This is a genomic window from Acinetobacter sp. NIPH 298 (assembly GCF_000369505.1).
Classification (GTDB): Bacteria; Pseudomonadota; Gammaproteobacteria; order Pseudomonadales; family Moraxellaceae; genus Acinetobacter.
This window is the reverse complement of the sequence record NZ_KB850055.1, coordinates 173,015-230,685: the sequence shown is the minus strand read 5'-3', so window position 1 is coordinate 230,685 and position 57,671 is coordinate 173,015. Positions and strand designations below refer to the sequence as shown.

Here is a 57,671-nt window from a genome sequence, read left to right as displayed (position 1 = left end):
AAATGTTGAGCACTTCAAGTTGAGGGATTGCCACGGCGAACAATGCAGGCAAGATAACGAAGTATTTAGATACATCGTTTGCCAAAGAGAATGTGGTTAACGCACCACGCGTGATCAATTGTTGCTTACCAATTTCAACCACATCTAACAGCTTGGTCGGATCAGAATCCAAGTCCACCATATTGCCAGCTTCTTTAGCGGCTTGCGTACCTGAATTCATTGCTAAACCAATATCGGCTTGCGCCAAAGCAGGTGCATCATTGGTACCATCCCCCACCATGGCCACTAACTTACCAGCAGCTTGCTCTTTACGAATACAGTTCAGCTTATCTTCTGGTTTCGCTTCGGCAATATAGTCGTCAACCCCAGCTTCAGCAGCAATTGCGGCGGCAGTTAAAGGATTATCCCCGGTCACCATAATGGTTTTAATGCCCATCTCACGTAGCAAAGCAAAACGCTCTTTAATCCCAGGCTTGATCACATCAGACAACTCAATCACACCGAGGATCATTTCACGATCAATCACCACCAAAGGTGTTGCACCTTTACGAGCAACTGTTTCGACGACTTGCTTTAACTCAGCTTGAATCGTTTGATTTTGATAAGGTAATTGAATAATTGCATCATAAGATCCCTTACGAATCTGGCGATTTTCTGCCAAGTCCACACCTGAAATACGCGTCTGAGCACTAAAGGGAATAAACTGCATTTCAATCTCAGAAGAATGAACCTGCTCACCTTGTTCTTGTGCCAATTTAACAATCGACTTACCTTCAGGCGTTGGATCAGCTAAAGATGATAATACTGCGGCTTGACGTAAGTTTTGAATCGCAACACCCTTGAGTGGATAAAATGCGGTTGCTTGACGGTCGCCATAGGTAATCGTGCCAGTTTTATCTAACAGCAACACATCAATATCGCCTGCCACCTCAACCGCTTTTCCTGACTTTGCCAATACATTGGCTTTTAATGCGCGATTCATCCCTGCAATCCCAATTGCAGGCAATAATCCACCAATCGTCGTCGGAATCAAACACACCAACAAAGCAATCAACAACACAAGACTAATCTTGATTCCCACCATTGAACCAATGAACGGTAGTGTTGCAACCACCACCACAAAAGTTATTGTCATAATGTTGAGCAAGATACTCAGTGCTATTTCATTCGGTGTTTTCTGACGGTTGGCACCTTCGACCAAAGCAATCATTCGATCTAGAAAGCTATGACCAGCTTCATTACTAACTCGAATAATAATTTGATCAGACAATACCTTCGTTCCTCCGATCACCCCTGAACGATCAGTATCTGCTTCACGGAGTACAGGCGCAGATTCACCAGTTACGGCTGATTCATTAATGGTGGCGAAACCTCGGATAATTTCTCCATCAGCAGGCACAATTTCACCGGCCTTGACCACGACTAAATCATCTTTTTTAAGTAAATTTGCAGATATGACATGTGGGGTCGCATTGAGGTCTGCGATTCGATTTGCAGTTAAATTCTCACGAGCTTGACGCAATGAAGCGGCTTGCCCCCGTCCTTTGGCCTCTGCAACAGCTTCTGCATAATTAGCAAATAACACCGTCACCAATAAAATCAAAGTCAGCAATAGACCAAAGCCTAAACTAGTACTTCCCATTAAAGTTGCAATAATGGTTAAAACAGTCCCCACCCATACACACGCCATCACAGGGTTTTTAAATGCATGTTGCGGCAGTAGTTTATAAAAGGTTTGCTGAATAATTGCTTTATTCAAAATATCCATTTGTGTCGCATTTGAATTATTCATTGAGCTTGCTCCACTAGATGTTTACAGATAAATAATCAGCAATTGGTCCAATCACCAACACTGGCATAAATTGCAATAACGTGAGGATCAATACAATTGCGATCAACGTCAGCGCAAATGTAGGCGACTCAATCTGTAAAGAACCTTTGCTTTCTCCAGCTTGCGGTTTGGTTGCCAAGCTCACGGCGATTAAAACAGGGATGATCAATACGCTATAGCGCCCTGCTAACAATGCGACACTCGCACTGAGATTCCACCACAAGCTGTCATCGCCCAATCCCTCAAAACCAGAACCATTGTTGGCATAAGCAGAAACATACTCGTAAAACACTTGGCTGATCCCGTGGAATGCAGGGTTTGAATTGCCTGTCAACGAAGGAAATGCGATTGCAATTGCAGTTAACCCAAGAATCACAACAGGCTGTAATAAGATCACGAATGCTAAAAGTTTAATTTCAGTGACTTCAATTTTTCGCCCAAACAACTCTGGGGAGCGCCCTGTCATTAAGCCTGCAATAAAAACGGCTAAAAACAGATAAATAAAGAACTGTAATAGACCACAACCGATCCCACCCCAAATCGCATTAATCAACATATTGCATAGCTCTAGCAAACCCGTCAGAGGGGAAGCAGAATCATGCATCATATTGACAGATCCATTATTTACTTGTGTGGTCAAGCTGCCCCACAACGCGGATGCATCAGCGCCAAAACGGACTTCTTTCCCTTCCATCAATGCTGAGTTTGCAAGCAAAGATGATTTTTCAGTCCACAATGTCAACGAGGCAGAAGCAACAGACATCAACAACATCGTTCCGAAAATCATCCACATCAATTTCCGACGCTGGACAAAACGCCCGACCATAAACACCACAGATAATGGAATCAATAGGATTGCAATCATTGCAAGAACATTTGAAAGTGGGGTTGGGTTTTCTAAAGGCACACTGCTGTTTGGACCATACCACCCCCCACCATTACTCCCTAATTGCTTAATCGCAACCATCGGTGCCACTGGGCCAAGAGGGACACGTTGAGTTTGTACTTCTGCTGATTGATCCAAAACTTGTACAGTCGGGCCAGCAGAAAGCGTTGCTGGAACGCCTTGAAAGGTGAGCAATAAAGAGAAAATAAATGCTAAAGGAATAAAAAACCGAAATAATGGACGAATAATATCCATCCAAAAATTACCCAGATTAATATTATTCCATGTCTTTTTCTCTGAGTTTTCTGTTTGACTCGGCTGTAAGAATAATGCTCTTAACATTGCCACTAATAGTGCCAATCCCATTAAAGGTGACAAGTATTGCAGCCCCACGATCACTGTCATTTGTGATAAATAAGAAAGCTGTGCTTGTCCAGAATAATGCTGCTGATTGGTATTGGTCAGGAACGAAATCGCAGTATGTAACGCCAAATCCCAATTCATATTTGGAATATGATCAGGATTCAGTGGTAACCAAGCTTGTGTCATTAAAATAGTGACACTGGTCACCAACAATAAAATATTACTCAGAACAAAGGCTGCTAAATATTGGCGCCAATTCATTCCAACTTGTTTTACATTGAGAACAGTATAAATGGGCTGCTCTATCCATTTAAAAAATCGGTCGCTTCGCATCGGTTTTGCTTGCATCACATCGGCGAGATAGCGTCCTAAGGGATACGCTAGAAGCAATGCAAACATAAATACGGAAATAAATTCCCACATAGGTAATGCCATAAAAAAATAGTTCGGCATAAGTATGGAAATTGAGTGCGTAAATTCTCTATATTGAAAAAAGACAGATGCGTAAATTTTGCGTAAACTTATTTACTGCACAGCTAAAGCGCCCGATAGCGCAATTAAAATAACTGTATTGAAAAAATTTCCTATTTATTACAAAAAATCTTTGACCTTAAAAAAAATAATTTCCTTAAAAATGCAAAAAAAAATCCACTCCTCAAAAAAAAATAATTTATATTTTTCATGATTTTATCAATAAAAACACAGGTGTATAAAATATATATAGATTATTTTCCGTTCATTTTCATGTAAAAAATCGTACTGAATAGTTCATTTAGAACATTTACTCTTATTTTAATTATGGTATTTTTGTTACATGAAGTTATAGCCAATCACAATAGACAACTGTTTAGTCGTCAGTTCATAGCTTCTCTACACTTAAGAATCTTAAAAGTTCAAGGAAAGATTTAAAATGAAATTAAAACACCTTAGCACTGCAATGATCTTAGCCACGTTACCTGCAACTGGAGTTTTTGCAGCGGCGTTAGACCGTTCAGGTCAATCGATTTCTGCTTTCTTGCAACCAGGCAATTACTTTGAAGCTGGTCTTTCGATTCTTGATCCTAACGTTTCAGGAAAAGATACTGCTGGTAACAATACTGGGGATATGGCTGGCGATTATTATTTTCCGCATGCAGCTTTAAAGCTACAACCTACTGAAAACTTTTCTTTTGGTTTGATTTACGATCAACCATTTGGTGCAGATGCTGAATACAAAGGAAATAACAATTTTGTTGCCAATCCAAATAATCCATTATTGCCTTCACCTATAAGTCCAACACTTGGTCAAGCTGGGTTAGGTGATATCGTAACTGGAGGTACTTCAGTTGACGTTGATACTCAAAATCTTAACTTTATTTTTGGTTACCAACCAACGGTAAATTGGAATATTTACGGTGGTGCGGTCTATCAAACAGTCAAAGGCAAAGTTAAATTACGTGGAACAGCTTATAGTCTATATAATGGGTATGATGCTGATATTAAAGAAACAGGTGATATTGGTTGGTTAGCGGGCCTTGCTTATCAAATTCCTGAAATTGCGTTAAAGGCATCTGTAACTTACCGTTCAGAAATCGATCACAACATTAATGTCAATGAAAATATACCTATTGTTGGCTTAGTTGCTGCAAACCCAGCATTATTGTTCAATGCTTTAAATATTACAGATCCAGCTCAACAACAAGCGATTGGACAAAAACTTGCGGCTCTTGGTAGCAGTGGTAAAACCAAAATCACAACACCTCAATCTGTTAATTTAGATTTTCAAACAGGGATCATGGCAAATACTGTTGCTTTTGCTAACATCCGCTGGGTAAATTGGAAAGACTTCTCTATTCAACCTTATAAGTTTGGTATCGTTTCTCAAGCAGCCGGACAGTTATTACCTCAATTAGGTAAACCAAATGGTTTCAACCTCGTTGACTACAGTAAAGATCAATGGTCTGTAACTACGGGTGTTGGTCGTAAACTGAGCGAGCAATGGGCAGGTAATGTTTCTGTAGGTTGGGATTCTGGTGCTGGTAATCCTGTAACAACACTAGGTCCAACTGAAGGTTATTGGAATGTTGGTGTTGGTGTGCAATATAGCCCTACTCCAGCGACATTTATTGCTGGTGGCGTAAAATACTTCTGGTTAGGTGATTCAGATGCTGTAACTGGTGCTCATTCAGATGCCGGTACATTTGAAGACAACGATGCTCTCGCTTATGGCTTAAAAATCGGTTACCGTTTCTAATCTATATCAACGAAAAAAGACCGTCACAAGACGGTCTTTTTTTGCTCATAATTTACCGTTTAATAAAAAAATTAGAGTGAATAATCTATAAGCCCGTATAACTCAACACCTTTCCATGACTTTAGCAGTTCATTTATTGACATTTGTAAAATATTTCGGCTTCCCAAAATTATGTTACTTTCCGCGGCATTCTTGTTATACCGTGATATGAGAGAAAATATCAATGAAGCTGCATGCCATTCAAAAAGCTGTGTTACTCAGTTTACTACCAACGACCTCAGCCTTTGCTGCTGCATTAGATCGTTCAGGTCAGTCAATCGCTGCATTTTTACAGCCTGACAACTATTTTGAAGCGGGTATTACCTTTCTGAGCGCAGATGTTTCAGGAAAAGATACTTCACAAAATAATACAGGGGACATGGCAAACCAGTATTACTCACCAAGTGCCGCATTAAAAATTCAAGCAACTGAGCATTTTTCTATTGGTCTACTCTATGATCATCCTTATGGTGCTGATGCTGAATATCACGGTCAAAACAATTTTGTCGAAAATCGACCAGTACCTTTTAACGGCAGAACATCAGTTACGGTAAGCACCGAAAATTTAAATTTAATCTTTGGTTATCAGCCAAATCAAAACTGGAACGTTTATGCAGGTGCGGTTTATCAAACCTTAGACAGTACTGTGTTATTACGTGGCACTAGCTATAGCGCATACAATGGCTATGACTTTAAAACAGGTAAAGATGAAGCAGTGGGCTGGTTAGCGGGTGTCGCTTATCAAATTCCTGAAATCGCCCTTAAAGCATCCCTAACCTATCGTGCCAAGATTAAGCATGAAATGAATGCTTATGAAAAGCATAATGCTGCAGGTATGATCCCCTCATCTACTGACCTGAATGCAGGTTTAATCCAAATTAATCATTCAGAAGGTACAACTGAGATTACCACCCCACAATCGATTAACCTCGATTTACAAACTGGGATTATGGAAAATACCGTTGCATTTGCGAATATTCGTTGGGTGAACTGGAAAGACTTTGCCATTCGTCCTTATAAGTTTGGTAAAGCTTCACTACTTTCTGACATCGTAACAGGAACAGGTAAAAAAGAAGGTTTCGATCTCGTCGCTTATACCGATGATCAATATTCGATTACTGCGGGTGTAGGACGTAAACTGAATGATCAATGGGCAGGTAATCTATCTGTCGGTTGGGACTCTGGTGCAGGTAATCCAGTCACCACACTTGGACCAACAGAAGGATACTGGAATGTTGGTGTCGGGGTTCAATACAGCCCTGCTCCAAATTACTTCATTGCTGGTGGTGTGAAATATTTCTGGTTAGGTGATGCCAAAGCACAATCTGGTTCTCAGTTTGATACGCCTAATTATATCGCCGAATTTAACAATAACGATGCGATCGCTTACGGAATGAAAATTGGTTATAAGTTCTAATTGCGTTTGATAAAATAAAAGGCGCTTTATGCGCCTTTTATTTTATCCATTTTTCACACGATGGTGAAAAAACACATATTATTCTGGAATATTACGTTGTGATACAGAGCGAATCGCTTGCTTCAATGCTTCATAGCCATGAAGTGGTGGAAATTGCGGAAACTCAGCAATTACATTATCTGGCGCATCAAATAAGAAACCATGATCTGCTTCACCAAGCATCGTTGTATCATTATAAGAATCGCCCGCTGCGATTACACGGAAATTCAAACCATGTAATGCTTTGACTGCTTGACGCTTTTGATCAGGTTGACGCAGTTTATACGCGGTAATCATACCATTTTCATCTGTCTCTAACTTATGACAGAAAATAGTTGGCCAACCGAGTTGCTTCATCAACGGGTGTGCAAACTCATAGAAAGTATCAGACAAAATAATCAGTTGAAAATGAGTACTCACCCATTCAACAAACTCTTTCGCCCCTTCAAAAGGCCCCATATCAGCAATCACAGCCTGAATATCGTTTAAACCCAGACCATGTTGTTTTAAGATATTTAGACGTTGCGTCATCAGTACATCATAGTCTGGAATATCACGCGTGGTCGCTTCGAGTTCTTTAATCCCTGTTTTTTTTGCAAAATTAATCCAGATTTCTGGAACTAAAACCCCTTCAAGATCTAGGCATACGATTTCCATGAATGCGTCCAATGTTGGTTAAAAATTGCTGTATCATACCATTAACATTTTCAATTTTTTGCGCTGTTGTTGAATAAAACGACTTTATTCTGCAAGATTAAAGTTGACGGCAAGCCCTCCGCTTTGCTGCGGGTCTGCTGACATTTCACAGATGCTTGCGACAGCGGGCATTTTTTAGTCGATACAAGGCAGGTTTTGCGAAACTTAGTCACTCTAAGTAAGCAAGACATAACGTAGTAGCGGCAAAAAATGCCCCTGTCCCGAAGGGTTATGGCTAAAACTTCCCTAAACTTCGTTATGAAATTTGACAAGGGGGTCGCCATTGCCTTCATTTCATGCCTTGTTTATGTCGTTTTAGCCTATAACGCAATGCATAGCTGAAGTGTCAACAGACCCTAAAATAATTTACAATTATGCCCAAGCCTACCGCCAGGAACATTCATGACTGTTATTCCGACTATTGACCTTGTAGATGCTCTCGCTGCTGACTATGCAGATAAATCACCACGAGAAATTTTAGAACTTGCTTTAAGCCAATCAGGTGAAATCGCTATTTCTTTTTCAGGCGCTGAAGATGTTGTATTGATTGATATCGCATCTCGTATTGGCAAACCATTCCGTGTATTTAGTTTAGATACGGGACGTTTACATGCCGAGACGTATCAGTTCATCGAAACTGTGCGTAAACATTACAAGATCAATATCGAAATTTGCTTTCCTGAATCGGCAGCAGTTCAGCAACTGGTAGATGAAAAAGGCTTATTTAGCTTTTTTGAAGATGGTCATCAGGAATGTTGTGGCGTCCGTAAAGTACAGCCTTTACGTAAAAAGTTGGCAACTTTAGACGGCTGGATTACAGGTCAGCGTAAGGATCAAAGCCCAACGCGAAGTGACGTTCCAGTGGTTCAAGCCGATGTTGGTTTTTCAGGTGAAGGTAAGCAATTGATTAAATACAATCCACTTGCGAACTGGAGCAGTGCGGATGTATGGAGTTATATCCGTATGATGGAAATCCCATACAATCCATTGCATGAGCGTGGTTTTATTTCGATTGGTTGTGAGCCATGTACGCGTGCCGTACTTCCAAATCAGCATGAGCGAGAAGGACGCTGGTGGTGGGAAGAAGCCACACACAAAGAATGCGGCTTGCATGCTGGCAATCTCAAAAAATAATCAATTACAGATTTGGTATATTAAAACCACTGATTAATCAGTGGTTTTATTTTTTATGACTGCCGTGTACAAAGTCATATTTTAACCAGAACAAACCGTATATACTCGACAGAACGGTTCAATAATTCTAATAAGAGTTATAGGGTCTGTTGACACTTCATGGTTGAAATATCAGCAAACCCTACGAGTATCTTATAAAAAATGCGACGAGAGGCTAATCTGCTATGCGCCCATTACACCCAATCGACTTCATTTTTCTTTCATTAGAAAAAAGACAACAACCTATGCATGTAGGTGGCTTGTTTTTATTCGAACTTCCTAAGAATGCTTCGCCGACTTTCGTGCATGACTTAGTGGAAGAAATTCGCCAATCAAAAAGCATTCCAGTCCCTCCATTTAATAACCAACTTAATGGTTTATTTTGGGGTGAAGACAATGAATTCGACCTAGATCATCATTTCAGTCATATTGCACTACCGAATCCCGGACGTATTCGCGAATTGCTGGTCTATATTTCACAGCAGCATAGTTCACTAATTGATCGTGCCAAGCCACTATGGACCTGTGACATTATTGAAGGCATTGAAGGCAATCGCTTTGCCATGTACTTTAAAATCCACCATGCGATGGTTGATGGCGTTGCGGGTATGCGCTTGATTGAAAAATCACTATCTAAAGATCCAAACGAAAAACACGTTGTGCCGTTATGGTGTGTTGAAGGAACGCGCGGTAAACGTTTAAAAGTACCAAAACCACCAACAGTCAGCAAAATCAAAGGGTTTATAGATGGGATTAAATCTCAGCTTGAAGTCACCCCTAAAGTCATGCAAGAGTTGTCTCAAACAATATTTAAAGAAATGGGGAAAAACCCAGACTACGTTTCAACCTTTCAAGCACCGCCTTCAATTTTAAACCAGCGTGTCAGTTCTTCTCGTCGTTTCGCAGCACAATCTTTTGAGCTGAATCGCTTACGTTATATTGCTAAAGTCTTGGGTGTAACGATCAATGATGTGGTACTTACCGTGTGCTCAGGTGCATTGCGTGAATATTTAATTAGTCAAAATAGTCTGCCGAAAAAACCGCTCATTGCGATGGTCCCTGCCTCATTACGCACAGATGATTCAGACGTCAGTAACCGTATCACCATGATTTTGGCAAATCTTGCGACGCACATTGAAAATCCGATTGAACGTTTAGAAATTATTCGTCGTAGCGTACAAAACTCTAAACAACGTTTTAGCCGTATGACTGCAAATGAGATTTTGAACTATAGTGCTGTTGTGTATGGACCAGCAGGTCTAAATATCGTTTCAGGCATGCTGCCTAAACGCCAAGCATTTAACCTTGTGATTTCGAATGTACCCGGTCCACGTGAGCCTTTATATTGGAATGGGGCAAGACTAGATGCTTTGTACCCTGCTTCAATCGTTATGGATGGCCAAGCGCTGAATATCACTTTGACCAGTTATCTCGATAAACTTGAGGTTGGACTGATTGCATGTCGCAATGCATTACCTAAAATGCAAAATCTACTGACTCATTTAGAAGAAGAAATTCAACGTTTTGAACAAAAGATTCAAGAGTTCGAAAAGCAAAAAATTGCGAATTAACTTTCAGAAAAAACTAAGGGGCTTTTCATAGCCCCTTAGTTTTTAATTGCGCGACACCGTTGTAACAGTTGATGGCAAGCAGAGCGGATCATAGCTGTGGTAATCGGAACTTCTTTACCTTGGCTATCGACCATGTAACATGTATTTACAGGGGTGCTGTCCAAAACATGCTTAAAACCGTGGCTCACTAATCTTTTACTAACATTCATATTATATACCTCATTATATTTGCTAAGGCACTGAAAAATGCCTATGGCTAATCTTATGGTTCTAGTATTTAAAATTCATGATAGAAAGTAAAATTTCAGTTGTAACAAGGATTAAGCGAAATCTTGTTACAACTTTAGCTTAAAATGATATCGTATTGCTCTTGCGTATATAGATTTTCAACTTGGAATTTTATGACGCGGTTCACAAAATGCTCTAAATCCGCCACGGCTGGGGCTTCTGCTGTTAAGAGCCGATCAATCACCGCTGGATGTGCAACGACAGTAAAGCCACCCTTGGAGTCAAATGCACGGGCATATCGCATGACCTCTCGAAATATTTCGTAACATACTGTCTCTGCTGTTTTCACATATCCTCGTCCCTGACAGGTTGGGCAGGATTCACAAAGCAAATGTTCCAACGATTCACGCGTACGTTTACGTGTCATTTCCACTAAACCAAGCTCAGAAACTTGAGTAATTTTGGTCTTCGCATGATCACGTTCGAGCATTTTTTCAAATTGACGCATCACCTCTTCACGATGCCCAGCTTCTTGCATATCAATAAAATCAATGATCAGAATGCCACCCAAATTACGCAAGCGGAGTTGCCGACTAATCACTTGTGTAGCTTCCATATTGGTTTTAAAAACCGTATCTTCTAAGCTTCGACCACCAACATAAGAACCTGTATTGACATCGATCGTGGTCATTGCCTCAGTCTGGTCGATCATCAGATAACCACCAGATTTAAGTGCGACGCGTGTTTGCAATGCCTTTTGAATGTCTTCTTCGACGTTATACAAGTCAAATAATGGCTTTTCCCCCGGATAGTGAATCAGGCGGTTTTTGATCATCGGTACAAATTCATCAACAAACTCACTGAGCTTGGCATGAATTTCACGTGAATCGACATAGATTTTAGCGGTTTCACCACTTGCAAGATCACGCACAATTCGCTGTGGAAGTGGCAATTCTTCAAAAATGATTTCTGGTGTAGCAACTTCTTTTTGTTTGCGTTGAATATATTCCCAAAGTTTACTTAGATAATTCATATCTTGGGCGATTGCAGCTTCGTCCACACCCTCTGCTGCCGTACGTACAATCACACTACCGGGAAGAAGGTGTTCTTCCTGAATGTGCTCAATGATGCCACGCAGTCGATCTCGTTCTTCCTCAGATTCGATACGCTGGGACACCCCAATATGATTGCCATAAGGCATAAGTACAAGATATCGCGATGGAATAGAAAGATCAGTGCTTAAACGTGCACCTTTGGTCCCCAACATGTCTTTCATGACTTGAACCGTAAGCATTTGCCCCGGGTGTAAAAGTTCAAAAACATTTGGGGTCGGCTGTGAACGTGGCCAGACCATATCATTGATATGTAAAAAGGCAGTTCTCGATAAACCGATATCCACAAAAGCCGCCTGCATACCGGGCAATACCCGTACAACTTTGCCTTTGTAAATATTACCGACCAATCCACGTTTTACAGTGCGTTCAACAAATAGCTCATTGACCGTACCATTTTCGATTAATGCCACACGACATTCCATCGGTGTGACGTTAATTAGCAACTCTTCAGCCATAACCAACTCAAAACTTTATAAAAATTCTTATATCCGAAAGTATCAGCGAAATGCCTTTATGCTTTCTAATAACTGTGCTGTTTCATGCAAAGGCAAACCAACAACATTGCTATAACTGCCACGAATCTGAGGAATATATTGTGCAGCAATTCCTTGTATCGCATACGCCCCTGCTTTTCCTACTGGCTCACCCGTTGCCCAATATTTTTCCATTTCTGCATGGCTCAACACTTGTAACTCTACCTGAGTTTTTACAACTGTACTGAGCATCTTAGAGGATTGAGCGACGCATAGTCCAGAAAACACGTCATGCCAGTGTCCTGAAAGCGTCGACCAGATTTCAAAGGCGTGCTGCTTTGACTCGGGTTTACCTATAATTTTTCCAGCAAAACTCAAACTGGTATCTGCTGCAATCACGATTGCTTCAGGATAACGCGTTAAAACAACTTTGGCTTTTTCTCTCGCCAAACGTTCCACATAGTGCTCGACGGTTTCACCCGCTAACACCGTTTCATCAACCTCTGGACTAAAAACCTGAAAGTCCAAACCGAGTTGCTGTAACAACTCCTGTCGACGAGGTGAGCTGGATGCTAGAATTATATTCGCCATTTATGTAAACAATAATAAATGACAGGCCATGCAAGTATACCCGTAATAAGCGGTTGCCAATGCCGAGCGATCGAGAAATGTGTACCTGCAATCGTCTGAGCCACCCACAAAAAGGTAATATGTGCAGTAATGGCAATAATCGCAATCACCCATGAATTACCAAAAGTCAAAATTCGACGTTCACGGATAAAATAGCGTGTCGAAAAACAAATCAGAACAAAGCTCAGTGCATTTAAGCCAAGCGGTGCGTCTAACAATAAATCGACAAAGATCCCCATCGCAAATGCGAACCAAATACCACACCAAACGGGCTGATAAAGAATCCAAAATAGCGTGATCATCAACATTACCGACGGTCGCCATCCAGATGTATCATAAGCCAATGGATAGACCATCAGTACCGACCCAATCACAATGGAGAGAATAATCATCCAAAGTGGGTCTTTATTGGTTCTGGCGTAATTTAATTTAGCGATCGGCATAAGGCTGCTCCTTTGCCAAAGATTCTGAGAACAGAACCACGACATGATGACCACTGGCCAACTGTGCAGTCGGCATGACATCAATTTCAGCAAACTCACCCGAGTTATGACGGCTGACCTTAGAGACTGTTCCAACTAAATAACCTGCTGGAAAATGTTCACCTAAACCAGAACTAAAAACTTTGTCGCCCACTTTAATATTTGCACTGGTTGGCACATATTGCATTTTTAGCTGTCCCAAATCGCCAGTACCAGACACAATCGCTCGCATTCCCGTACGCTCTAAACGTACCGATAAGGAATGTTCTTTATCTGAAAGCAACATGATTCGGGCACTATGCGGATAGACATCGATAATCTGTCCCATGATCCCTTTGTCATCTAAAACGGTCTGACCGATTTTAAGTTGATCGAGCGCACCACGATTGATAATAATAATATGACGTAGTGGATCTGCATCCGTACCGATCACTTCGGCGATTTGCATACGCCCATCAATAATCAATGGGGTATCAAGTAGACCACGCAATCGATTATTTTCAGCAGAAAGTTCTGAAAGTTTTTGCAAGCGAACCTGTGCTTGCAATAACTCAGCTTGCATCGCGGTATTTTCACGGCGCAACTGAGCTTCAGACTTGGTTTGTTGATTCAGCCATTCACGCGACAGTACTGGATAACTTGCCAGCGCATAAATTGGATTATACGCAGCGTACAATACTTCTCTGGCAGGTTGAACCACATGCGGCATGCGCCAATCAAAGAAAAGCACCACCAAACATGTGATGACCGCAATAACAAACGAACGAAAAGAGGGCGGTTTTCTTGAAAAAAGATTCGGTTGCACCGCCTATTCCTTATGAATTAACCAACAAACAGCATGTCATGGTTTGGATTGTCAAAGAACTCTAATACTTTACCTGCACCACGCGTAACACAGGTCAGCGGTTCTTCTGCCACAACGACAGGTAAGCCTGTTTCTTGTGCGATCAATTTATCCAGATTACGGAGTAATGCACCACCACCAGTCAGTACGATCCCACGCTCAGCAATATCCGAAGAAAGTTCAGGCGGTGTTTGTTCAAGTGCTGATTTCACCGCACTAACAATACTTTGTAATGGATCAGTAATCGCTTGGGTAATTTCATCAGAAGTCACGGTAATGGCACGAGGAACACCTTCAGCCAAGTTACGACCACGCACTTCAATCTCAAGCGTTTTGCCATCTGAATCTGCAATCGCCATACCGACTTCTTTCTTAATGACTTCAGCCGTGGTTTCACCAATCACACAACCATGCGCTTTACGCACATAATTGATGATTTGCTCATCAAAGACATCACCACCGATACGTAGAGAATCTGCGTAGACACAACCTTGTAATGAAATAATGGCAATTTCAGTGGTACCACCACCAACATCAACCACCATCGAACCACATGCTTGCTCAACTGGCATGCCTGCGCCAATCGCAGCAGCCATTGGCTCTTCGATCAGACGAACTTCACGCGCACCTGCATTAAATACGGCTTCACGAATCGCGCGACGTTCCACCAAAGTTGATTTGCATGGTACGCAGACCACAACTTTTGGATGATTGGGGAACAAGCGTTTTTCATGTACTTTACTGATAAACTGATGCAGCATCGTTTCAGTAACTTCAAAATCAGCAATCACACCATCTTTCATGGGACGAATGGCTGAAATATTCGCTGGGGTACGGCCTAACATTTGTTTAGCATCAAGACCAACAGCAGCAACTATTTTTTGTGAACCACTGTGACGAATCGCCACAACTGTCGGTTCATTTAATATAATGCCACGGCCTGGTGCATAAATAAGTGTATTTGCAGTACCTAAATCTATGGCTAAATCCGGCGAAAACAAGCCAAGTAGTCTTTTTAGAATCACGGGGGCGTTCTCAATTAAACTTTGTGTGAATACAAGGTGGCAACTTTAACTAAATGTGATGATTTGAACAAGTCAATCGCTTATTATAACGCACTATATTTTGAATTTTTTTGATACTGAATTAGGTAAAGTTATGTCTACATCATCTGATGCGTCACAGACAGCGGATCTAAATGCGCAAACTGTATCGCAAATCGCAAATTTGGCTCGCTTATCCCTAAATGACACGCAATCTGCTGAATATGCTCAAAGTTTGAATAAAATCTTAGGTATGATGGAAACGTTAAAAGGCATTAACACCGATGATGTTGAACCTTTAAAAAGCCCATTTGATCACCCACAACCCTTACGTACTGACGTTGTGAGTGAAACTAATCACCGTGATGAATACCAAGCGGTCGCTCCTGCGACAGAAGCAGGTTTGTACCTAGTCCCTCGTGTAATTGAATAATTTTTATTCGATTAGTCAATATTTTATATTTAGAATGTAAAGAAATTTTTCATATGACAGATTTACATCGCTTAACAATTCGTGAACTCTCTGAAGGCTTACAACAAGCCCAATTTTCATCACGTGAATTGACTGAACATTATTTAAAACGTATCGCCAAAATTGACACAAAAGTAAAGAGTTATGTGACGGTTACAGCAGAACAAGCTTTGGCTGAAGCGGATGCCGCTGATGCTGCACTAAAAGCTGGCAATGCATCTGTACTTGCAGGTATTCCACTGGCGCATAAAGATATTTTTTGTACCAAAGGCATTAAAACCACTGCTGGTTCAAAAATGCTGGATAACTTCATCTCCCCTTATGATGCAACTGTGGTGGCCAAAGCCAAAGCTGCGGGTCTTGTGACCTTAGGTAAGGTGAATATGGATGAATTCGCCATGGGTTCAACCTCGGAAAGCTCTTACTTTGGTGCAACAGGCAACCCTTGGGCACTTGATCATGTACCGGGTGGTTCATCAGGTGGTTCTGCTGCTGCTGTAGCGGCTGATCTCGCACCGATTGCTACAGGTACGGATACTGGCGGTTCAATCCGTCAACCTGCCTCATTCTGCGGTTTAACAGGCTTAAAACCCACGTATGGTCGTGTTTCTCGCTTCGGTATGATCGCCTATGCCTCATCACTGGATCAGGGCGGCCCAATGGCACGTACTGCCGAAGACTGTGCTTACTTGATGAATGTAATCGCAGGCCATGATGCCAAAGACTCAACCTCTATCAATAAAGAAGTTGATGACTACGTTGCAAACTTGAACGCTACATCGGTCAAAGGCTTACGTATTGGTATTCCAACGCAATACTTCAACGTCTCTGGTTTAGATGCTGAGGTCAAAGCCCGTGTCGAAGAATCATTGAAAAAACTTGAGGAAATGGGCGCAAGCTTAGTTGAGATTGATCTCAACATGACTGAAGCCTATGTTCCAACCTACTACTTGATCGCACCTGCTGAAGCTTCATCTAACCTTTCACGTTTTGATGGCGTACGTTATGGCTACCGCTGTGAAAACCCTGTGGACTTGATGGACTTGTACAAGCGTTCACGTTCGGAAGGTTTTGGTGCAGAAGTACAACGTCGTATCTTGATTGGTACTTATGCCCTTTCTGCTGGTTATTACGATGCATACTATGTCAAAGCACAAAAAGTACGTCGTCTGATCCAACAAGATTTCTTAAAAGCATTTGAAAATGTCGATGTAATCGCTGCGCCATCTGCGCCAACCACAGCGTATAAGATCGGTGCGAACCTCAGCCCAACTGAAATGTATTTAGGCGATATTTATACCCTCGCGGTGAACTTGGCAGGTCTTCCAGCTATTAACGCTCCTGTTGGTTTTGATCAAGAAAGCTTGCCTGTCGGCTTACAGTTGATTGGTAACTACTGGTCAGAATCACAATTGCTTTCGATTGTGCATCAATATCAACAAAACACAGACTGGCATACCAAGCGCGCTAGCGTTGCTGAGGAGACTGCATAATGACTGAAGCTCAAAAGTTAGCTAAACCAAAATCAAATCTGATTGACGGTTGGGAAGTTGTTATCGGGATCGAGATTCACACGCAGCTTGCAACTAAATCAAAAATCTTCTCAGGTTCATCGACTGAATTTGGTCAAGACCCAAATACACAAGCTAGCCTCGTTGATTTGGCAATGCCGGGTGTATTGCCTGTATTGAATGCCGAAGTGGTTGATCTTGCGATTCGCTTTGGTTTAGGGATTGATGCTTATATCGACCAAGCATCTGTATTTGCACGTAAGAACTATTTCTACCCTGACTCTCCAAAAGGCTATCAGATCAGCCAAATGGACAATCCAATCGTCGGCTTGGGTCATATTGATATCCAACTTGAAGATGGCACGATCAAGCGCATAGGCGTTACTCGCGCGCATCTTGAGGAAGATGCAGGTAAGTCAATCCATGACCAGTTTGAAGGCATGTCAGGTATTGATTTAAACCGTGCAGGTACTCCGCTACTTGAGATCGTATCTGAACCTGATATGCGTTCGGTTGAAGAAGCAGTTGCTTATATCAAATCGATTCACACTTTAGTGCGTTGGTTGGGTATTTCTGATGGTAACATGGCCGAAGGTTCATTCCGTTGTGACTGTAACGTGTCTTTACGTCGTCCAGATCAGCCATTTGGTACACGCTGTGAGTTGAAAAACCTCAACTCATTCCGTTTCATTGAGCAAGCGATCAATGTTGAAATTGAACGCCAAATGGAAATTTTGGAATACGGCGGAAAGATCGACCAAGAAACCCGCTTGTTCGATCCAGTGAAAATGGAAACGCGTTCGATGCGTTCGAAAGAAGAAGCGAACGACTATCGCTACTTCCCTGATCCAGACTTATTGCCTGTGATCATTGCTGATGAGCAGATCGAAGCGGCTCGTGCTGCGCTACCTGAGTTGCCTAAAGCACGTCGTGCGCGTTTCATTGCTGACTTTGGCGTAACTGAATACGATGCACATGTCTTAACGCTATCACGCGAAATAGCAGACTTCTATGAAGCTGTTGTGGTGGCTGCTGGCGGCGCGAAGCAAGGTAAGATTGCGGCTAACTGGGTGATGGGTGAATTCTCAGGTGCTTTAAACAAAGCGGGCCTAGAATTGGTAGATTCTCCTGTTTCTGCGGAGCAACTCGGCGGTATGGTGGCACGTATTGTAGATAACACCATCAGCGGTAAGATTGCGAAGCAAGTATTTGGCTTTATGTGGGAAGCAGAAGGAAAATCTGCGGATGACATTATTGCTGAGAAAGGCTTGAAGCAAGAAACCGATACGGGTGCCATTGAAGCGATCATCAAAGAAGTGCTTGCAGTCAATGAAAAAATGGTTGAAGAATACAAGTCTGGTAAAGAAAAAGCCTTTAACGGTCTTGTCGGTCAAGTAATGAAAGCGTCTAAGGGTAAAGCGAACCCTGCTCAAGTGAATGAATTAATGAAGAAATTGATTGGTTGATTTATTGGCTAGTTAATTTATTTCATGATATAAAACCTCGTATTGATACGGGGTTTTATTTCTGGAAAAACTAAAATGGCTTTAAAAACAATATTCAATGTGAGTGAGGAAAAAACATCTAAACTTGCTGTGTTAATTGACGCCGACAATGCTTCTGCAAAAGACATTAAAAATATTTTAGATGAACTGACTAAATATGGGGAAACGACTGTAAGACGTATTTATGGGAACTTTGTTAGTCAAAATGGTAGTTGGAAACAAGCCATTAATGACTTAGCAATCAAACCAATGCAACAATTTGCTTATACCACAGGAAAAAATGCTACTGACGGTTTTATGATTATTGATACAATGGATTTGCTCTACACTGATCGTTTTGACGGTTTTGCATTAGTTTCCAGTGATAGCGATTTTACTGCCTTGGCCATTCGTATCAAAGAACAAGGGGCAACAGTTTATGGTTTTGGTAAAATGCAGACTCCTGATGCCTTTAAAAATGCCTGCTCCCACTTTACTTATGTTGAGAATTTAAGAGATGATGAGGAAAATGAAGTAATCCCTCCGCAAAATAAACAACAAACAACTGCTAAAACTAACAGTAAAGAAGCTGTAAAAATAGAGAATGTGCCCGTTATAGCATCTACTTCTAATCATGAATTACCATTATCGACTATAAAACAAATTTTTGATAACCAAGATATAGATTGGATTACTGTTGCGTCATTAGGTTCTCAATGGAAACTATTACAAACAGATTTTGATCCTAGAACTTATGGTTTCAAGAAACTTGGTGACTTAGTAAAAAATTATCCCAAAGTTTTTGATTACGAGGAACGTACGTTAGAGAATGGACATAAACATTTATATATAAAATTAAAAAGCTAAATTCTAAAAGGCTTAGGTTAAATTGAAGCCTTTAATCTACAAAAAAACTCGGCAAAACCACTTTCAACTCAGCAAATTTATAATCTTGAATATTGCGAGTAACTATCATCGTACAACCAAAACTGAGTGCGGCAAAATGCTGAATCGCATCTTCAAAATCGCTAAATTTAGAATCTAAAGCTTTAGTAATACCCACATGATCCACAGGAATAATGGCTAAAAACTTTAAAAGTTGTCGGATAAATAGACGAGCTTTCTCATCACCACCTAACTTACGCAAAATATAATAAATATTGGCAACGCTGTTGGATGAAATACAGCCCGTAAAAACTCCCTTTTCACACAAAGCTAAAACCAGTTGGCTTGCTTCAACAAAAGGCTGTCGTGCTAAAGCAACATCTAAAATCACATCAGAATCAATAAAAATACGCTCACTCATAGATGCTTTTCCAGACGTGCATCTGCAAGTAATTCTTTATAATCCTGCCCATTGTCCTGTGCTGCGAACATTCCTGTCAAATGCTCTGTAATCGGGGTTCTAAGTTCATTCTCTTTATTTGCTTGAGCTGAAATACGATCTAAATAGGCTTCGACCAAACTCGAAACACTTTGCTGATGTTGCTGTGCATAGTGCTTTGCTCGTTCAATCACATTTTTATCAATGGATAATGTCAATTTTGCTTGCATAAGTCTGCTCCAATACGTATTACTTATCCAATTATACGTATTGGTTGTTTTTTAGCAAATCATTTTCGCGGATGAAGAAAAGTGAATTAATTACTCCCCTCTCACTACCCCCAACTTATTCCAAATATCAGGTGTTAAAAAAGTCGTGACTAATTTATTTAAATCGATATAACGCAAGGTACCTTGCAACTGCTGTCTCACCGCAGGATCTTTCACAATATCTTCACCCGCACTCTGGCCTAACTGCTGAAAAGCCTCACCAACTGCTTGAATCCCCTCTGCCTGAATCACCGCTTTGGTCTGTGTCGAACACTGCTCCACGATCACACGCTGTAAAACCTGCGCCAATTTCTGATCAAGTTGAGTTTTCTGCTCAGGCGTGACGTTACTAAACGTTTTTAAATCAGGATGTGCCGCTAAAGCACTATAGGTCCATTGCAATACCGTGGTTTTATCGGCGGCCGTGGTCGCTTTAACTAAACAATCACTGAGTTGATCAACTGTAGGTCCTGCCATTGCCACTTGAGTTGTGCCTAACACAGCCGCAGCCATCAATACAGAACGACTCAAATGAGAAAATTTACGACGAGGAGAAATATAAACACGAGACATAAGCGCAGTTCCAAAATGCAATCTGTCTCTTTGTACCATAGAGCCAATACAATCATCTGTGAGACTGTGTAACCACAGGTATCATTTCACAACCACTTCGATCAAATCTAATTCCCACACACCACCAGCAGCTAAACCTTTACACATTCCCGTCCACATGTCTCTACTTTGAACAAACTTTTGACCATCCCAAACCCATTCCGAACTTGACCAACAATCACCAATTCCTCGACCTTTTTGCGCACTACCAATCACGCCAGCACCAAAATCAGAAGCATGTTCAGTCACAAAAGTCGCTTTACCCTTTAATGACTCATCCAACACCCACGCACCATAACCTTCGTTATAAGCAGCACGCCAGCATAAGCTCATCGCTAACACTTTATGATTACTTAACTTATAAAGTTGGATCGGCTGAGATTGTGCACCATCACGAGCATAATCATAAGTCCCTTCACAGAAACCCTCCTCTTTTGGAGTCGGTTGTGCTGCCATTAAACGCTGATAAATAGATGGGTACTGCTTGTTACTCGGTTGTAAGGTCAAGTAAGGCTCAGTTGCGGTATTGACCCGCTTGATCACTCGCTTAGGCTGAGCCTTTAAGACTTTGGATTCATTGACCTTACCCTTCTTCACCAGTGCACCTACTGTTCCAACACGCTTCTGAAAATCATCCATTTTCAATAAAGTCGCCGTCATACCAGCGTCCGAGATTTGCCATTGGAAAGACGCATTTTTAAATACAATTTCTGATTTTTGTTGCGCCTGTTGCAATAAAGCCGTGACTTGCGAGGCAGATAGTTTTCCCATTAAGGGAGATTCATTGCCATCTACCGTCACCTGTCCCAAGTCTTTTCCATTGAGATATAATCGAATATTTTTCAGTTTATTGGCTGGAATGCTTTGTTCATCATATAGCGCTAAAGCAAACTTGGCTGTCACCGCTTGCTTCGCACCTGCTTGGCGTGTCAAAAGTAATGAAGCAGGGTTATCAGTAGCCGCATCTGCTTGATAGCCAGCCGCACGACAAGTACCTGTATTGCTGCAATACATTTCCCAATTTTGATGAAAAAAAGCAATTCCTTTTATCTCTTGGGCAACAGCAACAGAACTCATCGCAACTAAACAACAACCTGACAGCAAATTTTTCATGGCTTTTCTCTATTTGGTTTATTTATTATTCATCTCAACAGCAGTTTAACGCTTTTTCTAATCACAATCTAAGCAGATGCACTGAGCCTACTCGCGTTTAATAACCTCAGAAAATGATTAACTCGCACGCTCTTTTCTTTCGTTCGGTAAATTGCATAAACTGGTGCAATACAGGGCTTTTCTGCTTCGAGTGCTCGATAGACGATTTGCTTACTCCAAAACTCTTGAATAGAGGCTGGTACGATCGAGAGTCCAATCCCTGCCGCAATCAAATTAAGACTTGAGGTTAAACGTGGCGTCTCTTGGACAATATTTGGACTAAATCCTGCCTGATAGCAATTTGCCAAAATATTATCAAATAAGTCTTGTCCGCCTAGACGGCGATATAACACGAACTCATAAGCTTCTAAGTCAGGTAAATGAATTGCGCCCTGCTGCTCGACCAAAGGATGATTGCTCGGCAAAGCCACCATTAAAGGTTCATCTAAGACATACAAACTGTGCAAATCGGCATGTATCGGTGCTGGTTTTCGCAGGAAGGCAATATCTAATTTTTCATTGATCACGGCATCCACCAAAGCACTACTACTGTCCTCTTCTAAGTGAATGGCAACAGCAGAAAATTGCTCTCGATATTGGCGCAACAAAGCAGGTAAAAAAGGGTGTAAACCAATAGAGTGGGTAAATCCAATATTAATCTGACCTTCCTTCCCTTGCGCAATATTACGCACTCTTCGGGGAATGGACTCCGCATGATCCAAAATCGTCAGCGCCTCTTGGTATAAGGCCTTGCCTGCCTCTGTCACTTCTACACCACGCGGCAATCGTTTTAACAACACAGTATCTAAATCTTTCTCTATACTTTTAATCAGACGCGTCAATGGCGGTTGTTGTATATGCAAGCGAACGGCTGCCTTGGAAATATTGCTTTCCTCAACAACTGCAATAAAGGCTTTGAGTTTATGGATGTCGATCATACATACCTTAAAAGTATAGATAAGGAAAAATAAAGCATTTGTAAATATACTACTATTCCACCATCCTATTACCAGTAAAGTCAATCAGAAAACCGTCCCAATGAAGGCTCAAGCCCTTTCAATCGCGAATGAATCATCATCTACAACGCCAGATAGCAAGGCGCTGTTTATTGGATTTATGAAGTTGGGATTGATCGGCTTTGGTGGGGTTCTGCCATTGGCATATCGCGTCATCGTAGAAGAACAAAAATGGTTAGATGAGGCTAAATTCACAGATCTGCTGGGGATTTGTCAGGTGCTACCCGGTGGCAATATTATCAATATGGCCGTGGCGATCGGCATGGAGTTTCAAGGTATTAAAGGTGCAGTCAGTTCCGTACTTGGCTTGATCTCTGCCCCAACCATCATTGTTTTACTGATCTATCAGACCTACGTGCATTTTCAACATTTATCTAGCGTTAAGCATCTGATCCAAGGTTTAGCCGCTGCCGCAGCAGGCTTACTTTTTGCAACGGGCATAAAAATGTTGAAACCTATTTTTAAAAAACGTTTAACCATTCTCACGATTTTACTGACCTTTATCTTTATGTTGTGGCTCAAGCTGCCGTTGCTGCTGATCTTGGTTATTTTACTGGCGATAAATATGTTGGTATTGGGAGTGAAAAAATCATGATATTACTCACCCTTGCAATGGTATTCACACAACTGTCGCTGGTTGCTTTTGGTGGAGGCAATGCGATCTTGCCTGAAATGCAGCATCAAGTTGTTACCGTTCACCAATGGATGACTGCCGAACAGTTTAGTTCATTGTTTGCGATGGCGCAGGCGGCTCCCGGACCTAATATGATGGTCGTTCCATTAGTCGGGTGGCATGTTGCAGGGCCAGCGGGACTCATTGTGACATCCATCGCTAAGTTTGGACCATCATCTATTATTACCATTTATGCGCTCAAGTTTTGGCAACGATTCAAACATCACCCTTTACGTGCACGTTTTGAAAAAGCACTTAAACCCATCACAGTCGGCTTGGTTTTGGTCAGTGCGTGGCTGATCGCCGATGCTTCTGCTCAAAACGTTTTGCTGGTTTTAATTGTAATTTTGACCGCAATACTGGGCTTATTTAAGAGAATACATCCATTATGGGTCATGACTTTTGGGGCTGGGTTAGGCATCTGTTTTTTATAATAAGATCTTATCCACTACCGCGATTTGAACTGTATCCCAAAAGTTAGATTCTCTAGCTTTCAAGATACAGCTCTATTTTGTGTAAGGTCTGATTTAGCCCAGCGTTTTTTCAAATGCTCTTAAACGTTTATGAATCGACATTAACTCAATAATCGTTGGCCATGAACTAATCAGATATTGAAATGAACTACGTACCTGATTAAAGACATTTAAGATTTGCATCATCAATCCTAAGGTAATAGCACCCGCAGCAATCGATGGGAATAAAATAAAAAGCCCATAAATATTATCTAACTGCAAATACCAAATACGAACTAAATTAAAGTAGGCATAATGAAAATATAAACGAAAATAATTTTGGCGTACTTGGGAAAAAAGCTGCTTAAGTGTTTGTGGTTGTGCCCTATCATGCTGATCTTCGCCATAAACTAATTCTTTACGGAAGGCCGCTTCTACTTTTTGATTATTAAACTCCAATCCCGGCAACTTATAACCAACAACCATCAATACAACTGTACCCAACACTGCCCAACCAATTGCAGCAATCATAAGGGCGTGTGGGATTTCACCTACTATAGGTAATTCTTTTACATGTACCGATAATTGTACCAAGATGGGCAAAAAAGCAATCAAGGTTAAAAGTGCTTCGACGAGGTTAACCCCAAGTGTTTCCGTCGTCTTCGCAAAACGCATCGTATCCTCTTGAATACGCTGTGAAGCTCCCTCAATATGTCTTAATCGCTCCCAATGTGATGTATAAAAATCATTCATGGCTGTACGCCAACGAAAAACATAATGGCTCACAAAGAACAAGTTAAACACAGCAAAAGTCACGTAGACCATCGCTATGTATAGGAAGGTCATGACACCTGAATAGAGATCTTGTACATCGCCACCGCCACTAGATAGCATGGTTTGGATGAGATTATAAAATGGGTTATACCACGCATTAATCACGACACTGACTTGTACCCCAAACCAGATATTAAACAGAATAAATGCTGAACCCCAAACTGACCAACGCTGCCATTTATTGTCGGAGAAAAATCGCCAAAAAATCGCAAATAATGCTGTTGCCGCAAAAAACCAAAGGTAGAACCATAGAAATGTTGGAGACCAAAAACGGCTCACATCAATGGGTAAAGCTGTCTCATGGTATCCCTCTGAAAAGCCAAGATATGTCCCCCATTCTTTTCCACCTGAATACCATAACAACATGTTAATGATGACCCACAATAACAATGAAGCAAAAAAATAACGTGGATTTGGGAAAAAAGATTTAAACATCTTACTGAACGATCCTTGTGGTACTGCAATAGACGGATGGTTGTATGCTATAACCTCAAACTTAAATTAGTCTGATGGATTGCTAATGTAGTTATTTACCTGTTTTTTCAAACTTTTCATAGCATTTTGTAAGACATTTTTTATTTGTTTAGATAAAAGCAATCCTTTGCTAAAAACAATCAAAGTTATGGCGCTAAGTCATTCAACTTTAAAGTGAGATTTTGCTGAGTTTTAGAACTAGGACGCATCTTGGTTTGAATCGCTAACTGAATATCTGAGAGCTTTTCTTTGGCAGCGTCCGCGCCTGCCTGCATGGTCATTTCACGTCCTTTGACATCAAAGATATGCACCTTTTCACGGAGATCAGGCTGAATCACGATATCCGCATATTTGAGTTCTTCTTCTGCCAAACGCCCCTGCATAATATTAATGTTTTGATTGAATAGCCCCCAAACATTGGTGGTTTCGGTATGAACAGGTTGTGCCAAAATATCGACTGCAATCACCACATCAGCACCCAAATCGCGTGCAACCTGTACAGGCACTGGACTGACCAGCCCTCCATCGACATATTCACTATGACCAATTTTGATTGGAACAAACATACTTGGAATAGAAGCCGATGCTCGTACCGCCTGCCCCGTATTGCCATAATTAAAGACTGTCTTACTACCTTCTTTTAATTCTGTTGCTACCACATACATTGGAATCTTAAGTTTTTGTAGCGGAGTATTATGCACTTGCTCATTGACATAATCTTCGACCTTTTTCCCATCAAAGAAACCCTTGAGGCTGACACTGACATCGCGTACATCATTGGCTTTTAACTTTAAAGCAATATCACGCAATTCAGCTGCACTTTTTCCACTGGCATAGATTGAACCGACAATACTCCCAGCACTTGTGCCCACAATAAAATCGGGACGAATCCCCTGCTGCTCTAAAACTTCAATCACACCAATATGCGCATAGCCACGCGCACCGCCACTCCCCAGCACCAATGCAATCACAGGGCGTTTTTGCTTTTTGATCTGAGCGAAAGGTTGACTGACCACATGCGCCTGAGCATCTTCAACAATTGGCGATAGATGTTTGGTGGTTTGACAGCCCGTTAACATCATGACTGAAAGTCCAAGTGTCCATAACCTAAGTTGTTTCATACGCGACATTTGCCATCTTTATTTAATTTCTGGTCGGATTCTAACGACTGCATTGAAAAAAAGATGTAGCATTTTTTTGTATTTTCTCAATAAAACTTCATAAAAAAGCCCCTCGAAAGGGGCTATTTAGGCTTAGAACATTACCAAATATCTGAATCGACTTTTTTCTTCAACTCAGGATAATTATCAATCTTAAACTCAGGCTCTTTAACGCCTTTTTTAAGTTGAGCGGTATAATCTTTCAATAGGATCAAGAAGATTGGGGTCAATAACACAATCGCAATCAAGTTAATGGTTGCCATCAAGCCCATCGACAAATCAGCCATCGACCACACCAATGGTACACTGGTGATCGCGCCGAAGTAGACCATCATTAAGACCATGACACGGAAAATAAACATCAGTTTTGCATTGTTATTGATAAATCTGACGTTACTTTCTGCATAAGCATAGTTACCAATGATTGATGAGAAGGCAAACAAGAAAAGTAAAACAGCAAGGAAACCACCACCCCAAGCACCGATCTGACTTTCTAATGCTTTTTGAGTTAAGGTCACACCTTCAAAACCAGCTTCATGGTACAAACCTGAAACCATAATAATAATAGCTGTACACGAGCAGACCACAAAGGTATCAACAAATACACCGAGCATTTGCACCAAACCTTGGTTTACAGGATGCTTCACATCAGATGCAGCTGCTGCATTTGGTGCAGAACCCATACCTGCTTCGTTTGAGAACAAACCACGTTTAATTCCCAACATCATCGCCATAGAGATCATGGCACCAAAGAAACCACCTGCCGCTGCTTCAAACTCGAATGCTTTGGTGAAAATCAATTTAAAAATTTCAGGTAGCATTGGGAAATTAATCATCGCGATGTACAAAGCAACCCCGATGTATAAAAGTGCCATGAAAGGCACAATCTTCTCTGCAACCTTCGCAATACGCTTAATACCACCAAAAATCACCAGCGCAGTCATGATCACCAGCACGATCCCGAGCCAAGAAACCTCTAAATCAAGACCACCTAAACCCAAGATAACATTGGCTTTATCCCATCCCCAAGCGTGGGAAGTCGCACCGATAATTGCATTTGCTTGAACAGCATTAAAGACAAAGCCATAAGCGAGAATAAGTGAAAGTGCAAACACCACCCCGAGCCATTTTTGCTTTAAACCCTGAGTAATATAGTATGCAGGTCCACCACGGAATTGCTTATTTTGATGATCTCTGACTTTGAATAACTGAGCCAATGACGACTCAACAAATGCTGAACTCATCCCCAAAAAGGCAGTCAACCACATCCAAAAAACAGCACCCGGTCCACCAATCGCGATCGCAATCGCAACACCTGCAATATTACCCACACCAACACGACTGGCGAGTCCAGTTACAAAAGCCTGAAAAGGGGTAATTCCATGATCATCTTTGCACTCTTTACGGCTACCTTTCATCACGCGGATACTTTGCAAGAATAACCGTAACTGAACTGCACCTGTAATTAAGGTATAAAACAGTCCAACAGCAACCAGTAAAATAACCAAGAAATTCCAAAGTGGATCATTCAAGAATTGTACCCACGACATCAGCGTGGCATTTAATTTTTCATTCATCACTTATTCGCTTTTGCAGATGCTATGTATCAATGGACATAGCCGATTAACAATGGATAAATCAAAAAAGCCCCACAAGGGGCTTTTTAATTCGACTTAGGCAAAGAATTTCAAGATCACTTGAATCACTGTTGCGTTAATTAAATCAACAAAGAACGCACCACATAAAGGAACAATTAAGAATGCTTTATGTGACGGTCCATACATATTGGTAATCGCCTGCATGTTTGCAACAGCGGTTGGTGTTGCCCCCATACCGAAGCCACAATGACCTGCTGCCAGTACCGCAGCATCATAGTTTTTGCCCATGACGCGGAAGGTGATAAATGCAGCATACAATGCCATAACCAATGTTTGCGCGGTTAAAATGATCACCAATGGACCAGCCAAATCTGCCAATTGCCACAGTTTCAGTGATAACAGTGCCATTGCTAAATATAACGAAAGCGACGCATTACCAAATACATCGATTGCACGATCAAAGATATCGACCTTCAACACACTTTCTAAGATATTACGTAAGATCACACCGCCGCCAAGCGCCCATACGAACGTTGGCAACTCAAACCATGTGCCTTTGCTATACCCTGTCATAAACTCTGCAAATGCAAGACAAGCCGCAAACATACCCAAAGTCGTGATCGCATTATCAGCTGTAATCAAACGAACTTGGTGTGGGTTTTCAAAGGGTGCTAAATCATCAGGGTGCGGATCTGGATGAGTATCACGATCTTGGATTTGAGCAGGTGTTTTGGCACGTGCCAAGCTATGACGATTGATCAATAACTTGGCTAACGGACCACCGATAATACCACCGATAATCAAACCAAAAGTTGCACTTGCCATACCCAATGCCAATGCGCCTTGGATACCATATTGGGTTTCAAAAATCTCCCCCCATGCACCCGCCGTACCATGACCACCAGTTAAAGTCACAGAACCAGCAATTAAGCCAATGAGAGGATCAACACCCAATAACGTTGCTAAGCTCATGCCCACAATATCTTGCACAATGATATAGGCAGCGACACAGCCTAGGAAAAGAACCAAGCCAATACCACCTTCTTTTAACTTCATAAAGTTGGCACTTAAACCAATCGAAGCAAAGAAGATCAACATAAAGCTGGTCTGTAATTGGCTACTAAAAATAATACTGTATCCAAAGAATGAATGAACCAGTAATGACAATACTGCTGCAACTAAACCACCAGCGACTGGCTCAGGAATATTATAACGCTTTAAAAAATCAATTTTGTTGACGAGCAGGCGCCCTAATAACAAAACGATAACCGCCGAAATTAAGGTATAAAAACCATTAAAAGTAAATTCCATATCTTCTTCCGTTTATTTCATTCGTTTTTTCGACGTTTTTCCATCTAATAAAACAATGAAATAGTAACTCTCAAAATGAGTGAAAACTCAATCAACTTAATAAAAAGCATACAGTTCTTTGTAAGAACTCAACGCCTATTAAATCAATTCATCTTCACGGATGATTACACCGCAGGATAGGCTAGAAGCTATAGCGTGCCATCGCTCCTACACGACTATCCTTACCTTTTTGTCCATCAAAGGTCTTACGTTCGCCATAGATATACTCTAAACCAAACGTAATTGGTGTTACTGGTGAATACATGACGTTCCACCAACCTTGTTGCAAAGTTTTGTTTTGTGTTGCATCGGTCACAGCCTGTTTAGCAAAGTCATTGCTATCATCTGCAAACATTGCGCCATAAGCTAAAGTACTACGCAGTTTCGGCGTAATTTGATAGCTTGCACCCGCTGTAAATGCATCAAATTCATTGAGATGTATATCCAAATTATTCGGATTTACATTAAAGGCATTATTGCTATACAGCAAAAACTTGCTGTCACCTTTGACATGTGAATAGTCAATCATTGCCTGTAATGCATCAGTGAACTTATATTTTGCACCAACAGCAACACCCCAACCCAAGTCTGAATCATTGGCACTGATTTGTTTATGATCTTTGTCAAAAGCGGCCTTGCTGCGTGCTTCAGTCAATAAAACACGTGCTGAGCTGGTACCTTTGCCTTCTGCAAAGTCATATTTCAGTTTAGAAGTGAATGCGGGTACTCGATTATCATCATTGCTCTTTTCCAAAGCAATGGCATAACTTATATCTGAATCCAATTTACCGCTGTAGCGTACCATCGGGGTGCGGAAGGTTCCAATACCTAATGGTGAGTTAAAATCCAGCATTTCTGGCTGTACATCAGTTGCCAAGAACGTTGAAGTGGTTTGACCAAATAACCAATCGTTATAAGTCAAATAAGCATGCCGAATCCGTATCGTATCATTACTACTACCACCACGAAAATCGACTTCTAACTTAGCACCAACCTTGGCGCCTTCGACAGGTGCTTTGAAATCAAGACCAAATCGGGTCACGGTAGCTGTGCTATAAAAACGATCGCTATTTTTTTCTTGGCCTTCCAAATCAACTTTGTTAATACGGTTGAATATGCCATCACCACCTTTTACTTGGTAGGAAGCATCACCACGTAGGAAACCATAAAGTTGCACTTGAGCACCTGAAGCAGTGCTAAAGCCTAGAGGAGATTTTTGCGTCGCCTCTGTTGTAACTTTCTGGGCATTGTCATTATTTGCGATAACTGTAGTCGATGTTTCTACAACTTTTGGGGCATCACTTTGTTGTTTTATTGGAGGTAGATATTGTTCTAATAAAGCCCTTAACTCATTTACTTCAGCGCGAAGCTGTTGAATCTGCTCTTGCTCACTGCTTGCGTGTGCATTGTTCATCATCAAGGCTGCAACGATCATTGCCAAACCTTGCACTACGAACGGCTTGCGGATGAGAGTTGAACTCATAAGAAGCTCCTTTGTCTGGTGTATATTTCAACATTTTCCATAAGTATAAAATTGGGTAAATTTAATACACTTAACATGGAAAATCCCCCTCACCTTTATCAGCAAGGAAAGCCTAATCAATTTTTAAAAAGGGCGTATTATGCATAAATTTAGAATATTGTGTGTATTTTTTTATGGGAAGAACAAGAATACTTTGAACATATCTATCTAAATATTATTTCTATTTCATTGTGTTATAAATAAATTTCTTTTTCACAAAAAGAAATCAAATAGAAAAAAATTGATTCTATTTCCACCAACCCCAACGCAGTCGATTATTTTTCAAACAAATCTTAATTCATGGTTTAAAAATCATCCTCAAAAAGTCATGATTGCTTTATAGTCTCATCAGATGAGAAAGATCAAAGAAATATCAGGAGTTTTTATGAACATGGAACAGGTCCGCTACGTTGATAATGCCATTACATCACGCCATTCAGTACGTGCATTTTTGGACACCCCTGTTGATACCCAAACTATTAAAGACATTCTCGCTGTTGCCAGTCGTGCTCCTTCAGGCACAAACACACAGCCATGGAAAGTCTATGTGGTCACAGGGAAAAAACGAGCGGAAATGATTGACCGTGTTTGTACGGCACAAGTTGAACTTTTTCAAAAACCAGAACTGGCACAACACTATCAAGAGACTTTTGCTTACTATCCTGAAACGTGGATTTCACCCTTTATTGATCGTCGCCGTGAAAATGGCTGGGGACTGTACGGTTTACTCGGCATTCAAAAAGGTGAAAAAGACCGAATGGCTGCACAACAATTGCGTAACTTTCAATTGTTTGATGCGCCTGTCGCCTTATACTTTACCGTAAATAAAATCATGGGCATCGGTGCAAAAATGGATATTTCCATGATGATCCAAAACGTCATGATTGCAGCAAAAGCACGTGGTTTAGATACGTGTCCACAAGCGGCTTGGAACCATTTTCACCCCATCGTTTTAGAAGTGCTTGGCGCGCCTGAAGATGAAGATCTGGTCTGTGCCGTCGCATTGGGCTATGCCGACCCAGATCATATTGTAAATACCTTTATTACACCGCGTGAACCTGTAGAAAATTTCACTGTATTTGTAGATGAATAATTCAAACTTTCAACAGTATCTCTAAACGGAGATACTGTTTTGCTGTTTACCAACCTTAAAAATCATCAACAATCCAACACTGGTAAACATCAACATCATCAAGCCCATATTAAGCGATGCTTTCCAAATCAAGAAATTGAGAATCACACCACCGAGTAAACCAAATGCAAACTGAGTACTGCCCATGATTGCGCTCGCAGTTCCCGCTCGTGCACCTTGCTGAGACATTGCCAGTGCCATCGCATTTGGACCTGTTAAACCGATACCTGATACCACTAAGAACAAGCCAATCATTAAAAACCACAAAGGTGCATTTATCATCAAGCCTGCACTCACCACAATCAGAGCACCAAAGCATTGAATAGAACCACCTAAACGTAAGCGTGGAAAAATACCCATTCGCGTATTCAAATGCTTATTCAATGACGACATCAACATAATACCCGCTGCATTCAGTGCAAATGCATAAGAAAATTGCTGTTGAGACAGCCCATATTGCCCCATAAAAACAGCAGAAGCTGAGCTGATATAACAAAATAATGCAGCGCCTGTTAGACAACCTGCCAACATCGGCACTCTAAAACTTTCATCTTTTAAAATCGCAGCATAGAGCGTAGTGACTTGATAAACCGATAGTTTTAAACGACGCTCAACAGGCAACGACTCTTTAAAGAAAAAGTGCACGCACAACCAACAAATCACACCAATGATCGCTAAGCAGACAAAAATAACCTGCCAAGGAAAGAAAATTAAAATCCAAGCGCCAAAGATCGGTGACAAAATCGGCGCCAGTCCCATCACGATCATCATGCTAGAAAAAGCCTGTGCTGAACCTGCGACATCCAAACGATCTCGAATCGCAGCTCTAGCAATCACCACCCCCACGCAACCACCTAAAGCTTGAAAAATACGTGCGGCTATTAAAGTCCATTCATTGGTGACAAAAACACAAGCTAAACTGGCGATCGCATATAAAGCCAACCCAAAATATAACGGTGTCTTACGCCCGATACGATCGCTGATCGGTCCATAAAAAAGTTGACCGATGGCAAGCCCCAAGAAATATGCAGGCAAACTGTTGGCCACCATTTGCGTGCTGACCCCGAACTCGTCTGCCATTTGCGGCAATGCAGGTAAATACATGTCGATCGAAAGCGGCCCCAATGCCGTTAATAGGGCAAGTAACATAATCCATGCTGTGGAATACTGACGCTTTTGAGATTGCTCCGCCTGCATAATGCTGTACTTTTCATGTTTAATGAGATTGTAAGCTTAGCATCCTCGCCTTAATTTGTGCATAATATGAAGAATAAAATCGACGGCACAATACAAAAAGGACAGCTCTTGAATCCTTGGTTCAAACGTTTAAAACAAGCAACCTATAACACCACGTTTATGTATAACGTGCGTATGTTAATCGCTTTTACGGGAACAGCATTTGTTCCTTATTTGATGGGTTACCAACTTGCTACGATTCCATTGACTTTAGGTGTGGTTGCGGCGGGAATCAGCGACATTGATGATCGCTTTTCCGTTCGCATCATGAACCTGATTTATACCTATATCGGTTTCTTTATCACCGCTGCCTCGGTTCAATTGTTATTCCCCTATCCAATGGTTTTTGCGATTGGACTGATTGCCTCATGCATTGGCTGGATTCTGTTGGGTTCGCTCGGTCGTCGTTATGCCACGATTGCTTACGGATGTTTGGTTATTTCCGTATACACCATGTTAGGAGTGCATCTATTTGAGCAATGGTATCTACAGCCCGCTTTATTAGTGGCTGGCGCAGCTTGGTATGGTCTCATTTCAACAATTAGTTTTCTGTTATTTCCTGTTCGACAGTTACAAGATCAACTCTCAGCCTCATATAGCGCATTAGGAAGTTTCTTATATGCCAAATCAAATTTGTTTGATGTCGATATGACGCCTTCAAGTTATCAGCAAAGCATGATTGATTTGTCGATGGAAAATAGCAAACTGATTGCGATTTTTAATAATTTACGCGTGGCATTACTGACTCGGCTCAAAGGTGACCGAGGGCAAAAAGATACGCGGCGCAGTCTACAGTATTATTTTGTGGTTCAAGATATTCACGAACGTGCAGACTCCGCCCACATTGACTATCAAAAACTGGCAAAAGTTTTCCAACACAGCGATATCTTGTTCCGCTTCCAACGAATTTTGTCGATCCAAGGTAAAGCTTGTCAGGACTTGGCACAATCTATTTTAAGCCGCACACGTTATGTACATAACAAACGCTTTAAACATAGCTTTGAAAACTTAAGACTATCCCTAGAAAAAATGCGTGAAGATGGCATCTATGATCAGGTGAGGATTAATGCCTTATTTGCGCTTTATCAAAATCTAAAATCAATTGATGCACAATTACAAAACCTAGAGACAGAACGAAACTTGCAATTAGACACGGCCCAACAAGTCGAAAACCAACTCAAAGATGATGATCTTAAAGGGGTAAATGACATTATTGTGCGTGTAAAACAGCACCTAAGTCCTGAATCTGTTTTATTCCGTCATGCTGTCCGCTTATCTATCGTTCTCTTTATCGGTTATCTATTTATTCAACTCACCAACATTGAATATGGTTATTGGATTCTGATGACCGCATTGTTTGTCTGCCAACCCAACTTTAATGCCACTAAACGACGTTTATATTTGCGGATTGTGGGAACATTAGTGGGGATTATTGTTGGTCTAGCAATCATCTATTTTATTCCTTCAATCGAAGGTCAGTTGGTCATGCTCATACTCAGCGGGATCTTATTTTTCGAGCTGCGAAGTAAACAGTATGCCCAAGCTACCGCGTTCATTACGATTCTGGCGTTAATCAACTTTAACTTAGATGGCTCTGCATTTGCCGCGGGTCTGCCTCGCTTTATTGATACCGTTATTGGCTGTGCCTTGGCGTGGTTTGGGGTCAGCTTCATTTGGCCAGATTGGAAGTTTCGTAGACTGCCTCGCTCGATTCAACGTTCTTTACAAGCACAATGTAAATATTTAGCCGAAGTGGTTCAACAATATCATCAAGGTCGCAATAACGCATTGAACTATCGTGTGGTTCGACGTACTGCACACAATACCGATGCAGAAGTCGCCTCATTGATTTCTACGCTCGCCACAGAACCAAATATTGATAGCACACACAAAAATCAAGCATTTGAGTTTCTTTGTCTTAGCCATACCTTTTTAAGCTATATCGCCGCACTCGGGGCGCATCGTGAGCAAATTCACGATCAAGAGGTTTTAACTTTGTTAGACCAAGCTCTAGATGATATCCAAGGTGCGTTATTACGCGATGAGGTGCCTGGTTTATCTGCACAAAATATGCTGCAAAACATCCGCCAACGCTTGAGTCGTGATGAAGAGAATGATCCAAAATCATTAATTATTTTGCAACAACTCTCGCTCATGTTCAGTATTTTGACGCGTTTAAGTATGCTTAAACAAAGTCTACGACACGAGCCAAATGAAGACGGCACTGAGTTTGCTTCACTGTAACAAAGTGTGGGGCAATACTAATCGCCTATTACGCCCATATATCTTTGATTGAGAGCGTTTATGTCGTGCCAACACGCTCTAATTAATGCTAAACTTAATCCAGTTCTAGACTCAATTTTTAAACTATGACCGCCAAAAATTTATACGCTTATACGCTACAACCTGTTCCTTATGAAGTTTCTGAAGTTGAACAACGTCAAGCTCAACTTATGATTTGGCGCAGTACCAACAAGTTCAGCCGCAAAGCATGGATCATCATGATCGCACTTGTGGTACTTTCTTTAGTTTCTGCAGGACTCATCAAGTATTATTCTACTTACTCAACAGTGATTTGCTGGGTTGTGATTATCGGGGTTGCGCTTTTCTACATCATTAAAAGATTCGGTCTTGAATGGTACGTAAAACGTAAAATGAAAGAGTTCCCTGTCCAAGATATTAAAGGGATCCGTTTAGGTGTACAGCCTCATGGTATCGTGATGCGTCAAAAAGTAGGCCTGCAAGAAGGTACTGCTACGATTGGTTGGAAAGATATTTACGAGTGGTATAACTCACCTGACTTTATCCTTGTAAATTTCAAAGTTAAAACACCAAAAGGTGAACAACAACAAGGTGCTTATATCCTGCCAAAACGCATGGATTCTAAAAACTTTGCATTCAAAACAATTCGTAAACACTTGAATGAAACTGTTGGTGCGGCAAAACCTATTTAATATGAATATTGATGTAACCAACCTCTCTTTATGAGAGGTTTTTTACACCTGTAAGAATCAAATGAGAATAAAAATCAATATTATTCTTATCAAAACGAATGCCTTCCGCTATAATTTTCCCATATTTGTTCTCCCACCTGCATACCGTCAAAGCCATGTTTAAAAAAGCTTTCTTTCAGATCCATTGGTTTTTAGGGATCACCGCTGGTCTCATCCTATCTTTAATGGGTGTTACAGGCGCAATTTACTCATACGATCAACAAATTCTAAAATGGATCAACCATGATAGCTATGTCGTCGAAGCTGCGGTTGTACCCAAATTAACCCCTGCTCAGCTCTACTTACATTTCAATCAACAGCAACCCGAGATTGAAATCAATAGCATTACCATTGCGACTGACCCGACAGCATCCTCCACCGTCAATATTAAAAAAGAAGGCGCACGTCGTGGCTATAACATGATGGTAAATCCCTATACGGCTGAGGTACTGCCCGAAGTAAAGGGACGTGAGTTTTTCCTGTTTATCCAGCGATTACATCGCAACTTAACGGCTGGAGAATATGGTGCACAAATCACAGGTGCATCAACACTGATGCTTATTTTCTTTGTATTAAGCGGTATTTATCTACGCTTTCCAAAGAAACATACCTTCAAGCAATGGTTCTTGATCAAACCTAAATTGAAAGGCCGTAATTTTATTTGGGACTTACATGCCGTGGTGGGTACATGGGTGATTGTGTTTTACCTCTTGTTTGCATGTACTGGTTTGTACTGGTCTTATGACTGGTGGCGTGCTGGGATGTTCAAAGTGATGGGCGTCGAACAACCGCAACGTAATCAACACAACCCTGAACAACATAAAAATGAACAACCAGATTTATCCAATCAACAGATCGGCATGGTTCTAACCCAAACTTGGACGGGTGTGAATGCCAATATCGGACGCGAATACTCGAGTTTGACGCTAAATATACCGAAACAGGACGATCAAAAAGTTGAGCTAACATTTGTTGATGCAATTGCACAACATGAACGCGCACGTAACCAAGCGGTATACAACTACCAAGAGCACAAATTCGAAAAGTTTGAATTATACGAAGATAAAAAGCTCAATGAAAAAATCATGAGCAGCATGCTGCCTGTACATCGGGGTAGCTTTTTTGGATCAACCTATCAATTCATTGCTATGCTTGCATCATTGGCGATGCCATTATTTTTTGTGACAGGCTGGATGCTTTACCTTAAACGACGTAAACAAAAGAGATTAACACTCGCAGCTCGCCAATCTCTGATCGGCCAACAGATTGATCCAAATGCAACGCCCTGGCTCATTACTTATGCATCGCAAACGGGCGTGGCTGAACAACTGGCTTTGCGTACTGCAACAAGCTTACAAGAGGCACGACAACCAACAACTGTGAAACCCATTCAACAACTGACAGAACAAGATCTGCAACACACTCAACAGGTTTTATTTGTTGTGAGTACCTACGGTACGGGTGACGCACCAGATTTAGCGTCAGGCTTTAACAAAAAGCTGATGCAACAACGCCTTGATCTTAGTCAAATGCAATATGCAGTTCTCGCACTTGGCTCTAAAGAATATGCAGACAGTTATTGCAGCTTTGGTCACGCAGTAGAGACATGGTTAAAACAATGCAAAGCACAACCATTGTTTGACTTAATCGAAGTTGACAATGCAAATACCCATGATATTCAACGCTGGAATCAGGCTTTATCGGTTGTGACTCAGCATGAATTGCATGCAATGAATATCGAAAAAACCTTTGATCAATGGACATTAAGCCAACGTAATGTGCTGAACCCAAATAGTCTGGGACAAGCGGCTTATAATATCGAACTCACTGCAACACATGATATGACTTGGCATGCAGGTGATATCGCAGAGATTCAACCTGCCAATAGTTTGGTTGAGATTCAAGCCTTCTTAGACAAACTGCAAATTCCAACACAAACAATCATAAAATCACGTAATCAAAATATCGAGCAAGCACTTTGGGATAAAAACTTGCGGGTTGAAATTCAGCCTTTTAGTGATCTCGAACAATTGCTAGAACAATTACCCACTCTACCGACTCGTGAATACTCAATTGCCAGTATTCCATCACAACAAGTATTAAGACTTGTGGTGCGTCAGCAGTTAGATGAACAGGGTCAACACGGCTTAGGATCAGGCTGGTTAACGACATTTGCACAGCTTAAACAAGATATTGCTTTGCGCATCCGTACCAACGAATCGTTCCATCTCATTGATGACAACCGCCCTATTATTTGTATCGGCAATGGTACTGGTATCGCAGGTTTAATGAGCTTATTACAGCAGCGTAATCGTCAAAATTATTCAGCGAATTGGCTTATTTTTGGTGAACGTCAGCGCGACCATGATTTCTTTTACCAAGAAACCATCCAAGCATGGAAAAATATGGGCACACTACAACGCCTAGACCTCGCCTTTTCTAGAGATCAAGAACAAAGGATCTATGTACAAGATATCTTGCGCGACAATGCTGATGAGTTAATCAACTGGATCAAGCAAGGGGCGGTGATTTACGTCTGCGGTAGCATTGATGGTATGGCAGCAGGTGTGGATCAAGCTCTCATCGAGATGTTGGGTGAAGGTCAGGTTGATGAATTACGTCAAACTGGGCGTTACCGTCGAGATGTGTACTAAATCCAAAGCAATAAAACGGGTGTTGAATCACTCGTTTTATTGTTTGAAGATTAAATTTGATGATTAAAAAAAGTTTGCCTTTCAATTCATTTTACATACACTGAGCTGATTCAAATCGACTTCGATTCAAATTATGCAACTCAGTTTATGGCTTCGTATTTTTTTTGCCGTTATTGGTATTCTGTTATTTTTAGATGGTGCAATATTGATCGCACTTAAAAAGATTCATATTGGGACGGTACTCCCTCTTCTACTTGGTCTTTTTTTCTGTTTATATTCGCTCTTTTATTACCATATTGAACGCTTCTTTTTTTACCATTTTCGCCTACATTCAATCTGGCGATTCGGCTGGTTATGCTTTTGGGTCTGGTTGGTCAGCTTAGGCTATTTCTTCCATTATCTTGCAAACAATACAACGAACATACCAGACACATCACCTGTGGCTGCAATCATTGTATTAGGCAGTGGTGTTGAAAATGGACAACCATCTGCCACACTTGCCAAACGTTTAGATCGTGCAGCGCCAATCGCTTTAGCTCAACCCAATGCGAAATTAATCCTTTCAGGTGGATTGGATTTTGGTGAAACTGAGAGTGAAGCTTTGGTCATGTCACGTTATTTGCAACAGACCTATCACATTCCCACAGCACAAATTATCTTAGAAGATCGAAGCACCAGCACCGAACTAAATCTCAAGAATAGCCAACCGCTGTTAAAGGCACAGGATATTACGATTCAACAGCCAATTATTATTGTCACAAGTGATTTCCATACCCCACGCGCTGCGGCAATTGCGAAAAAACAAGGCTACACAAATTTCACGATGGTCGGCTCAACAACACCACTAGCCACGCGATATAATGCATGGTTAAGAGAATATTTTGCTTATGTCAGTGGTTGGCTACTCAATGAATACTGATTAAGGTTTACCCCATCCATCAAGTATAAAATTATGGGTCTGTAAAATCTCAACAGACCCTACTTATTGATGGATTCGGATGTCACGCGGTAATGGCAAATTTAGCTCTTCAAAAATATCAGGACGTTGCAAATAGATTTGATATAAAAAGTTCTTGATATCCAATAATAATGTATCTGGCGTCACCAACAGATTATTCCCCTCTGGGGTTAAATCTAAAGATAAAATCGTATTATTTTCTTTTAGAAATGGAATCATCTTTTCAATGAAATCCTTTAACGAGACTTCTTGAATACTATATTGCGCCCAATTGTCTTTAATTAATAATTTTGCTAGGCCTTTATTCTGCCAAACTGACAGTGCATGCTGACCTGAAGGTGTAGAACACAAAGCCCAACCATCGTGATATAACGCAATCACTTGACGTTGCAAAATAATATTTTGAATAAATTGGCGATAAGCGTCTTTAGATGAGGAATTCGATGTTATTGTTTGAGATTTTGACGCGGCCTTACGTTGATAAGGATTTCTCATAAATTACTTCAATATTAGAATCATTATTGAGGCTAATCATAAAATAATTCGATATTGATTACAATGATTTGAGTATCTAGAAAGGAGATATGGTGGGCGCTGACGGGATCGAACCGCCGACATTCTGCTTGTAAGGCAGACGCTCTACCAACTGAGCTAAGCGCCCTGAACGAGTATAAACAAAGCGAAGCTTTGTCCGAGTGCAAGAGAAAAATCTTTGATTTTTCTAGTTAACTCTCGTTTCAGAGATCAAGTATAAAGATACTTGTCAAAACTATCATTCTCTTAAAGCGATATCAAGAGAATGGCGCAGCGGACGGGGCTCGAACCCGCGACCCTCGGCGTGACAGGCCGATATTCTAACCAACTGAACTACCGCTGCATCGGTATACTTCTTTACGAAGTAAGTATCACAAACTATGGTGGGCGCTGACGGGATCGAACCGCCGACATTCTGCTTGTAAGGCAGACGCTCTACCAACTGAGCTAAGCGCCCTGAACGAGGCCAAACAAAGCGAAGCTTTGTCCGAGTGCAAGAGAAAAATCTTTGATTTTTCTAATTAACTCTCGTTTCAGTGAAGTAGATAAAAAAATTATCCGACTTCATACTATTCCCAACCTCACAAAATTAAAGTGGCGCAGCGGACGGGGCTCGAACCCGCGACCCCCGGCGTGACAGGCCGGTATTCTAACCAACTGAACTACCGCTGCACTTTCACAATATCGCAATTATGGGTAAAACGATGTTAAAACTTAAGTGGCGCAGCGGACGGGGCTCGAACCCGCGACCCTCGGCGTGACAGGCCGATATTCTAACCAACTGAACTACCGCTGCACTATAATTTTGCAATTATGGGTAAAACGATGTTAAAACTTAAGTGGCGCAGCGGACGGGGCTCGAACCCGCGACCCTCGGCGTGACAGGCCGATATTCTAACCAACTGAACTACCGCTGCACTTGAAGTTTTAACGTAAAGGCTTGGTGGGCGCTGACGGGATCGAACCGCCGACATTCTGCTTGTAAGGCAGACGCTCTACCAACTGAGCTAAGCGCCCTTAACGTCTTTATCGTTTGTGAGGTGCATTATAGAGAATCTTTACAGCGTGTCAAACGCTTTTGACACACTTTCCCGAAAAAACCGTGTGAGTGATTAAAAAATAAGTAATTCTTTGATAAATGCGGTATTTTCGTATTTTATTTAAACACTTATTCACATTTTCAGTATCAATCTTTCAAAGCCTGTTCTGAAATATAAACCAAAGCTTGTTCTGAAATTAGTTCAAAAAGCTCGATAATTTCATCATTCTTCATTCGGATACAACCATGCGACATTGGAATGCCCATCGGTTCTGTCTCAGGTGTGCCATGAATATAAATATAACGCTTAAAAGTATCGCAACCCTCCCCCTGATTAAATCCAGCTTCTAAACCATCCAGCCATAAGATTCGCGATAAAATCCAATCTCGTTGTGGGAATTGTTGTGCAAGTTGTTGATCATAGACTTCACCAGTCGGCTGTCTACCAATAAATACCGTATTTCTTTCTGCATCAGCACCAATCTTTTGTGCGACTTGATGCCACCCTCTTGGCGTTTTGCCACTATTTTCTTGTTCGCCGATACCATTCTTGCCTGAGGAAATGACATAGAATTTATTGTGTTTCGGCAGTCGTAAAGTTTGCTGTGCCAAATCAATTAAAATATCAGCCTGTTCAAGTGTATAGGGCATTTTTTTATCTCGAGCAATGATAGAACAATTGTATTTCAACATAAAAAAGTTGAGATTTCTGTAGTTTTGATTTGTATTAGAAGTGGCTTATCAATTTTTCGAGTGTTCACCACGACCTATGCATCGAGTGATTTTAATTATTCTATACCTCACGCGTATAGCCTCCGTGTTCTTGCGAAGCTTTAGACGTTTCTCAGGGCAAATCCTTAAAGTAGTGTTTTAAGTTTGCTTAACCCGCCACTCGCAGCGTATGAGGAACAGTGTTCCGCAAGGTCTTGCGCATAAGGAATATATTCCGCAAGATCTTCACTTTTATTAACCCGCCACTCGAGCGTTGCTCTCGTCTTCTTGCGAAGCTTTAAACGCTTCTCAGGACAAAGCGTTGCTTTTATTAACTAGCCACTCGAGCGTATGAGGAACAACGTTCCGCAAGGTCTTGCGCAGCTAAAAAGCTTCGCTTTTATTAACGCTGCTCAGGTTCAGGGCGGAGCCATAGCCAAACAGCGACCGTAAACATGGTGACATTGGTAAAAACTTTGACTAAAAACGGCGCATTGGTAAAGAGCATGATGATACCGCTAATCAACATCATGATACTGGCAAGCCATTTTGCTTTACGCGGCACCGTGCCATTTTCACGCCAGTTACGCAATGTTGGGCCATATTTAGGATGATTGAGTAACCATGCATCCATTTGCGGCCATCCTTTCGATGCTGCCCACGCCGCGATAATCAAAAATACCGTCGTTGGCATACCCGGTAGAATCGCACCAATTATCCCTAAGGTAATAAAAATGATGACTAAACTACGCCAAAACAATATTTTCATTTCGTATTTAACCAACGCGTCAAAACAACCGTGCTAGTATAAAGTGTTTTCATTGTCGTTTCTTAAACTTAGCGTATTATTTCCATGATTGAGTTTGCTTCATGCTTAAAATAATGACCTGCCCCGCTTTATTTGAACCGTGGTTACAGTTTAAGCATCCTATTGTACGACAGTTGGCTTTTTCCATTGCCAGTCCCAATATTTTGGCTCAAATCCCAAATGAACTAAACCTGAAAAATAGATTCAGCGTTCACAACGACCAAACTTGGCAAACGTTGTACCAGCAATATGAACCACGCTTGAAACAACTTGATCAACAACCACAACCTCTACTTGACTTTCTCGCACGCCTTAAAAGCACTCGTTTAGGCTTACGTTTTGAAAATTTATTGTGGTTTTGGCTGTTGGATGATGCTTACCATCCCTATCAATTGCTTGGACATAGTATCCAAAAAATTTCAGGGGCAATCACTTTAGGCGAAATCGATTTTCTTGTGCTCAATCAACAAACGCAGGAAGTTGAACATTGGGAAGTTGCTCTCAAATATTATCTTGGTGAGAGCGAATTAAGTTTGTCACAATGGTTCGGACTGAATCGAGAAGATACCTTACATCGAAAATTAAAGCATTTTACCGAACGCCAATTTCAGTTTTCAGAAGCGAATAATATTCAAATCCAGCGTAAATTTGCAGTGATGAAAGGACAGCTTTTTTTGCCTCGCTCTCAAGATGAATTAACACTCCCAACATGGGTGAATGCTTCTAGACGTTTAGGGCAATGGGGAACTCACATTCCACAACTTTCTTATTATCGTTTACAGCGCCAAGAATGGCTTTGCCCAAACCAACTTGCATCTTCATCAACAGCGAATTGGTGGACCGATGGCCTCTACCACAATACAACAGCCGAACCCTTCTTCTATATGTTTCGTCAGCCTTCTCTGCTATTTAAGCGGCGCTGATTTCATTAAATTTCAGTAAGTAACACTTTATAACACTTCTACCGTCAAACAATTATGTTCATTTTCATCTTATTTCTTTAGCCTCTTACATACACCATAATTAAATTGAGTCGGAGACAAGCATGAAAAAAATCTTAGTTGCGTCTATCATGGCCACTTTTGTTTTAACTGGCTGTAATACCTTCAAAGGTTTCGGTAAAGATGTATCTAAAGCTGGAGAAAAAGTAACGCAGTCTGCTGAAAAAACCCAAGATAAAATGTAATTTGTAAAAAAATAGACCATAAAACCTTATCTTTGAAAAGATAAGGTTTTTTTTAACATACCTTTCTTGGCAATATTCCCCTATTATATCGGTTCAAATTTCACCAGATTTATCTACATCTCGCATGAACCATTCCGATACGCTTGAACTTAGTTTACAACTCCTCCGCCAACCGTCTGTTACCCCTGTTGACCATGATTGCCAGAATATCATGGCTGAGCGATTGGCAAAGATTGGTTTTAATATCGAAAACTTACGTTTTGAAGATGTTGATAACTTGTGGGCTCGTCGTGGCACGGAAAGTCCAGTTTTTTGTTTTGCAGGACATACAGATGTTGTTCCTACTGGACAACTAGATGCATGGAATTCAGATCCATTTTTACCATCGATCAGAGATGGTAAATTATATGGTCGTGGTACTGCGGATATGAAAACAGCTTTAGCCGCGATGGTGGTTGCTTCTGAACGTTTTGTTGCAAAGCATTCTAACCATAAAGGTTCTATAGCCTTTTTGATTACCTCTGATGAAGAAGGTCCATCGATTAACGGTACAGTTAAAGTTGTGGAAACCTTAGAAGCACGTCAAGAGAAAATGACGTGGTGTTTGGTTGGCGAACCTTCGAGTACCCATCAATTGGGTGATATTGTAAAAAATGGGCGTCGTGGTTCGTTAAATGCTGTTTTAACCGTTCATGGTAAGCAGGGGCATGTTGCCTACCCTCATCTTGCAGAAAACCCAATTCACTCCTCATCTAAAGCGCTCAATGAGTTATGTGAAACCGTTTGGGACAATGGCAACGAATACTTCCCAGCGACCTCTTTCCAAATTTCAAATATCCAAGCAGGTACAGGCGCGACCAATGTTATTCCTGGTTCATTGAAAGTGACTTTTAACTTCCGTTATTCAACAGAAGTTACTGCTGAAATCCTTCAACAACGTGTTCTCGACATCTTAGATAAGCATCAACTAAATTACAGCATTCATTGGACCTTTTCAGGCTTACCATTCCTAACCCCAGTCGGAGAATTGGTCAATGCCGCAAAAGTCGCGATTAAAAATGTAACAGGTGTAGAAACCAAACTTTCAACCAGTGGCGGGACATCTGATGGACGCTTTATCGCTCCAACTGGCGCTCAAGTATTAGAGCTTGGTGTGTTAAATGCGACGATTCATCAAATTAATGAGCATGTAAACGTTGCTGACCTTGAACCTTTGGCAGAGATCTACGAGCAGATTCTAGAACAACTGCTAGCAAAGTGATAACAACATAGACAAAAAAGGAGGAACTCAATCATCGGCTGAGTTCCTCCTTTTTATGTTCTTTATAAACCCAATTGGGTTTGTATATTCTGCAAATTGGGAACATAAAATGTATTGCCACCAATTTTCACATACTTAAAAACATTGGCATCATCAATTTCACCTTCATCATCAACGATCTCTGAGATACGTAAACGAATCGATGAAGGCATTTCATTACAGATCAAAGCAAAGCGTTCTGAAACATCATCACCTTCAACCACCAAGGCAACACCCTGTTTCTGGGTTGGATCATTTACCGCATAAATCGGCAGTTTTAAATCATGCCACTCAATATGATCAACCTGTGTCTGTGTATCCATCGCAGATAACACGATATTTTGCGGTAGCAGCATTGGAACTTTTTGATGACATTCAATAATGTATGCGTCAATAAATCCAGTTGAAACCGTAATTAAATGCTGCAACTCTTGCTGGTCAATTTGACCCAATATCGCATTTGCGCCTTTTTTCACCATAATTATTCACTCCTCAGCGCACAACAAGTAAGCTATCTATATTTTCCAAAAGTGTTTCCTCTTGGAATGGTTTACCCATGTATTGGTTTACCCCTAATGATAGGGCGCGTTCACGATGCTTCTCACCTGTCCGCGAAGTAATCATTATGATCGGTAGATTTCGATGGATTTCATGATGTCGAACCAGATTCGTGACTTCAAAACCATCCATTCGCGGCATTTCGATATCGAGTAACATTAAATCAGGTTTAATGGTTTCCAGTTGCTCTATCGCATCTACACCGTCTTTCGCTGTCACAACATCATAGCCCTGACGTTCCAACAAGCGTGACGTAACCTTACGTACGGTGACTGAGTCATCCACAATCATAATCAAACGACGTTCGTCATAACGCTGTTTGGTGTATGTCTCATCTGCTTGTTTCGCACGTGGCGTTGACTGAGCTTGGCGAGCAATATTTTGACCATCTAAAATCAAGCAGACCTGACCATCACCGAGAATGGTTGCCCCAGCAATCACGCCAATACTGGAGAATTGTTGCCCAACTGGTTTTACAACAATTTGACCACGTGAACCAATAAGCTGGTCGATCAATAATGCGGTTGTTTGACCTTGTGCCCCTTTAATCAACAATACAGGTAAAGAATGCACAATACCGCTTAAGCGTGGGATCGGCTGCCCTGCCACAAACTCGGATAAATAACGCAAACGATAGCGCTCTTGATCAATATCGAAGTAGTCTTCTTGGCTATCAAAGTATTGCTCTAAAGCCATCGGCGAAATACGCACAATACGATCAATTTGTGCCAGTGGGAAAGCAAATTGTTGGTCGCCCGCTTTCACCATAAGTGCATCGCTGACGGCCACTGTCGTCGGTACTCGAATGGTAAAGGTTGTGCCTTTACCAAAAACAGAACTCACACTGACATGACCACCCAAAGCTTTAATATCACTTTGAACAACATCTAAACCAACACCACGCCCAGAAATCTGAGTCACTTGCGCCGCGGTACTAAAACCAGGATGGAAGATAAACTGTAAAATCTCATCTTGATCAAGTTTTTGTTCTTTGGTCATTAACCCCGTTTGAATCGCCTTATCTTTAATACGATTTACATCAATCCCTTTACCATCATCACTAAAGCTAACGACAACATCTGTCCCTTGACGACCGATATTTAAAACAATATGTCCTGTTTCAGGCTTTTTCGCTTGTAAGCGTTGCTCACGGTCTTCGATACCATGATCAATCGCATTTCGCAACATATGCTCAAATGGTGAAACTAGACGCTCCAAAATACTACGGTCTAATTCACCTTCGGTATTGTTCACAACCAGTTCCGTCGGTCGGTTCAAGGTTGATGCCGTTTGACGGACAATACGTTGTAAACGTGGCAACAGACGAGAAAATGGCACCAAACGGGTACGCATCAAACTTTCTTGAATTTCCGCTTGGATACGTGACTGTTGTAACAATAAACCTTCAGTATCACGGATCTTCTCAGAGAGTGTCGTTTTAAAGTCAACCAAGTCAGATGCTGACTCTGCAAGAGATTTTGACAACTGATTTAAAGATGAATATTGATCCATCTCTAATGGGTCAAAATCAGCATAACGCGCATCTTCTCCACCATGTCGTGCAATAATTTGACTTTCTAACTCACCTTCCATTCGACGCAATTGATCCGCCAAACGCTTAATCGCAAGCTCCATTTCCGTCAACGTACCGCCCAACTGACCTAAGTCCATCTCGATACGTGAACGGTTAATCGCATTTTCTCCTGACAAATCAATCATCTTCTCGATAACATCAGCAGAAACACGTATCATCTCATTGTTCTGTTCTACGCGCTCAGTTGTTTCCCACTCACCTTGCATAGATGGTGGCTCAGTTCCATCACCCTGAACAAACTCCATGGTGTATTCAGGCGTAAAAATATCCCGTGCAGACAGTTTTTGTGGCAGTTGTGCTGAAACGTCAACAAAGTCCATTTTTTCTAAATTATGTTTTAAACCATCAAAATTCGCATATTGACGTTTAAAGACAGCATCATTGAGCCATGCAAGAGCGGTATTGAGTAAGTTGTCGTATACATTGGAATTAAAATGATGCACACCAAATTGTTCAAACGCATTTTCTAAATGATAGGCAATGACGGCAACTGCATCCAACTCGGCCATCCGCGCGCCGCCCTTTAAACTATGGGCATTACGTTGTAGCTGTAATAACACACTACGATTACTACGTTGCTCGAACCATTGTTTTAATAACTGTTGAGCCTGTTCTAACAACTCTTCTGCTTCTTCAAGGAAGGTCTGTTCCACCAGTGAACGAACATCATCCTCGGCAGTTTCTTCATCAACCAACGCTACGATTTGATCAGGCAACTCCGCTTCAACAGCAACTTCTGTCTCAACTGGACTCAACGCTTCAGTTGTTCGCTCAATGTCGTCTGTCCCAGACTGCTGTTCAATCGTCTCATGTGTATCAGACAGCATTTCGACTTCACTGTCTTCAACTTGATCGACAAATTCAACCGCGTCAACGCTTGGCGCATGGCTTAGGTCATCAGCAGATTGCTCTGCTTGCTGGAGTAACTGCACAACATGCGTTGATGGGTAATCGACGTGTTGATCACGAATCGTCTGAATACGATCAGAAATATCATCTTGTACCAAACGAATCAATGCTATGAGCTGAGGTGTTGCTTGTAGTTGTTGATTGATGAGTTTTTCATAAATCGTTTCTAATTCATGCGCAATCAAACCAATATAAGGGGCTTGAATCATATTTGAACCCCCTTTTAAGGTGTGCAAATAGCGCATCAAATTTTTCAGTGCATTTAGATTCTGATGATCAACCGTCCATGTATTTAGATCAGCATCGATCCCCACCAATAACTCATCGGCTTCTTCTAAGAAGATATCCAGCAAATCTGGATCAAAGTTTCGATTGGATGCTGCGGATTGTAATTGTTGTTTATCCAGTACCAGTTGAGCAGCGAGATCGGTTACATCTACGGCAGCATGATTAGCTACTGTCTGAACAGCAACATCTGTAGCAGACACTGTTGTTTCTTCATCGACGCTCTGTTCGCTAACAATTTGCGTAGCTACCTTGCTTTCAGCATCAGTCTTCGCTGTCGATGCTGTTAACTGTACGAGAGCACCGACAACATGAGTCGAAGGATAATCTATTTGCTGATCTCGAATCGTTTGAATACGATCTGAAATATCGTCTTGGACTGAGCGAATCATCGCAACTAAGGTCGGTGTTACTTGGAGTTGCTGATTAATAAGCTTTTCATAAATGGTTTCTAGCTCATGTGCAATCAGACCAATATGAGGGGCTTGTATCATATTTGCGCCACCTTTCAAGGTGTGCAAATAACGCATCAGATTTTTTAATGCATTGAGATTTTGACCGTCTACTGTCCAAGTATTGAGATCTGTATCAATCCCAGCCAATAACTCATCCGCTTCTTCTAGGAAAATATCCAAAAGATCAGGATCAAAATCGCGATTTGCTTCAGCAGATTGTAGTTGCTGTTTATCTAAAGCAAATTGAGCCGTTAAATCAGTTGCAGCCATCGGTGTAGGCGCATTGTTATTTTCAGTTGCATCTAGTTGTGTTGATTCTGCGGTTATGTCAATCGCAAGTTGATCTAACGACTCTACATTTTGTTGTGTAAATGAACTAAGCTCATTTAAAACACGTTCATGCACTTTGGTTAAAGTGACACGTTGCCCCGCCGCCAAGGTATCAAACAATTGAGTAAACTGTTGATGGACTTGGTGATATAACTCAAATGCAGCATCTAGATGAAGTAGGTTTGGCTTAAAAATTAAATCTTGATAGCTTGAACGTAACAAACTTGTATATTGATACATCCCAATCGTCGCGTGATGATGGGTATGTTGCAACAATATTTCAGCTTGTTGACTAAGCAACTGTAGATATTGAGGAAATTCTGCACGTGCTCGTTTCTCAAAATCAGATTCCACATCAAGCAAATCATGGATATTGAGTTCCAACAACTGAGAAACCAGACCTTGTGGTCGCACCGAACCATTATGTTGTTCTTCTAATTGGAAGTCATAGCTATCCCATGCCGCATTGAATGTGGCATAGATTTCATCAGACTTCTGCGGTGTATCTTGTTGTCTTAAACTATGCAAATAATCACGAACGAATTGAGCATAATGCGTTAGTAAAGCAGTTTCATTTGAACTTGAATCTAGCTCATCTTGTAATAATGTTTTAAATAGGTTTTCAACTTTAGAGCTTGCTTCAAAAATGTGATCCACATGCGCCATCGCAGAGCTACCACGAAGCGTATGCAAAGCTCGAATCAAAGTGTTGTATTGTTCATTTGTTTGGCGATCATCCTGTAAAAAATGATCAATGGTTGCCAGATGCTCTTCTGCTTCTTCCAAGAAAATTGCTAATGTCTCTTTAGCAAGCATCTCATCTTGGGCTGATTCCATTTCAGCTTTGGTGAATACCAGCTCAGCATCTGATTCGCGCTGTTCTAATGCCAGTTCGTTATCACTCACTGAATCATCAAGCAATTCTAGGCCTGTCAGATCATCATCATGCTTTAATTGATTGGCAAGATTCAATAAATCAGTCAATACAGAATCAGGTTTTTTCTGTTGTTGCAATTGTTGACCGAGTAAAACCAGTGGCCTTAAATCGATAATATGCGCTTTCACCGCTTTAAAGTCATGAATAAGCTTAAAGCGATAAACATTAAAAATGGCCTGTACATACCGTTGGATTTCCGTATCGAACGGAATCGTTCCAGCTAAGACACGATTGAGCAGGTCTTCAACTGTCCAACCTAACTCCCCAGAAGATTTTGCCCCAACCATTCTTCCAGAACCTTTAAGGGTATGGAAATGTCGACGAATATCCGTGAGCACATTCTGTTGACTCGACTGTTCAATCCATTGAACTAATAATGGCTCTAACTCAACAAAGATTTCATCTAATTCTTCAATAAAAATCTCAAGAATTTCTGCATCTTGTTCAAGATAACTGTCTTCAGGAAGCGTCATCGTTTCAACTAACGTTTTTAATATTTGTTTCATAGCGGCTTCTTTCGTTTTTATCCACCAGTTGTGGCTAAAAAATACGTGTATCTATCACACAAGATGTCGTTCCATTTTGCCATCACCTTGTTGAGATATCCTACATCTCTAAAAAAATGGAAAGACAGACACCCCCATCTGTCTTTCCAATCCGGCTTAATCCGGCAACTTAAAGTCAGTTACCGATTCACGTAAAGATTCAGCCATGTTTGCCAATTCAGAAACTGAACGCGCTGTATCAAACGTTGCTGTTGTTGTTTGTGACGTAATTTCCTGTACAACATTCATCGTCGTCGCAATATGACTTGCTGAAGCAGACTGAAGCTTCGCAGCATCAGAAATGCTCGCAATCAGTTTCGCCAAATCACCAGATACGGTCTGAATTTCATCCAGTGCAATCCCTGCATCTTTGGCCAAGTTCGCACCACGCACAACCTCAGAAGTCGTTTGTTCCATTGAAATCACGGCTTCGTTGGTATCTGTTTGAATGGTTTTTACTAAGCTTTCAATCTGCTTGGTTGCTGATGCAGAACGTTCTGCAAGACGTTGTACCTCATCTGCTACAACGGCGAAACCACGACCTGCCTCTCCTGCCATCGATGCTTGAATCGCAGCATTCAATGCCAAAATGTTGGTTTGATCGGCAATATCATTAATCAACGAGACGATGTTACCGATCTCCTGAGATGATTCACCCAAACGTTTAATACGTTTTGAGGTTTCCTGAATCTGCTCACGGATATGATCCATACCTTGAATCGAACGGTTTACAACATGTGCACCATTGGTCGCAATTTTTACAGAACGGTGTGCAACCTCAGCTGATTCAGATGCATTGGCCGATACTTGGTCGATCGACAATGCCATTTCGTTCATCGCAGCTGATGCACCCGCGATCTCTTGTGCTTGATGCTCAGATGCCTCAGCCAACTGGTTGGTAATATTTTGCGTATTCTGTGTATATCGTGCAACTTCTTGCGAGGTGTCGGTAATTCGAGAAACGAGGTCACGTAACTGATCGATCGCAAAGTTAATCGAGTCCGCAATTGCCCCTGTAAAGTCTTCAGATACCGTCGCATAAGAGCGTAAGTCACCGTCCGCCAAATCAGCAATTTCATCGAGTAAACGCAAAATCGCATTTTGGTTACGGTCATACTCATCTTGTAAGCGTGTCACACGTTCTTTATCGGTATTACTACGCAAAGCAAGTAGCTGTAATGCAGAGAAAACCAAGACAGCTAAAGCCAAAATCAAGGCAATACCTGCAAGCACGTTGCCCCAACCACCTTCAGCTTTATCTGACAAAGTCGTTAAAGATGAAAGGAGTGCATCAGATTGAGTGAAAATTTCAGAAGATGCTTGACGTACATGCACGATCTGATTGGCATTTTTCAAGACTGTATCTGCAGCTAATCTTAAAACTGAATCATAGTCTGATTTGATGCTATCGACTGACTCACGCAAGTCAGATGAACCAATACGATCTACACCAAGCTCAGAGCTACCATTTAATTGTGCATTTAAGTAAATACCAAAGGTATCAATATCTGCACCAAAGTCATTGGCAGAAGCATTTGAGTTGTCTGTACCCACTAACACGGAGTTAATAGAACGTAAAATACGCTCGGCAATGAACACTTGGTTTTTAGTGATAATTACCTGACTACTTGGCATATTTTCACGAACCATTTGGTCAACCATCAGGTTATATTCAGCCTGAATCTCAGGAATCGTTTCACTGATTGAAATGTTGGTTTCATAGAGTTGATTAATGACTTCTTCTTGAGACACAATCAAATCAATATGCTTTGCAACAGTCCCCCAAAGCGCATCAACCTTTTTATATTCTTCCGAATTGGTATTATAGCGATTGCCCACAATTTCAAGATTTTCAGCGAATCGCTTTTCCGACTCAACCAAACTTTTCATTGATTCTGATGTGCCTGATGCGGTTGCCTCAGTTGCTTGACGCGAAATCATCTGCGACAACAAGCGTAATTCACCTAAACTTCGAGTCAACTGATTAGAACGCGGCAGACTCACGAATAAATAGATTAAGAGGATAACTGCAAGGACCAAAGCAATTAAGGAGCGATAGATAATTGGTTTTGATTTCTCAGTCTCACCAAATAAACGAGAAAACTGATCCACTTGAGTCCGAATTTTTTCTACAAAAGTTCCGCCCCGTTTCAATCCCGCACTATCACTACCATTCTTCTTTTTAAGTTTAAAGCCCATACCAGCTTCTCCCCGAAATACCTGTTAATTTTCCACAGCGTATTAAATTAGTTTATAAACTTTATTGATGCATTCATGTACTGCGGATTTTTTAATAATCGACTCAGTAAGAACACATGCCATTGCTGATTATGTTGGTGGAAATACCCCTGACAATAGTCTTTTAATTTATTGTCTAGCTCATCCGTTTGAGAGAAAAAACTCTTTTTATTGAAGTGCTGAATTCCCAAGACCTGATCTACGACCAACCCCACATAATGGTCTTGATGACTAATACAAATCACTTTTTGCATTGGAGAGAATTGACTTCGTTGCCCCGAAATAAAATGAGTTAAATCAGAAACTGAAAGCAAGCGTCCGCGGATATTTGCTAGGCCACGCACCCATGCTTGAGTATTTGGTACCGGCGTATATTTCGGAGGATATATCACCTCAGAAATTTCCCCCAATGGTGCAACAAAATATTGCCCGAACATTTCAAATGCGATACCAGACCAACGGCTGACTTCATTTTGACTTGAAGTATATTGTTTATTGCCTCGCTTGGATAAGCGAAGCAACTCGATAAATCCATTTGCTGCCATACTCTATCCCATATTGAGTCATGAAAAGCGGAGTAATGCGAAGACCATATTGAACAACAATCAATTAACTTAATAATTCTTTGATTACGTCTATAAGTTGTTGTTCATCAACTGGCTTCGTCAAATAATCGCTTGCACCTTGACGCTTTCCCCACACTCGATCTGTTGCTTGATCTTTGGTGCTGACAATCACAACAGGAATATGCTGTGTTTCTTTCGCTTTGCTAATCTGGCGTGTTGCTTGAAAGCCATTCATCCCTGGCATAACAACGTCCATAAGCACCAAGTCAGGCAATTCTGCTTGTGCCATCGTAACCCCATCCGCACCATTGGTTGCTTCTAATACATCATAACCGTGCTTCGTTAAAATTTCTCTAAAGCGAAATGTTTCAGTCGGTGAATCATCTACAATAAGTATACGAGCCATTTTGTCCTCAATTTTTAAATTTTATGCGCTAACATGGTTACGGATCGCACTTAACAGCTCATCCTTACTAAACGGCTTAGTCAAATATTCGTCAGACCCCACAACACGCCCTTTCGCCTGATCAAACAAACCATCTTTACTTGAAAGCATAATCACAGGAATATTTTGATAATTTAATGAATTCTTGATCAATGCACAGGTTTGATAACCGTCTAAACGTGGCATCATAATGTCAACAAAAACGATATCAGGATTGGCTTCAGCAATTTTTGATAATGCCTCAAAACCGTCAACCGCAGTAATTACCTCACAACCTTCCCGTTGCAATAAGGTCTCTGCTGTACGACGAATTGTTTTTGAATCGTCAATCACCATCACCTTTAAGTTTTGAAATTTATCTTCCATTTAATTGTTCCGCCCCATTCACTCAATACACACTATATGGTTGGTTTAATTTATTTTATACAGTTTGATATTTTTAACATATCTTTACTTGCATTATCAATGAAGTTTTTTGAACCGATCTATCAGTTTTTCCAAACAACCGCTATTAGCTCACACTTTTAATTAAATTCATATTTTTTTTGCATGCTCACTATTTTTAATTGTATAAATAACCACTAATATACAATTGATTATTATTTAAAAATAAGTGATTTAGTTGACTTTTTACGGGAGATGTAATGACTGATTCGTTAAAGTGCGGTTTCCGCGTTAGACACTTTAAAACGATTGCACGCATTTACATTTGCTCATTTTTTTTATTGTTATCCCCTTACGCTTCATCTTTCGCAGCAGCCGATCAAGCAAAGGCTGTCTGGTATCGCTATTATGATAAAAATGGGATTGCCAACGTCAGTACCTCTGTGTCTCCTGACCATATCCGTTACGGTTATGAAGCGCTTGATCGAAATATGCAAGTCATTAAACGGAATCGACCTTTCAACGCTCTAGCAGATGCTCAACAATCTTCACAACGAGAATCGCTTGCACGTCAACGTGAACAAGATTTGCGCTTGAAACGCGCTTATGGCAGTGTTCAGATTGCAACCGTAAAAAGAGATCAAATTTTAGCAAATCTAAAAAAACAACTCAGCTATCAACAGGAACAATTACAACAATTACAAACGGATAAAATCAGATTTAAACGCCAAGAAATGGAATATCATCGCAAAGGACAAGCGATTCCAGCACAACTCAAAAGCAATCTTACAAACAATACCCAAAATATTGATAACGTCAAAAGAACGGTTGAAAGTCTACGCAACGCTTATCAAAAAACTGAAACTGAATATACGGATATCATTCAACGCCTAAAAAAACTTGAATAAAATCAATGTAAAAAATTATTTAAGCAGTACTATATCTCGATAAAACTGCAGGCTAACTTTTATATTTCTTCAATATTTAAGCCTTCTACAATAGGTTATACTGCGCCAAATTGAATGATTCATGTCATAATGCCAAACGGCTGAAAAGTGGGTGTATTATTTCATCCATTCTTATTGGCTTTTTTTATAACACTTAACTTTAGGACAGTTTCCATGCGCGCAAGCCGCTTTTTATTTGCAACGTTAAGAGAAACCCCAAATGATGCTGAAGTCATTTCACACCAGCTCATGTTACGTGCGGGGATGATTCGTAAATTAGCTTCTGGTTTATACTCTTGGTTGCCCATGGGAACGCGTGTACTAAAGAAAGTCGATGCGATTGTTCGTGAAGAAATGAACCGTTCAGGCGCATTAGAAGTTTATATGCCTGTGACGCAACCTGCCGCGCTTTGGGAAGAATCAGGTCGCTTTGAACAATACGGCCCAGAATTATTGCGTTTCAAAGATCGTCATAACAATGATTTTGTTTTAGGCCCTACGCATGAAGAAGTCATCACCGATTTAGCGCGAAATGAATTAAAAAGCTATAAGCAACTACCATTGAATTTTTATCAAATTCAAACCAAATTCCGTGATGAAATTCGTCCACGTTTCGGTGTGATGCGTTCACGTGAATTCATCATGAAAGATGCTTACTCTTTCCATGCGAATCAAGCATCTTTGCAAGAAACGTATGACGTGATGTATGACACTTATAGTCGCATCTTCACTCGTCTTGGTTTGGACTTCCGTCCAGTACAAGCGGATACTGGTTCGATTGGTGGCTCAGCCTCTCATGAGTTCCATGTACTTGCAGCCAGTGGTGAAGACGATATTGCATTCTCAACTGAGTCAGACTATGCAGCTAACGTAGAAATGGCTGAAGCTGTTTTAGTTGGTGAACGCGCACCTGCTACGCAAGCTTTTGCATTGGTCGATACACCAGATCAAAAAACCATTGCAGATGTTTGTGCATTCTTAAATGCTGATGCGAAACAATCGGTAAAAGCATTGCTGGTACAAGGGATTGCAGATGAGAAAGGCAATATACCTGTTGTTGCCTTATTCTTACGTGGCGATCACGAACTAAATGATATCAAGGCTGAAAAACATCCACTTATTGCTGCACCTTTGACATTTGCAACTGACGAACAACTACAGCAACACGGTTTAATCGCAGGTTTCTGTGGTCCTCAAGGCTTAGTTGAAAAAGGTTTAACGGTGATTGTAGATCGTGCTGCATCAATACTGGCTGACTTTGTTGCTGGTGCAAATGAAGTGGATAAACATGCCACTGGCGTGAACTGGGATCGTGACGCGGAATTCACTGAAGTATTTGACCTTCGTAATGTCGTAGAGGGTGATCCATCTCCAGATGGTAAAGGCACACTGCAAATCAAACGCGGTATTGAAGTCGGTCATATCTTCCAACTCGGTACAAAATATTCAGAAGCTTTAGGCTGCAAAGTGCTTGGTGAAGATGGCAAACCATTTACCGTCACCATGGGTTGTTATGGCATAGGGGTTACACGTGTGATTGCTGCTGCCATTGAGCAGAATTACGATGACAAAGGCATCATTTGGCCTCAAGCGATTGCACCTTTTGACATCGCAATCGTTCCAATGAATGCACATAAATCACCGCGCACCGTAGAAGCTGCTGAAGCACTTTATGCAGAGTTACAAGCACAAGGTTATGATGTACTCCTTGATGATCGTAATGAACGCCCAGGGGTTAAATTCTCTGATCTTGAATTGATGGGTATCCCTCATCGTATTGTGATTGGTGAAAAAGGCTTAGATGCGGGTATCTTCGAGTACAAAGGCCGTCGTGATGCAGAAGCAAGCAACCTTAGTAAAGATGATTTATTGGCAAAACTGACCCGCTAATATTAGTCCATAGAAATCAAAGAAGCCGTTTCAATGAAACGGCTTCTTTATTGGGGATTGGGAAATTTAAA

Annotated in this window: 50 protein-coding genes and 7 tRNA genes (2 of these 57 running past the window's edge); 20 read left to right on the top strand and 37 right to left on the bottom strand. The window is 41.1% G+C overall.

Translation table 11 applies throughout. The annotated features are described in order from the left end of the window. Together kdpB and kdpA are read right to left on the bottom strand one after the other, a co-directional pair. Window positions 1–1,792, bottom strand: the 5' portion of a protein-coding gene (gene kdpB / locus F903_RS06015) for a potassium-transporting ATPase subunit KdpB (RefSeq protein WP_005195465.1). It extends 221 nt beyond the left edge of the window; only the first 1,792 of its 2,013 coding nucleotides appear in the window; the start codon lies at window positions 1,790–1,792; the stop codon falls past the left edge of the window. 13 nt (window positions 1,793–1,805) lie between these two features. Continuing rightward, the gene (gene kdpA, locus F903_RS06010; RefSeq protein WP_034595112.1) at window positions 1,806–3,503 is read right to left on the bottom strand and encodes a potassium-transporting ATPase subunit KdpA; all 1,698 of its coding nucleotides are present in this window, start codon (window positions 3,501–3,503) and stop codon (window positions 1,806–1,808) included. A gap of 487 nt (window positions 3,504–3,990) precedes the next feature. On the opposite strand from kdpA, the gene F903_RS06005 reads away from it, so the two are divergent. Together F903_RS06005 and F903_RS06000 are read left to right on the top strand one after the other, a co-directional pair. Continuing rightward, the gene (locus F903_RS06005) at window positions 3,991–5,313 is read left to right on the top strand and encodes an OmpP1/FadL family transporter (RefSeq protein ID WP_005195463.1); all 1,323 of its coding nucleotides are present in this window, start codon (window positions 3,991–3,993) and stop codon (window positions 5,311–5,313) included. A gap of 223 nt (window positions 5,314–5,536) precedes the next feature. Next, entirely contained in the window at window positions 5,537–6,769 is a 1,233-nt protein-coding gene (locus F903_RS06000; protein ID WP_005195462.1) for an OmpP1/FadL family transporter, read from the top strand. A 78-nt stretch (window positions 6,770–6,847) separates the two neighbouring features. Here F903_RS06000 and thrH read toward each other — a convergent pair whose 3' ends face one another. Continuing rightward, window positions 6,848–7,465 (bottom strand): bifunctional phosphoserine phosphatase/homoserine phosphotransferase ThrH, encoded by a 618-nt coding sequence (gene thrH, locus F903_RS05995; RefSeq protein WP_004669345.1) that lies wholly within the window; start codon window positions 7,463–7,465, stop codon window positions 6,848–6,850. 441 nt (window positions 7,466–7,906) lie between these two features. Here thrH and F903_RS05990 point away from each other — a divergent pair, with 441 nt between their 5' ends. Continuing rightward, window positions 7,907–8,638 carry a phosphoadenylyl-sulfate reductase gene (locus tag F903_RS05990; protein ID WP_004669347.1) on the top strand — a complete coding sequence of 244 codons (732 nt, stop codon included), beginning with the start codon at window positions 7,907–7,909 and terminating at the stop codon, window positions 8,636–8,638. 224 nt (window positions 8,639–8,862) lie between these two features. Next, window positions 8,863–10,248, top strand: coding sequence for a WS/DGAT/MGAT family O-acyltransferase (locus F903_RS05985; protein WP_005195460.1), 1,386 nt, complete (start codon window positions 8,863–8,865; stop codon window positions 10,246–10,248). A 35-nt stretch (window positions 10,249–10,283) separates the two neighbouring features. On the opposite strand, the gene F903_RS16555 is transcribed toward F903_RS05985, so the two are convergent. The 6 genes from F903_RS16555 to F903_RS05960 form a co-directional block, all read right to left on the bottom strand. Further along, window positions 10,284–10,457 carry a PA1571 family protein gene (locus F903_RS16555; protein WP_005195458.1) on the bottom strand — a complete coding sequence of 58 codons (174 nt, stop codon included), beginning with the start codon at window positions 10,455–10,457 and terminating at the stop codon, window positions 10,284–10,286. A gap of 134 nt (window positions 10,458–10,591) precedes the next feature. Then, a complete protein-coding gene (gene rng, locus F903_RS05980; RefSeq protein WP_004669353.1) occupies window positions 10,592–12,046 on the bottom strand; it encodes a ribonuclease G in 1,455 nt (484 codons plus the stop codon). Window positions 12,047–12,088: 42 nt separating this feature from the next. Further along, window positions 12,089–12,655: a Maf-like protein gene (locus F903_RS05975; protein ID WP_005195456.1), complete on the bottom strand. Its 567-nt coding sequence runs from the start codon at window positions 12,653–12,655 to the stop codon at window positions 12,089–12,091. Next, window positions 12,643–13,137, bottom strand: coding sequence for a rod shape-determining protein MreD (gene mreD / locus F903_RS05970; RefSeq protein WP_004669357.1), 495 nt, complete (start codon window positions 13,135–13,137; stop codon window positions 12,643–12,645). The genes F903_RS05975 and mreD overlap by 13 nt, the downstream gene beginning before the upstream one ends. Beyond that, window positions 13,124–13,981 (bottom strand): rod shape-determining protein MreC, encoded by an 858-nt coding sequence (mreC, locus tag F903_RS05965; protein WP_004669359.1) that lies wholly within the window; start codon window positions 13,979–13,981, stop codon window positions 13,124–13,126. Before mreC ends, mreD begins: the two co-directional genes overlap by 14 nt. Before the next feature lie 17 nt (window positions 13,982–13,998). Continuing rightward, window positions 13,999–15,045 (bottom strand): rod shape-determining protein, encoded by a 1,047-nt coding sequence (locus F903_RS05960; protein ID WP_005195454.1) that lies wholly within the window; start codon window positions 15,043–15,045, stop codon window positions 13,999–14,001. A gap of 133 nt (window positions 15,046–15,178) precedes the next feature. On the opposite strand from F903_RS05960, the gene gatC reads away from it, so the two are divergent. From gatC to F903_RS05940, 4 genes are all read left to right on the top strand, one after another. Then, window positions 15,179–15,496, top strand: coding sequence for an Asp-tRNA(Asn)/Glu-tRNA(Gln) amidotransferase subunit GatC (gene gatC / locus F903_RS05955; protein WP_004669364.1), 318 nt, complete (start codon window positions 15,179–15,181; stop codon window positions 15,494–15,496). 53 nt (window positions 15,497–15,549) lie between these two features. Further along, on the top strand, window positions 15,550–17,028 hold the full coding sequence (gene gatA / locus F903_RS05950; RefSeq protein WP_005195452.1) for an Asp-tRNA(Asn)/Glu-tRNA(Gln) amidotransferase subunit GatA: 1,479 nt from the start codon (window positions 15,550–15,552) through the stop codon (window positions 17,026–17,028). Continuing rightward, on the top strand, window positions 17,028–18,512 hold the full coding sequence (gene gatB, locus F903_RS05945) for an Asp-tRNA(Asn)/Glu-tRNA(Gln) amidotransferase subunit GatB (RefSeq protein WP_005195450.1): 1,485 nt from the start codon (window positions 17,028–17,030) through the stop codon (window positions 18,510–18,512). Before gatA ends, gatB begins: the two co-directional genes overlap by 1 nt. A 75-nt stretch (window positions 18,513–18,587) precedes the next feature. After that, window positions 18,588–19,397, top strand: coding sequence for an NYN domain-containing protein (locus F903_RS05940; protein ID WP_005195448.1), 810 nt, complete (start codon window positions 18,588–18,590; stop codon window positions 19,395–19,397). A gap of 31 nt (window positions 19,398–19,428) precedes the next feature. On the opposite strand, the gene F903_RS05935 is transcribed toward F903_RS05940, so the two are convergent. The 5 genes from F903_RS05935 to F903_RS05915 form a co-directional block, all read right to left on the bottom strand. Further along, entirely contained in the window at window positions 19,429–19,836 is a 408-nt protein-coding gene (locus tag F903_RS05935; RefSeq protein WP_005195446.1) for a PIN domain-containing protein, read from the bottom strand. After that, complete coding sequence (locus F903_RS05930; RefSeq protein WP_005195443.1) at window positions 19,833–20,084, bottom strand: DUF6364 family protein; 252 nt, start codon at window positions 20,082–20,084, stop codon at window positions 19,833–19,835. The genes F903_RS05935 and F903_RS05930 overlap by 4 nt, the downstream gene beginning before the upstream one ends. 90 nt (window positions 20,085–20,174) lie before the next feature. Further along, window positions 20,175–20,696, bottom strand: coding sequence for a hypothetical protein (locus F903_RS05925; RefSeq protein WP_005195442.1), 522 nt, complete (start codon window positions 20,694–20,696; stop codon window positions 20,175–20,177). A gap of 81 nt (window positions 20,697–20,777) precedes the next feature. Beyond that, window positions 20,778–21,848: a DUF1176 domain-containing protein gene (locus F903_RS05920; protein ID WP_005195441.1), complete on the bottom strand. Its 1,071-nt coding sequence runs from the start codon at window positions 21,846–21,848 to the stop codon at window positions 20,778–20,780. Window positions 21,849–21,916: 68 nt separating this feature from the next. Continuing rightward, window positions 21,917–22,825 carry a LysR family transcriptional regulator gene (locus F903_RS05915; protein WP_005195440.1) on the bottom strand — a complete coding sequence of 303 codons (909 nt, stop codon included), beginning with the start codon at window positions 22,823–22,825 and terminating at the stop codon, window positions 21,917–21,919. A gap of 100 nt (window positions 22,826–22,925) precedes the next feature. Between F903_RS05915 and F903_RS05910 the strand changes: the two genes are divergently transcribed. Both F903_RS05910 and F903_RS05905 read left to right on the top strand, forming a co-directional pair. Continuing rightward, complete coding sequence (locus tag F903_RS05910; protein ID WP_005195439.1) at window positions 22,926–23,498, top strand: chromate transporter; 573 nt, start codon at window positions 22,926–22,928, stop codon at window positions 23,496–23,498. Then, window positions 23,495–24,010, top strand: coding sequence for a chromate transporter (locus F903_RS05905; RefSeq protein ID WP_005195438.1), 516 nt, complete (start codon window positions 23,495–23,497; stop codon window positions 24,008–24,010). Before F903_RS05910 ends, F903_RS05905 begins: the two co-directional genes overlap by 4 nt. A gap of 93 nt (window positions 24,011–24,103) precedes the next feature. On the opposite strand, the gene sbmA is transcribed toward F903_RS05905, so the two are convergent. The 5 genes from sbmA to F903_RS05880 form a co-directional block, all read right to left on the bottom strand. Beyond that, window positions 24,104–25,297, bottom strand: a complete 1,194-nt coding sequence (gene sbmA, locus F903_RS05900) for a peptide antibiotic transporter SbmA (RefSeq protein ID WP_004669385.1) — start codon at window positions 25,295–25,297, stop codon at window positions 24,104–24,106. A gap of 185 nt (window positions 25,298–25,482) precedes the next feature. After that, window positions 25,483–26,457, bottom strand: a complete 975-nt coding sequence (locus F903_RS05895) for a patatin-like phospholipase family protein (RefSeq protein ID WP_212749526.1) — start codon at window positions 26,455–26,457, stop codon at window positions 25,483–25,485. A 140-nt stretch (window positions 26,458–26,597) separates the two neighbouring features. Then, a complete protein-coding gene (locus F903_RS05890) occupies window positions 26,598–28,073 on the bottom strand; it encodes an alanine/glycine:cation symporter family protein (RefSeq protein WP_005195436.1) in 1,476 nt (491 codons plus the stop codon). 96 nt (window positions 28,074–28,169) lie between these two features. Next, window positions 28,170–29,405 carry a sodium/glutamate symporter gene (gltS, locus tag F903_RS05885; RefSeq protein ID WP_005195435.1) on the bottom strand — a complete coding sequence of 412 codons (1,236 nt, stop codon included), beginning with the start codon at window positions 29,403–29,405 and terminating at the stop codon, window positions 28,170–28,172. Between the two features lie 181 nt (window positions 29,406–29,586). Then, on the bottom strand, window positions 29,587–30,927 hold the full coding sequence (locus tag F903_RS05880; RefSeq protein WP_005195434.1) for a DcaP family trimeric outer membrane transporter: 1,341 nt from the start codon (window positions 30,925–30,927) through the stop codon (window positions 29,587–29,589). Window positions 30,928–31,351: 424 nt separating this feature from the next. Between F903_RS05880 and F903_RS05875 the strand changes: the two genes are divergently transcribed. Beyond that, the gene (locus F903_RS05875; protein WP_005195433.1) at window positions 31,352–32,059 is read left to right on the top strand and encodes a nitroreductase; all 708 of its coding nucleotides are present in this window, start codon (window positions 31,352–31,354) and stop codon (window positions 32,057–32,059) included. A gap of 21 nt (window positions 32,060–32,080) precedes the next feature. Here the strand turns inward: F903_RS05875 and F903_RS05870 are convergent, their stop codons facing one another. Next, on the bottom strand, window positions 32,081–33,295 hold the full coding sequence (locus tag F903_RS05870; RefSeq protein WP_005195432.1) for a multidrug effflux MFS transporter: 1,215 nt from the start codon (window positions 33,293–33,295) through the stop codon (window positions 32,081–32,083). A gap of 108 nt (window positions 33,296–33,403) precedes the next feature. Here F903_RS05870 and yccS point away from each other — a divergent pair, with 108 nt between their 5' ends. The 4 genes from yccS (at window position 33,404) to F903_RS05850 (ending at window position 39,900) form a co-directional block, all read left to right on the top strand. After that, on the top strand, window positions 33,404–35,578 hold the full coding sequence (gene yccS, locus F903_RS05865) for a YccS family putative transporter (RefSeq protein WP_034595110.1): 2,175 nt from the start codon (window positions 33,404–33,406) through the stop codon (window positions 35,576–35,578). Between the two features lie 125 nt (window positions 35,579–35,703). Next, window positions 35,704–36,288, top strand: a complete 585-nt coding sequence (locus tag F903_RS05860) for a YcxB family protein (RefSeq protein ID WP_004669402.1) — start codon at window positions 35,704–35,706, stop codon at window positions 36,286–36,288. Window positions 36,289–36,443: 155 nt separating this feature from the next. After that, complete coding sequence (locus F903_RS05855) at window positions 36,444–38,981, top strand: PepSY domain-containing protein (protein WP_034594929.1); 2,538 nt, start codon at window positions 36,444–36,446, stop codon at window positions 38,979–38,981. A gap of 133 nt (window positions 38,982–39,114) precedes the next feature. Beyond that, the gene (locus F903_RS05850) at window positions 39,115–39,900 is read left to right on the top strand and encodes a YdcF family protein (RefSeq protein ID WP_005195428.1); all 786 of its coding nucleotides are present in this window, start codon (window positions 39,115–39,117) and stop codon (window positions 39,898–39,900) included. 63 nt (window positions 39,901–39,963) lie between these two features. Here F903_RS05850 and F903_RS05845 read toward each other — a convergent pair whose 3' ends face one another. The 10 genes from F903_RS05845 to F903_RS05800 form a co-directional block, all read right to left on the bottom strand. Next, window positions 39,964–40,434, bottom strand: coding sequence for a DUF2750 domain-containing protein (locus F903_RS05845; protein ID WP_005195427.1), 471 nt, complete (start codon window positions 40,432–40,434; stop codon window positions 39,964–39,966). A 90-nt stretch (window positions 40,435–40,524) separates the two neighbouring features. Next, a tRNA-Val gene (locus F903_RS05840) sits at window positions 40,525–40,600 on the bottom strand. A 139-nt stretch (window positions 40,601–40,739) separates the two neighbouring features. Continuing rightward, window positions 40,740–40,816 (bottom strand) — tRNA-Asp (locus tag F903_RS05835). Between the two features lie 38 nt (window positions 40,817–40,854). Continuing rightward, window positions 40,855–40,930, bottom strand: a tRNA-Val gene (locus tag F903_RS05830). A gap of 138 nt (window positions 40,931–41,068) precedes the next feature. After that, window positions 41,069–41,145: transfer RNA gene (locus F903_RS05825), tRNA-Asp, on the bottom strand. A gap of 47 nt (window positions 41,146–41,192) precedes the next feature. Further along, window positions 41,193–41,269: transfer RNA gene (locus F903_RS05820), tRNA-Asp, on the bottom strand. Window positions 41,270–41,313: 44 nt separating this feature from the next. Further along, window positions 41,314–41,390 (bottom strand) — tRNA-Asp (locus F903_RS05815). A gap of 24 nt (window positions 41,391–41,414) precedes the next feature. Continuing rightward, a tRNA-Val gene (locus tag F903_RS05810) sits at window positions 41,415–41,490 on the bottom strand. Window positions 41,491–41,659: 169 nt separating this feature from the next. Further along, window positions 41,660–42,163: a cell wall-recycling L,D-carboxypeptidase ElsL gene (elsL, locus tag F903_RS05805; RefSeq protein WP_005195424.1), complete on the bottom strand. Its 504-nt coding sequence runs from the start codon at window positions 42,161–42,163 to the stop codon at window positions 41,660–41,662. Between the two features lie 463 nt (window positions 42,164–42,626). After that, window positions 42,627–42,992: a YbaN family protein gene (locus F903_RS05800; protein WP_004669414.1), complete on the bottom strand. Its 366-nt coding sequence runs from the start codon at window positions 42,990–42,992 to the stop codon at window positions 42,627–42,629. A 101-nt stretch (window positions 42,993–43,093) separates the two neighbouring features. Between F903_RS05800 and F903_RS05795 the strand changes: the two genes are divergently transcribed. The 3 genes from F903_RS05795 (at window position 43,094) to dapE (ending at window position 45,478) form a co-directional block, all read left to right on the top strand. Further along, a complete protein-coding gene (locus F903_RS05795) occupies window positions 43,094–43,954 on the top strand; it encodes a DUF1853 family protein (RefSeq protein WP_005195422.1) in 861 nt (286 codons plus the stop codon). Between the two features lie 122 nt (window positions 43,955–44,076). Then, a complete protein-coding gene (locus F903_RS05790; protein WP_004669417.1) occupies window positions 44,077–44,217 on the top strand; it encodes an entericidin A/B family lipoprotein in 141 nt (46 codons plus the stop codon). Between the two features lie 124 nt (window positions 44,218–44,341). Further along, window positions 44,342–45,478: a succinyl-diaminopimelate desuccinylase gene (gene dapE / locus F903_RS05785; RefSeq protein ID WP_005195419.1), complete on the top strand. Its 1,137-nt coding sequence runs from the start codon at window positions 44,342–44,344 to the stop codon at window positions 45,476–45,478. Window positions 45,479–45,540: 62 nt separating this feature from the next. Here the strand turns inward: dapE and F903_RS05780 are convergent, their stop codons facing one another. The 6 genes from F903_RS05780 to pilG form a co-directional block, all read right to left on the bottom strand. Then, window positions 45,541–45,996: a hypothetical protein gene (locus F903_RS05780; protein WP_005195417.1), complete on the bottom strand. Its 456-nt coding sequence runs from the start codon at window positions 45,994–45,996 to the stop codon at window positions 45,541–45,543. Window positions 45,997–46,009: 13 nt separating this feature from the next. Beyond that, window positions 46,010–51,091 carry an Hpt domain-containing protein gene (locus F903_RS05775; protein ID WP_005195416.1) on the bottom strand — a complete coding sequence of 1,694 codons (5,082 nt, stop codon included), beginning with the start codon at window positions 51,089–51,091 and terminating at the stop codon, window positions 46,010–46,012. 156 nt (window positions 51,092–51,247) lie between these two features. Further along, the gene (locus F903_RS05770; protein WP_005195414.1) at window positions 51,248–53,329 is read right to left on the bottom strand and encodes a methyl-accepting chemotaxis protein; all 2,082 of its coding nucleotides are present in this window, start codon (window positions 53,327–53,329) and stop codon (window positions 51,248–51,250) included. A gap of 47 nt (window positions 53,330–53,376) precedes the next feature. Next, the gene (locus F903_RS05765) at window positions 53,377–53,913 is read right to left on the bottom strand and encodes a chemotaxis protein CheW (protein WP_004669427.1); all 537 of its coding nucleotides are present in this window, start codon (window positions 53,911–53,913) and stop codon (window positions 53,377–53,379) included. 64 nt (window positions 53,914–53,977) lie between these two features. Then, on the bottom strand, window positions 53,978–54,340 hold the full coding sequence (locus tag F903_RS05760) for a response regulator (protein ID WP_004669429.1): 363 nt from the start codon (window positions 54,338–54,340) through the stop codon (window positions 53,978–53,980). A gap of 21 nt (window positions 54,341–54,361) precedes the next feature. Beyond that, window positions 54,362–54,745 (bottom strand): twitching motility response regulator PilG, encoded by a 384-nt coding sequence (gene pilG, locus F903_RS05755; protein ID WP_004640629.1) that lies wholly within the window; start codon window positions 54,743–54,745, stop codon window positions 54,362–54,364. A 278-nt stretch (window positions 54,746–55,023) separates the two neighbouring features. Between pilG and F903_RS05750 the strand changes: the two genes are divergently transcribed. After that, entirely contained in the window at window positions 55,024–55,671 is a 648-nt protein-coding gene (locus tag F903_RS05750; RefSeq protein WP_004669432.1) for a hypothetical protein, read from the top strand. A gap of 213 nt (window positions 55,672–55,884) precedes the next feature. Beyond that, on the top strand, window positions 55,885–57,600 hold the full coding sequence (locus tag F903_RS05745) for a proline--tRNA ligase (RefSeq protein ID WP_005195410.1): 1,716 nt from the start codon (window positions 55,885–55,887) through the stop codon (window positions 57,598–57,600). A 66-nt stretch (window positions 57,601–57,666) separates the two neighbouring features. On the opposite strand, the gene F903_RS05740 is transcribed toward F903_RS05745, so the two are convergent. Beyond that, window positions 57,667–57,671 carry the 3' portion of a YegP family protein gene (locus tag F903_RS05740; protein WP_005195403.1) on the bottom strand. The gene runs 331 nt beyond the window's last position, so only the last 5 of its 336 coding nucleotides appear in the window; its start codon lies beyond the right edge, outside the window — the gene reads right to left on this strand; it ends in the stop codon at window positions 57,667–57,669.

Excerpts from the sequence above, each read along its gene's own strand:
- kdpA (WP_034595112.1), bottom strand. The coding sequence starts at position 3,503 with ATGTGGGAATTTATTTCCGTATTTATGTTTGCATTGCTTCTAGCGTAT.
- F903_RS06005 (WP_005195463.1), top strand. The coding sequence starts at position 3,991 with ATGAAATTAAAACACCTTAGCACTGCAATGATCTTAGCCACGTTACCT.
- F903_RS06000 (WP_005195462.1), top strand. The coding sequence starts at position 5,537 with ATGAAGCTGCATGCCATTCAAAAAGCTGTGTTACTCAGTTTACTACCA.
- thrH (WP_004669345.1), bottom strand. The coding sequence starts at position 7,465 with ATGGAAATCGTATGCCTAGATCTTGAAGGGGTTTTAGTTCCAGAAATC.
- F903_RS05990 (WP_004669347.1), top strand. The coding sequence starts at position 7,907 with ATGACTGTTATTCCGACTATTGACCTTGTAGATGCTCTCGCTGCTGAC.
- F903_RS05985 (WP_005195460.1), top strand. The coding sequence starts at position 8,863 with ATGCGCCCATTACACCCAATCGACTTCATTTTTCTTTCATTAGAAAAA.
- F903_RS16555 (WP_005195458.1), bottom strand. The coding sequence starts at position 10,457 with ATGAATGTTAGTAAAAGATTAGTGAGCCACGGTTTTAAGCATGTTTTG.
- rng (WP_004669353.1), bottom strand. The coding sequence starts at position 12,046 with ATGGCTGAAGAGTTGCTAATTAACGTCACACCGATGGAATGTCGTGTG.
- F903_RS05975 (WP_005195456.1), bottom strand. The coding sequence starts at position 12,655 with ATGGCGAATATAATTCTAGCATCCAGCTCACCTCGTCGACAGGAGTTG.
- mreD (WP_004669357.1), bottom strand. The coding sequence starts at position 13,137 with ATGCCGATCGCTAAATTAAATTACGCCAGAACCAATAAAGACCCACTT.
- gatC (WP_004669364.1), top strand. The coding sequence starts at position 15,179 with ATGTCTACATCATCTGATGCGTCACAGACAGCGGATCTAAATGCGCAA.
- gatA (WP_005195452.1), top strand. The coding sequence starts at position 15,550 with ATGACAGATTTACATCGCTTAACAATTCGTGAACTCTCTGAAGGCTTA.
- gatB (WP_005195450.1), top strand. The coding sequence starts at position 17,028 with ATGACTGAAGCTCAAAAGTTAGCTAAACCAAAATCAAATCTGATTGAC.
- F903_RS05940 (WP_005195448.1), top strand. The coding sequence starts at position 18,588 with ATGGCTTTAAAAACAATATTCAATGTGAGTGAGGAAAAAACATCTAAA.
- F903_RS05935 (WP_005195446.1), bottom strand. The coding sequence starts at position 19,836 with ATGAGTGAGCGTATTTTTATTGATTCTGATGTGATTTTAGATGTTGCT.
- F903_RS05930 (WP_005195443.1), bottom strand. The coding sequence starts at position 20,084 with ATGCAAGCAAAATTGACATTATCCATTGATAAAAATGTGATTGAACGA.
- F903_RS05925 (WP_005195442.1), bottom strand. The coding sequence starts at position 20,696 with ATGTCTCGTGTTTATATTTCTCCTCGTCGTAAATTTTCTCATTTGAGT.
- F903_RS05920 (WP_005195441.1), bottom strand. The coding sequence starts at position 21,848 with ATGAAAAATTTGCTGTCAGGTTGTTGTTTAGTTGCGATGAGTTCTGTT.
- F903_RS05915 (WP_005195440.1), bottom strand. The coding sequence starts at position 22,825 with ATGATCGACATCCATAAACTCAAAGCCTTTATTGCAGTTGTTGAGGAA.
- F903_RS05910 (WP_005195439.1), top strand. The coding sequence starts at position 22,926 with ATGAAGGCTCAAGCCCTTTCAATCGCGAATGAATCATCATCTACAACG.
- F903_RS05905 (WP_005195438.1), top strand. The coding sequence starts at position 23,495 with ATGATATTACTCACCCTTGCAATGGTATTCACACAACTGTCGCTGGTT.
- sbmA (WP_004669385.1), bottom strand. The coding sequence starts at position 25,297 with ATGTTTAAATCTTTTTTCCCAAATCCACGTTATTTTTTTGCTTCATTG.
- F903_RS05895 (WP_212749526.1), bottom strand. The coding sequence starts at position 26,457 with ATGAAACAACTTAGGTTATGGACACTTGGACTTTCAGTCATGATGTTA.
- F903_RS05890 (WP_005195436.1), bottom strand. The coding sequence starts at position 28,073 with ATGAATGAAAAATTAAATGCCACGCTGATGTCGTGGGTACAATTCTTG.
- gltS (WP_005195435.1), bottom strand. The coding sequence starts at position 29,405 with ATGGAATTTACTTTTAATGGTTTTTATACCTTAATTTCGGCGGTTATC.
- F903_RS05880 (WP_005195434.1), bottom strand. The coding sequence starts at position 30,927 with ATGAGTTCAACTCTCATCCGCAAGCCGTTCGTAGTGCAAGGTTTGGCA.
- F903_RS05875 (WP_005195433.1), top strand. The coding sequence starts at position 31,352 with ATGAACATGGAACAGGTCCGCTACGTTGATAATGCCATTACATCACGC.
- F903_RS05870 (WP_005195432.1), bottom strand. The coding sequence starts at position 33,295 with ATGCAGGCGGAGCAATCTCAAAAGCGTCAGTATTCCACAGCATGGATT.
- F903_RS05860 (WP_004669402.1), top strand. The coding sequence starts at position 35,704 with ATGACCGCCAAAAATTTATACGCTTATACGCTACAACCTGTTCCTTAT.
- F903_RS05855 (WP_034594929.1), top strand. The coding sequence starts at position 36,444 with ATGTTTAAAAAAGCTTTCTTTCAGATCCATTGGTTTTTAGGGATCACC.
- F903_RS05850 (WP_005195428.1), top strand. The coding sequence starts at position 39,115 with ATGCAACTCAGTTTATGGCTTCGTATTTTTTTTGCCGTTATTGGTATT.
- F903_RS05845 (WP_005195427.1), bottom strand. The coding sequence starts at position 40,434 with ATGAGAAATCCTTATCAACGTAAGGCCGCGTCAAAATCTCAAACAATA.
- elsL (WP_005195424.1), bottom strand. The coding sequence starts at position 42,163 with ATGCCCTATACACTTGAACAGGCTGATATTTTAATTGATTTGGCACAG.
- F903_RS05800 (WP_004669414.1), bottom strand. The coding sequence starts at position 42,992 with ATGAAAATATTGTTTTGGCGTAGTTTAGTCATCATTTTTATTACCTTA.
- F903_RS05795 (WP_005195422.1), top strand. The coding sequence starts at position 43,094 with ATGCTTAAAATAATGACCTGCCCCGCTTTATTTGAACCGTGGTTACAG.
- F903_RS05790 (WP_004669417.1), top strand. The coding sequence starts at position 44,077 with ATGAAAAAAATCTTAGTTGCGTCTATCATGGCCACTTTTGTTTTAACT.
- dapE (WP_005195419.1), top strand. The coding sequence starts at position 44,342 with ATGAACCATTCCGATACGCTTGAACTTAGTTTACAACTCCTCCGCCAA.
- F903_RS05780 (WP_005195417.1), bottom strand. The coding sequence starts at position 45,996 with ATGGTGAAAAAAGGCGCAAATGCGATATTGGGTCAAATTGACCAGCAA.
- F903_RS05775 (WP_005195416.1), bottom strand. The coding sequence starts at position 51,091 with ATGAAACAAATATTAAAAACGTTAGTTGAAACGATGACGCTTCCTGAA.
- F903_RS05770 (WP_005195414.1), bottom strand. The coding sequence starts at position 53,329 with ATGGGCTTTAAACTTAAAAAGAAGAATGGTAGTGATAGTGCGGGATTG.
- F903_RS05765 (WP_004669427.1), bottom strand. The coding sequence starts at position 53,913 with ATGGCAGCAAATGGATTTATCGAGTTGCTTCGCTTATCCAAGCGAGGC.
- F903_RS05760 (WP_004669429.1), bottom strand. The coding sequence starts at position 54,340 with ATGGCTCGTATACTTATTGTAGATGATTCACCGACTGAAACATTTCGC.
- pilG (WP_004640629.1), bottom strand. The coding sequence starts at position 54,745 with ATGGAAGATAAATTTCAAAACTTAAAGGTGATGGTGATTGACGATTCA.
- F903_RS05750 (WP_004669432.1), top strand. The coding sequence starts at position 55,024 with ATGACTGATTCGTTAAAGTGCGGTTTCCGCGTTAGACACTTTAAAACG.
- F903_RS05745 (WP_005195410.1), top strand. The coding sequence starts at position 55,885 with ATGCGCGCAAGCCGCTTTTTATTTGCAACGTTAAGAGAAACCCCAAAT.